The sequence below is a fragment of the Enterobacter cloacae complex sp. S1 genome (assembly GCF_014930525.1).
GTDB lineage: Bacteria > Pseudomonadota > Gammaproteobacteria > Enterobacterales > Enterobacteriaceae > Enterobacter > Enterobacter hormaechei_C.
In genome coordinates this window covers 114,634-160,270 of the sequence record NZ_JADBRE010000005.1, presented here as the reverse complement: position 1 = coordinate 160,270, position 45,637 = coordinate 114,634, and the positions used below count along the sequence as shown (strand labels likewise).

Sequence of the window (45,637 nt, the reverse complement as noted above, 5' to 3'; positions counted from 1 at the left end):
TCAGGGATAATATTTCCTCAAAATATATTTACCATGAATAATTCATTTATATTCATAATTATTGCGTATATAAACCGCGTCTCATAAATACGCTATTCACGGCAGCGGAAGTGTGCCCCCTCGCCAGTCTGTTCAGGAGCGCACGCAGATTAAAATCCACCGATGTGCTCTGCGGCCAGCCATTTTGCCAGGGCATCAATCTGAGGCTGATGCAGCCAGTTTACGATCTGGCGGGCCTTCTCCTGCCCGACACCCGGCAGCATCCGCCACTCCGCTTCGCTTCGCTGAATCAGCGCCTGCCAGGTGCGATCCCCTGCCGCCTTGAGCGTCGACCGGGCCAGCGGTATTCCCATCGCGGTGATCCAGCGGATAAAAGGTCGCTCCCGCGCCAGGTTAAACTGATGCCACAGCGCAGCGCCATGCGATGCCGATATCCCCGCCGTCGCGGTGAGCTGCGCCTGCGTGAGCTGTAGCCAGGAGAAGAGGTGCTCAAACCGATGCGCCTGATAGAGGGTCCGCCATCCTGATTCGCCCACTCCTTCGATATCTAACGCCTGCCTGGAACTTAGCCACGTCAGCCGGGCAAAAAATTGCTCCATGCACTCCGGGGAGGCATAGAAACAGGTTAAGCCGTTATAGCGCGATGAGGGCGGCTGCGGTTTACGGCGATCCACATTGCGCCACACCACGTTATCCAGCCGGGGAATACCTTGTCCCGCCAGGCTTACCAGCACCTGATCGCCGGGGGCAATATCCAGCCTCTGCCAGCGGTTAACCGACCCTAAGCTGACGCGCTGTACGCGTTTATCGTCGAGCATCAGCGGCTCAAGCTGCGCAATCGCGGTGATCCGCCCGGTACGGCCAACGGTAAAGTGAATCGCTTTGACTTCCGTCACCTGGGCCACAGGAAGGTATTTCCATGCGACGACCCAACTCCCTTCCCCCGGCAGCCATCGCTCGCCCGGCGGCTCTGCCGAGGCGCGAACCACAATGCCATCCGTGGCGAAGGGCAACGAAGCCTTAAACCAGGCCGTCCGCTGCGCCTCCACGTCAACCGCGTTTTTAACCGGCAGGGTATAGCGGGCCGTCAGGGTAAAACCTGCCTCCGCCAGCGCGGAAAGGCGTGCTTTCATCGCTTTTGGGCCGTCCGGCCAGGCCCAGATAAAAATGCCTGTCTGCTTCAGCGCTGCGCGATCGGTCGCGCGCATCATTGCCCCCACTACCTTCGCACGCGCGTTCATCCCCCCCATCCGCTGCTGGATATGCCCGTCGCGCAGCAGAAAAAGTTCACCCTGCAACACGCTGTTGGCAAGCGGCCCGGCCAGCGTTTGCGGAATAGCGGGGATCATTCGCGCCTGTGCCGTCCACTCTTCCCCCTGTAAGCCGTCGCCCCGGCTAATCGCCTGCACCAGCTTGCCGTTTTTGTAGACCAGGGTGACCGCAACACCATCCACCTTTGGCTGTACCCAGAGATCCTGCTGCGTCGCCATCCAGCGGCTAAGCGCCTGCTTGCTTTCTACCTTATGCACGCCGGTATGGGCGAAGGGATGTTTCACCGTCCCACTGGCAGCTGGAAGATCGTCGTGCAGCGGTTCATCGTGAAAACAGCGCTGCCACTGTTTTAAGCGGGCGTTAAGCCTGTCGTAAACGTCGTCGCTCACCTCGCTGCTGCCCTGCTTCCAGTAATCATCATTCCAGCGAGTCAGCTGCGCCTTCAGGGCCGCGATCTCCTGCCCGGCTTTAGCCGGTGACCAGACCGGGCAGATAGCCATCGCCCCGCTGCTTAAGAAGATCATCAGTATGCTTATCCATTTCACCATTATTACCCCTCCCTGTTTTGCGAAGGGTATACCCTGCCCGGGAGCCGCAGACCAGCTGCAAAATTGCATTTTACGAGCGCGCTTCAGCGCGTTGTTTTTATTGCAGCAAAAGGAAGGTAAAAGCTGAAAACGGCACGCAAAATTTAATCATCCACGGGAAAAAGTGTGACAAAGGCTACGTCACACAGCGGCGACGTGTATAATAAGCCCGTATGTAGGACTTCTTCGTTAACACATACAAAAGACTCTCATGGCTCAAGGCACGCTTTATATTGTTTCTGCCCCTAGTGGCGCGGGTAAATCCAGCCTAATTCAGGCACTGTTAAAAACCCAACCGTTGTACGATACGCAGGTTTCTGTTTCTCACACCACGCGAGCACCGCGTCCGGGTGAAGTGCACGGTGAACACTATTTCTTTGTGAATCACGACGAATTCAGAGCGATGATTGGCAGAGACGCGTTTCTTGAACACGCAGAAGTTTTCGGTAACTACTACGGTACTTCGCGTGAAACCATTGAGCAGGTACTGGCGACCGGCGTGAACGTGTTCCTGGATATCGACTGGCAGGGCGCGCAGCAAATTCGTAAGAAAATGCCTGATTCGCGCAGTATCTTTATTTTACCGCCATCGAAAGATGAACTGGATCGCCGCCTGCGTGGTCGCGGCCAGGACAGCGAAGAAGTTATCGCGAAGCGTATGGCGCAGGCAGTTGCAGAAATGAGCCATTACGCGGAATATGATTACCTTATTGTGAATGATGATTTTGATGCCGCGCTGAGCGATCTCAAAACTATCCTTCGCGCAGAACGTCTGCGTATGAGCCGCCAGAAGCAGCGACATGACGCATTAATCACCAAACTGTTGGCAGACTGAACCCACTTTCAGTATCATGCCCAGTCATTTCTTCACCTGTGGAGCATTTTAAGTATGGCACGCGTAACTGTTCAGGACGCTGTAGAGAAAATTGGTAACCGTTTTGACCTGGTGCTGGTCGCCGCGCGTCGCGCTCGTCAGATGCAGGTAGGCGGTAAAGATCCGCTGGTACCGGAAGAAAACGATAAAACCACCGTTATTGCACTTCGCGAAATCGAAGAAGGTCTGATCAACAACCAGATCCTCGACGTGCGTGAGCGCCAGGAGCAGCAAGAGCAGGAAGCCGCTGAATTACAAGCTGTTACCGCTATTGCTGAAGGTCGTCGTTAATTAAACCTGCGGGTCGCCCTTGTATCTGTTTGAAAGCCTGAATCAACTGATTCAAACCTACCTGCCTGAAGACCAGATTAAGCGTCTTCAGCAGGCGTATCTCGTTGCACGTGACGCTCACGAGGGCCAGACACGTTCAAGCGGTGAACCCTATATCACGCACCCGGTAGCGGTGGCCTGTATTCTGGCCGAGATGAAACTCGACTACGAAACGCTGATGGCCGCCCTGCTGCATGACGTGATTGAAGATACCCCTGCCACCTACCAGGACATGGAACAGCTGTTTGGCAAAAGCGTTGCCGAGCTGGTGGAAGGGGTCTCTAAGCTTGATAAGCTGAAATTCCGCGATAAGAAAGAGGCGCAGGCCGAAAACTTCCGCAAGATGATCATGGCGATGGTGCAGGATATCCGCGTCATTCTCATCAAACTGGCTGACCGCACCCACAATATGCGCACGCTGGGCTCACTTCGCCCGGATAAACGTCGCCGCATCGCCCGTGAAACCCTCGAAATTTACAGTCCGCTGGCGCACCGTTTAGGTATTCATCACATTAAAACCGAGCTGGAAGAGCTGGGTTTTGAGGCGTTGTACCCGAACCGCTATCGCGTGATTAAAGAGGTGGTGAAAGCCGCTCGCGGTAACCGTAAAGAGATGATTCAAAAGATCCTCTCTGAAATCGAAGGGCGTTTGCAGGAAGCGGGCATTCCGTGCCGCGTGAGCGGTCGCGAAAAGCATTTGTACTCTATCTACTGCAAAATGGTGCTCAAGGAGCAGCGTTTTCACTCGATCATGGATATCTACGCGTTCCGCGTCATCGTCCACGATTCAGACACCTGTTATCGCGTGCTGGGGCAGATGCACAGCCTGTACAAGCCGCGTCCGGGGCGCGTCAAAGATTACATCGCCATTCCAAAAGCGAACGGATACCAGTCTTTGCACACCTCCATGATTGGCCCGCACGGTGTCCCTGTTGAGGTGCAGATTCGTACCGAAGATATGGATCAGATGGCGGAGATGGGTGTCGCGGCGCACTGGGCTTATAAAGAGCACGGCGGCGAAAGCAGCACCACCGCGCAAATCCGCGCCCAGCGCTGGATGCAGAGCCTGCTGGAGCTGCAACAGAGCGCAGGTAGCTCGTTTGAATTTATCGAGAGCGTTAAATCCGATCTCTTCCCGGATGAAATTTACGTTTTCACGCCGGAAGGGCGCATTGTCGAACTGCCTGCGGGCGCGACACCGGTCGACTTCGCTTACGCCGTGCATACCGATATCGGCCATGCCTGCGTAGGTGCCCGCGTCGACAGGCAGCCTTATCCGCTGTCGCAGCCGCTTTTCAGCGGACAGACGGTGGAGATCATTACCGCGCCGGGGGCACGTCCTAACGCCGCCTGGCTGAACTTTGTCGTGAGCTCAAAAGCGCGCGCAAAAATCCGCCAGCTGCTGAAAAACCTCAAGCGCGACGACTCCGTTAGCCTTGGGCGTCGTTTGCTCAATCACGCGCTGGGTGGCAGCCGCAAACTGGCAGAGATCCCACCAGAAAACATTCAGCATGAGCTGGAGCGTATGAAGCTCGCCTCGCTGGATGACCTGCTGGCAGAGATTGGTCTCGGCAACGCCATGAGCGTGGTCGTGGCGAAGAATCTGCAACAAGGCGAAACGACAGCCGTTCCTGCCACCACGCAAAATCATGGTCACCTGCCGATCAAAGGCGCTGACGGGGTGCTCATCACCTTCGCCAAATGCTGCCGTCCTATCCCGGGCGACCCGATTATTGCGCACGTCAGCCCAGGTAAAGGGCTGGTGATCCACCATGAATCCTGCCGTAACATCCGTGGCTATCAGAAAGAGCCAGAGAAGTTCATGGCGGTCGAGTGGGATAAAGAGACGGCGCAGGAATTTATCACTGAAATCAAGGTGGATATGTTCAACCACCAGGGTGCCCTGGCGAACCTGACGGCAGCGATCAACACGGCCTCATCCAATATTCAAAGCCTGAATACGGAAGAAAAAGATGGCCGCGTTTATAGCGCCTTTATTCGCCTGACCGCCCGTGACCGCGTGCATCTGGCCAATATTATGCGCAAGATCCGCGTGATGCCAGATGTCATTAAAGTCACCCGTAACCGAAACTAGCATTATGAATTCAAAACGTTACGAGCGAATCTGCGAAATGCTCGCCAGGCGTCAGCCTGATCTGACGGTCTGCATGGAGCAGGTCCATAAACCTCATAACGTCTCTGCTATCGTCCGCACCGCAGATGCCGTCGGCGTGCATGAAGTCCATGCCGTCTGGCCTGGCGCACGTATGCGTACCATGGCCTCCACCGCCGCAGGCAGCAACAGCTGGGTATCCGTGAAAACTCACCAGACTATTGGTGAAGCGGTCTCGCACCTGAAAGGGCGTGGCATGCAGGTTCTGGCAACCAACCTCTCTGCTAAAGCCGTGGATTTCCGTGAGATCGACTACACCCGTCCGACCTGCATTTTAATGGGCCAGGAGAAAACGGGGATCACGCAGGAAGCACTGGATTTGGCCGATCGGGACATCATCATTCCAATGATCGGCATGGTCCAGTCACTCAACGTGTCGGTCGCCTCAGCGCTGATCCTGTATGAAGCGCAGCGCCAGCGTCAGAATGCCGGAATGTACGAGCGCAGCAACAGCATGCTGCCTGAAGAGGAGCAGCAGCGCCTGCTGTTTGAAGGTGGCTATCCGGTGCTGGCTCGCGTTGCGAAGCAGAAGAAATTGCCTTACCCCCACGTCAACGCGCAGGGCGAAATAGAAGCCGATGCCGAGTGGTGGTCCACCATGCAGTACGCGGGGTAAATCATGAAAGGCCGCCTGCTGGACGCCATACCGCTCAACAGCCTGACGGGCGTGGGCGCGGCACAAAGCAGTAAACTGGCGAAGATAGGCCTGCACACCGTGCAGGATCTCCTGCTCCACCTCCCCCTGCGTTACGAAGACCGTACTCAGCTTTATAAGATTGGCGATCTGCTGCCCGCTATTTACGCCACCGTTGAAGGGGAAGTGCTGAACTGCAACATCACCTTTGGCGGACGCAGGATGATGACCTGCCAGATCAGCGACGGCACCGGCATTCTCACCATGCGCTTTTTCAACTTCAATGCGGCGATGAAAAATAGCCTTGCCACTGGACGACGCGTACTTGCGTACGGTGAAGCCAAACGGGGCAAATACGGCGCGGAGATGATCCACCCGGAATACCGCGTGCAGGGCGATCTCAGCTCACCTGAGCTACAGGAGACGCTCACGCCGGTCTATCCAACCACTGAAGGCATTAAGCAGGCTACGCTGCGCAAGCTCACCGACCAGGCGCTGGAGCTGCTTGATACCTGCGCCATTAACGAGCTGCTGCCGCCGGAGCTGGCGCAGGGCATGATGAGCCTGCCGGAGGCGTTGCGCACCCTGCACCGTCCACCGCCAACGCTTCAGCTTGTTGATTTAGAGAGCGGGAAACACCCCGCCCAACGGCGTCTTATCCTTGAGGAATTACTGGCTCACAACCTGAGCATGCTGGCCCTGCGCGCAGGTGCGCAGCGTTTCCACGCGCAGCCATTAAGCCAGCGTGATGAGCTCAAAGATAAGCTGCTGGCCTCACTGCCGTTTAAACCCACCGGCGCCCAGGCGCGGGTGACTGCCGAGATCGAACGCGATATGGCGCTGGATGTGCCAATGATGCGCCTGGTGCAGGGCGACGTGGGTTCCGGTAAAACGCTGGTCGCCGCGCTGGCCGCTTTGCGCGCCATCGCCCACGGTAAGCAGGTGGCGCTGATGGCACCGACGGAACTGCTGGCCGAGCAGCACGCCAACAATTTCCGGAACTGGTTCGCCCCGCTGGGAATTGAAGTGGGCTGGCTGGCCGGGAAGCAGAAGGGCAAAGCGCGCCTTGCGCAGCAGGAAGCCATTGCCAGCGGGCAGGTGCAGATGATTGTCGGCACGCACGCCATTTTCCAGGAACAGGTGCAGTTTAACGGCCTGGCGCTGGTGATTATCGACGAACAGCACCGCTTTGGTGTTCATCAGCGTCTGGCGCTGTGGGAGAAAGGTCTGCAACAGGGCTTCCACCCACATCAGCTGATCATGACCGCCACGCCGATTCCGCGCACCCTGGCGATGACGGCCTATGCCGATCTGGATACCTCCACCATCGACGAACTCCCCCCGGGCCGTACGCCGGTGACAACGGTCGCCATTCCGGACACGCGCCGCAGCGACATCATTGACCGCGTGCGCAACGCCTGCACCCAGGAAGGGCGTCAGGCTTACTGGGTCTGTACCCTGATTGAAGAGTCTGAGCTGCTGGAAGCGCAGGCTGCCGAAGCCACATGGGAAGAGTTAAAGCTCGCCCTGCCGGAGCTGAACGTCGGTCTGGTTCACGGGCGCATGAAGCCTGCCGAGAAGCAGGCGGTGATGCAGTCGTTCAAACAGGGCGAACTGCATTTACTCGTTGCGACCACGGTCATCGAAGTGGGCGTGGACGTGCCGAACTCCAGCCTGATGATTATTGAGAACCCGGAGCGCCTGGGCCTGGCGCAGCTCCACCAGCTACGAGGCCGCGTGGGCCGTGGTGCGATCGCCTCTCACTGCGTGCTGCTCTACAAAGCCCCTCTGTCGAAAACCGCGCAGATGCGTTTGCAGGTATTACGCGACAGCAATGACGGCTTCGTCATTGCGCAAAAAGATCTGGAGATCCGCGGCCCGGGCGAATTGCTGGGCACGCGTCAGACGGGTAACGCCGAGTTTAAAGTGGCGGATTTATTGCGCGATCAGGCCATGATCCCCGAAGTACAACGCCTTGCGCGTCATATTCATGAACGCTACCCCGAACAGGCGGCAGCGTTAATTGAACGCTGGATGCCGGAAACCGAGCGGTATTCCAACGCCTGACGGTCAGCCAAACATCGGCAGCATCAGGTAGAGCTTAATGACCAGCGCGTTGACGATATCAATGAAGAATGCGCCCACCATCGGCACCACCAGAAACGCCATGTGCGACGGGCCGAACCGTTCGGTGATCGCCTGCATATTCGCGATGGCCGTTGGCGTCGCTCCCAGACCAAACCCACAGTGGCCCGCAGCCAGTACCGCCGCATCATAGTTTTTGCCCATCATGCGCCAGGTAACAAAGATGGCATACAGCGCCATGAACACGGCCTGCACCGCCAGGATCGCCACCATCGGCAGCGCCAGCGAGGCCAGTTCCCACAGCTTGAGGCTCATCAGCGCCATTGCCAGGAACAGCGACAGGCTGACGTTCCCCAGCACGGACACTGCGCGCTCAAAGACGCGGTAGAAGCCCATCTGCGCCAGACCGTTGCTCAGGATCACCCCGATAAACAGCACGCAGACAAAGGTTGGCAGTTCGAAAGCCGTTCCCGCCAGCCATTGCGCAACGATTTTGCCCACGGTAAGGCAGATGGCAATCATGGCGATGGTTTCAATCATCACCAGCGAGGTGATGCTGCGGCCAACGTCCGGTTTTTCAAATGCGGTTGGCACCATTTCATCGTCTGGTCTGCCTTCCGGCGTGGTGGAGTGTTTCACCAGATAGCGCGCCACCGGGCCGCCAATCAGCCCGCCAAGCACCAGGCCAAAGGTCGCGCAGGCCATTGCCACTTCCGTTGCGTTTTCAAAGCCATAGCGTTCGATGAACAGCTTGCTCCACGCCGCGCCCGTTCCGTGGCCGCCTGACAGGGTAATCGACCCCGCCAGCAGACCCATCAGCGGATCCAGCCCCAGCAGCGACGCCATACCGATACCGATGGCGTTTTGCATCAGCAGCAGGCCCACCACAACAATCAGAAACACGCCCAGCACCTTGCCACCCGAACGCAGGCTTGCGAGGTTGGCGTTCAGGCCGATTGTGGCAAAGAAGGCCAGCATCAACGGATCTTTCAGGGACATATCAAAATCGATATCCCAGCCCATGCTTTTTTTCAGCACCAGCAGGGCCAGCGCCACCAGCAATCCACCGGCGACAGGTTCAGGAATGGTGTACTTTTTCAGAAAGGAAACACTGTGTACCAGCTTGCGACCAAGCAGAAGAACCAGCGTTGCGGCAACAAGGGTCGACAACGTATCGAGATGAATCATAAAAGGCTCCTGTTATGCGCGTATTCCATACACACGCGGCGTTATCCTGGGCCGGGTGATGCTCGTCATGAGCCGCCGGCGCGAAAAGTGTAATTTTTTTTTCCTGGTGGGTTGTAGAAAAGCTGCTCACAGCGGCAGATTTTCTCTCTTTTTTTTGCTGGCAATCGTTTGCTTTTACCAGGTGGTCAGATAAAATGCCCGCTTTTCCACCGTGGGATTGCCGCCGATGTCTGTTAACACTCTGGAGTCTGCTGATGCGCAACCGATTGCGCAGAAGCAAAACAGCGAACTGATTTACCGCCTTGAAGATCGTCCCCCGCTGCCGCAAACCCTGTTTGCCGCCTGCCAGCACCTGCTGGCGATGTTCGTTGCGGTCATCACGCCGGCTCTGCTGATTTGCCAGGCGCTGGGGTTACCGGCGCAGGATACGCAACACATCATCAGTATGTCTCTGTTCGCTTCCGGCGTGGCCTCCATCATTCAAATTAAAGCCTGGGGTCCGGTAGGTTCAGGTTTGCTGTCGATTCAGGGCACCAGCTTTAACTTTGTGGCGCCGCTGATCATGGGCGGTACGGCACTGAAAACCGGCGGCGCAGATGTCCCGACGATGATGGCGGCGCTTTTCGGCACCCTGATGCTGGCAAGCTGCACAGAGATGATCATCTCCCGCGTTCTGCACCTGGCGCGCCGGGTGATCACCCCGCTGGTCTCCGGGGTGGTGGTGATGATTATCGGCCTGTCGCTGATTCAGGTGGGTCTGACCTCCATCGGGGGCGGCTACGCGGCAATGAGCGACCATACCTTCGGCGCGCCGAAAAACCTGCTGCTGGCAGGCGTCGTGCTGGCGATCATTATTCTGCTTAACCGCCAGCGTAACCCGTACCTGCGCGTGGCATCGCTGGTGATCGCCATGGCGGCCGGTTACCTGCTGGCGTGGGCGCTGGGCATGCTGCCGGAAAACACTACCCCAACCAACAGCGCGTTGATTACCGTACCCACGCCGCTCTACTACGGCCTGGGCATTGACTGGAGTCTGCTCCTGCCGCTGATGCTGGTCTTTATGATCACCTCCCTGGAAACCATTGGCGATATCACCGCCACTTCCGACGTGTCCGAGCAGCCGGTCTCCGGCCCGCTGTACATGAAACGTCTGAAAGGTGGCGTGCTGGCGAACGGACTGAACTCGTTTGTCTCGGCGGTGTTCAACACCTTCCCGAACTCCTGCTTTGGCCAGAACAACGGCGTGATCCAGCTGACCGGCGTGGCCAGCCGCTACGTGGGCTTCGTGGTAGCGCTGATGCTGGTGGTCCTCGGCCTGTTCCCGGCGGTGAGCGGGTTTGTGCAGCACATCCCTGAGCCGGTGCTGGGCGGCGCGACGCTGGTCATGTTCGGTACCATCGCGGCCTCTGGCGTGCGTATCGTCTCCCGCGAGCCGCTGAACCGCCGCGCAATCATGATTATTGCGCTGTCTCTCGCCGTAGGGCTTGGCGTCTCCCAGCAGCCGATGATTTTGCAGTTTGCCCCTGACTGGGTGAAAAACCTGCTCTCTTCCGGCATCGCCGCGGGCGGTATTACCGCTATTGTGCTGAATCTCATTTTCCCGCCTGAAAAGAACTGATCCCCACACGGCAGGCTGTCAATGCCTGCCGTGACATCTCTTTACACCATTCCCGCCTTGAGCATTGCGCATAAATCGTGCATAACACCCTTATGTGCGTTTCGCGGGAAGGAAGACCATGAAATTTATTGGAAAGCTGCTTATCTATCTTCTGGTAGCCCTGCTCATTGTAGTGCTCGCCTTTTATTTTCTGCTCCAGACCCGCTGGGGCGCATCGCAGGTCAGCAGCTGGATCACGGTGAATACCGATTACGAGCTCAACTTTGACCTGATGGATCACCGCTTTTCATCCCCTTCTCACATCCTTCTGGAAAACGTTACCTTCGGACGAGATGGCAAACCGGCCACGCTGGTCGCTAAAAAAGTGGATATTGGCTTAAGCAGCCGCCAGATCACCGACCCGCTGCATATGGACGCCATCAGCCTGTTCGATGGCACGCTGAATTTATCGCCGCAGACGGCGCCGCTGCCGTTCCAGGCCGACCGTCTGCAACTGAATAACATGGCCTTTAACAGCCCGAATACGGAGTGGGATCTCAGTGCGCAAAAGGTGACCGGCGGCGTCAGCCCGTGGCAGCCCGAGGCGGGGAACGTACTCGGGAAAAATGCGCAAATCCAGATGAGCGCCGGGTCGCTCACGCTCAACGGCATACCGGCTAACAACGTGCTGATTCAAGGACAACTCAACGGCAAAGAGGTGGTGCTCAATACCATCGGTGCCGATATGGCGCGCGGCTCGCTTACGGGGTCGGCTCTGCGTAATGCCGACGGTGGCTGGGTTATCAACACCCTGCGTCTGAATGAGATCCGCCTGCAAAGCGACAAATCGCTGCTGGATTTCTTCGCCCCTCTCTCCACCCTGCCTTCGTTACAGATTGGGCGGCTGGAAGTGACCGATGCCCGTCTACAGGGGCCAGACTGGGCGGTAACCGACCTCGATCTCAGCCTGCGTAACCTCACCCTGAGTAAAGGTGACTGGCAAAGCCAGGAGGGACGGTTATCCATGAACGCCAGCGAATTTATCTACGGCTCGCTGCATCTGTTTGACCCTATCCTGAATGCGGAATTCTCCCCGCAGGGCATTGCGCTGCGTCAGTTCACCTCCCGCTGGGAAGGAGGCATGGTGCGCACCTCCGGCAACTGGCTGCGCGAGGGTCAGGCGCTGGTGCTGGACGACGTTGCCATTGCCGGGCTGGAATATACGCTTCCGGAAAACTGGAAAACGCTGTGGATGGACCCGCTCCCGGCATGGCTGAACAGCGTGACGCTGAAAAAATTTGGCCTGAGCCGCAACCTGGTGATCGACATCGATCCGGCGTTCCCGTGGCAGATCACCTCCCTCGACGGTTATGGCGCTAATCTGCGGCTGGCGCAGGATCACAAGTGGGGCGTGTGGGGCGGTAACGCAACCCTCAACGGGGCGGCAGCAACCTTTAACCGCGTCGACGTGCGTCGCCCGTCGCTGGCGCTGAATGCCAACGCCGCAACGGTAAATATTACCGATCTGAGCGCCTTTACCGAGAAAGGGATCCTGGAAGCAACCGCCACCGTGTCACAGCTGCCACAGCGACAAACCACCGTGAGCCTGAACGGGCGCGGCGTACCACTCAACGTTATGCAGCAGTGGGGCTGGCCAGCGCTGCCGATTGCGGGCGACGGCAATATTCAGCTCACCGCCAGCGGAAGCGTGCAGGCCAATGCGCCGCTGAAGCCGACGGTGAATGGGAAGCTGAGCGCGGTGAATATGGATAAACGGCAGGTGCAACAGACGATGACCCGCGGGATGGTGTCGGCGGAGGCTCCGGCACAGTAAAAAGCCGGGTGGCGGCTTCGCCTTACCCGGCCTACGAGGTTTTGGTTCCTTCTACCGTGGGTGAGGGCATCAGACCGCATAATTACCGTAGGCCCGGTAAGCGAAGCGCCACCGGGCATTTTTCCAGCTCAGAGGTGAACTACCACCTCATCCCCCTCGGCTTTCACCACCACACCCCATTCGCTACCCGCATGTGAACCGCCTTTTACGCCGCCGACCTTCTGCACGTTGCGCAAGCATACCGACCAGTTTTGCGCATCTCCCGCGCCGGTAAAGGTCACGACGTCGCCCTGACGTGACGCCTTCAGCGCAAACACTACAGAACCGTCCGCCGCAGGCACTTCACTCACCGCCGTTGCGCCATCGCTCAGGTTGAAGAGCTGGAAGGCCGTCCCCTCGTGCCACGCATAGTCCGGCTTCTGGTTATTATTGCCGAGCGCCAGCAGCGTGTTGTCGCGCACATAGACCGGCAGGCTCTGGAAATCGTGCTGCTGCTTATGCCAGCGGCTACCCTCGATTTCATCGTTGTGCCACAGGTGCGTCCAGCGCCCTTCCGGCAGGTAGAACTGCACGTCGCCCGCCTCGGAGAACACCGGCGCCACCATCACCGAATCCCCCAGCATGTACTGGCGGTCGAGGTAATCGCACGCCGGATCGTCCGGGAACTCCAGCATCATCGCCCGCAGCATCGGCGTGCCGAACTCGTGCGCCAGCGCCGCCTGACGATACAGATACGGCATCAGCTGACATTTCAGCTGCGTAAAGTGGCGAACCACGTCGCAGGACTCGTCATCGTACGCCCACGGCACGCGATAGGATTTGCTGCCGTGCAGGCGGCTGTGGCTGGAGAACAGCCCGAACGCGCACCAGCGTTTGTAGACGTGCGCCGGAGCGGTGTTTTCGAACCCGCCGATATCGTGGCTCCAGAACCCGAAGCCGGACAGCCCAATCGACAGCCCGCCGCGCAGGCTTTCGGCCATCGACTCATAGTTGGCGTAGCAGTCGCCACCCCAGTGTACCGGGAACTGTTGCGCACCCACGGAGGCAGAACGGGCAAACAGCACCGCCTCTTCTTCTCCCACCGTCTCTTTCAGCACGTTCCACACCAGCTCGTTATAAATGTAGGCGTAGTGGTTGTGCATCTTCTGCGGATCGGAACCGTCAAACCACTGGACGTCCGTCGGGATACGTTCGCCGAAGTCGGTCTTGAAGCAGTCGACGCCGATCTCCACCAGGCCTTTCAGCTTGTCCGCATACCACCGGCACGCGTCCGGGTTGGTGAAGTCGTAGATCGCCAGCCCCGGCTGCCATTTGTCCCACTGCCACAGGGAGCCGTCCGGGCGCTTCAGCAGGTAGCCCTTCTCTTTCAGCTCCCGGAAGATCGGCGATTTCTGGCCGATATACGGGTTTATCCACACGCAGACCTTCAGCCCTTTCTCTTTCAGGCGGCGGATCATCCCTTCCGGATCGGGGAAGGTCACCGGGTCCCACTCGAAATCGCACCACTGGAAGGCCTTCATCCAGAAGCAGTCGAAGTGGAACACGTGCAGCGGCAGGTCGCGCTCGGCCATGCCGTCGATAAAGCTGTTCACCGTCGCTTCGTCATAGTTAGTGGTGAAGGAGGTGGTCAGCCACAGGCCGAACGACCACGCAGGCGGCAGCGCCGGACGGCCGGTAAAGCGGGTATAGCGGTTCAGCACTTCTTTCGGCGTCGGGCCGTCGATCACGAAGTACTCGAGATATTCCCCTTCCACGCTGAACTGCACTTTGGACACTTTCTCGGAGCCGACTTCAAACGAGACGTTTTCCGGGTGATTCACCAGCACGCCGTAGCCGCGGTTGGTCAGGTAGAACGGGATATTTTTGTAGGATTGCTCGGTGCTGGTGCCCCCGTCGCGGTTCCAGGTTTCGACCGTCTGGCCGTTGCGCACCAGGGCGGTAAAGCGCTCGCCCAGGCCGTAGACCGTTTCCCCCACGCCCAGATCCAGACGTTCAAACACATAGTTGCGATCGGTGTTGGTATCCTGCACGTAGCCGTTGTTTTTCAGCTGGCTGCCAGTAATGCGATGGCCGTTGCGCAGGAAATCCAGCGCCCAGAACTCGCCTTTGGTGACGCGCACGCTGACGCTGCCGCTTTTCAGTTCGACAAATTCGGCGTTGTTTTCAATCCCGACCTTGACGTCTTTCAGGACGTTCAGCGGATAGTGCGGGCCGTTGTTCAGCGCGCCCTGGAAGTGCTCAATGCGCACCCCGATAATCCCCTCCTGCGGAGCAAACAGGCGCACCGTGAACATCAACGTGTCGAGCTGCCAGGTGCGTTCGCGCACGTCACGCGGCGCCACATATACCACCAGGTCATTGCCCTGCTGCTCCACGTCGAACACCTGCACCGGATACGTCACGTTAAGGCCCGGTTGGATAAGCCAGTTTCCATCACTGATTTTCATGCTTACGTCCTCTTAGTTCTGCAATTCTTTGCTGACCGGCAGGTTTTCAAATTCCTGCTGATTACGGCGCGCGCCCTGCGCCAGCTCGCCCAGGATTTTGGTCAGGAAGGGGGTTTTCAGCGTGTAGTAGCGTTTGGCGATGATGGCGCTCAGCACGTAACAGACCGCTGGGGCCAGGGTAAACAGGCCGATGATGATGCTGATGGTCGCGCTGTTCTGGGTTTTGGCTGCCGCGTCGTAGCCGCCGCCTGCCAGCATCCAGCCGATCATCGCCCCGCCCAGCGCCAGGCCGAGCTTCAGCACGAACAGCGTGCCCGCAAAGCTGATGCCGGTCAGACGTTTGCCGTTGGTCCATTCGCCGTAGTCGACGGTATCGGACATCATTACCCACTGAATCGGCGTCACCAGTTGGTGCAGCACGCCGATAACGAAGATGAAGCCGAACATCAGGACGGTGGCATGCATCGGCACGAAGAACATCGCCACGCTGACCACCGCCAGCGCGGCGTTGGTCCACCAGAAGATGCTGACCTTGCACTTCCAGTCGGTGAGCGGTTTCGCCAGCGCGGAGCCAATCAGATTGCCGACGCAGTAGGTGGTGAGGAAGGCGACGAACATCTCCGGCGAGCCCATGATCCAGGTGCAGTAGTACATCATCGCGCCCCCGCGCACGCAGACGGCGAGAATGTTGAGGATGGTGAGCACGCCGACGATGCGCCACTGGTCGTTTTGCCAGATATCACGCAGATCTTCACGCATGGAGGTGGTGCTCGGCGGCACCTGGATGCGCTCTTTGGTGGTGAAGAAGCAGAACGCCAGCATCAGGAACGCGACCACCGACAGCACGGCGATCCCGCCCTGGAAGCCGAACGCTTTGTCATCACCGCCAATCAGGTTCACCAGCGGCATCATCAGCACCGTGGAGAGCATGCCGCCCGCCGTCGCCAGCACAAAGCGCCAGGACTGGAGGGAGATACGCTGCGTCGGGTCGTTGGTGATCACGCCGCCCAGCGCGCAGTACGGGATGTTGACCACGGTATAGAGCAGGGTCAGCAGCGTGTAGGTAACGGCGGCGTAAACCATTTTACCGTTGAGGCTGAGGTCCGGCGTGGTATACGCCAGCACGCAGACGATGCCGAACGGGATGGCGCCGAACAGGATCCACGGGCGGAACTTGCCCCAGCGGCTGCGGGTGCGGTCGGCAATCAGCCCCATGCACGGGTCGGAGATTGCATCCAGCGCGCGCGCCAGCAGGAACATGGTGCCGACAAACCCGGCGGGAATACCGAAAATATCGGTGTAGAAAAACATCATGTACAACATGACGTTATCAAAAATGATGTGGCTGGCGGCGTCTCCCATGCCGTAGCCAATCTTCTCTTTTACTGACAATACTTCGCTCATCTTTTTTATCCTTCACGCTGTAGGGGGCGCTGAGACCGGTTGCATTGGTTTTAAACCATTGTTTCAAAGGCGGGTATTGCGTTTTCTGGTTAAGAGATTACGTTTCTTGTTTTTTGTGATCGGGATAAAAGTTGATGAGCACGAAATGCTAACCTGAGGATTTTCTTAAGAATTAGCTGAAACAGGGGGATTCAGGTCAAAAGAGAGGTGAAAAAAGTGGTGTGGGGTATGTGGTAAATGCCTGAAAGTAGCTATAATGCGCCCCGCCTCCATGTAGCAATGCAGGCGCGGAAGATCGTCATCTCCGGTGAGGTGGCTGGACTTCAAATCCAGTTGGGGGCGCCAGCGTTCCTGGGCAGGTTCGACTCCTGTGATCTTCCGCCAAAAATTCATTTCTTTTTATACAAAGCTTCAAGTGCTGCTAATAAGTCTTTTAATCCAGTATTGAAATCTTTTCTAAAATCCGCATATTTTTTTGTTTTTAATAACTCAGGTATTTTGCAATCTTTCAAAAGTAAAGGAAGCACATGAATACGATCATGCTCAATTTCATTCCAATACTTACTTTGCCATTCTCTCTCAACCCATTTTGAAGAAATAGCATTTTCAGAGAGGATAACAATTACAAAATCTGCTTCCTGTAATCCGTTAGAAACTCGTTCAGGTATACTTTCACCAACTTTAATATCCCATTCATCCAACCATGGAATATATCCATTTGCTTCAAGATCCATACATAACATTTTTGCAAATGGTTTATCCAATGACGAATGGGAGATAAAGACTTTAGCTCCACTTGGCTTACTCATGTAGCGCTGCTCCACAATTTTTTCTAGAAGAGTAGTTTCAACGTAATGTAACTCTGAAAAATAACTGCTTAATTTTTTATATGGAATTCTTTTTTTAACATTAAAAGGTGAGCATAACTCTGTAAGCTCATTTTTCCTTTTCATTAGATCATTCATTGAAGGGTAATCTAAATCATCATAAGGGATAGCGTAGTGCTCTGTAGCTAACAAAAAATTACCAAAATAGACAATAGCAACTGGAGTAATATTCTCGTTGTTTTCCAGACTATCATTTTCATCCCATTCAAAATCTTCTGGAAAAATCAAGTCATCATCATCGTAATAACCAATACGCCCTTTAAATTTCCCAGAGACTACTTTAACAGCACCATATCGATCCATTTCTTTAGGCATAGCTGAATCCTATATTCTCAATATTAACCCTTAGGTTCAATTTTCCTTAATCGCAAAGCCTCCCTCGCCAGTTCCTTCAACCAGCTGGCGAGACTCACCCCTTCCTCAGCCGCTACCGCATCCAGCTGTTCCTTCAATGCCGGATCAATACGCATTTTAAACTGCGGAGACTGCCCACCGCCTTTTGGTTTTTTTTCACGCGATATGATTGACATGAGGCCACCTATCCATCTACTCTGACACATATAGGAGGCCACCTAAACCTCCTGTATTTGCAACGCTCCGATGTGCGGGAACACAACCGGAGCGTCTAACCTCACCAACTATCAAGGAGTTGATTATGGCTGATTCGCATTCTACCCCAGACACCGACCAATCCGGAACCGAGCGTTCGTTAATTGTGGGATACCGCCCGAATGTTTACGACAAATCCACGCCGAAAATCATCCTTTCCGGCAAGTGGCTGCGCGCGGCAGGTTTTGATACAGGACAGCAGGTCACAGTAAAGGTCATGAAAGGATGCATCGTTCTGGTGGCGTATAACGAGCAGGAGCAGCGTTTGCAGGATGATTATAAACGGACGAAAGCAAAGCTTATTGAGATAGAGGACGCGCTTGCAGCGATCCAAATTCCACATGCTGGAAAGCGCCTCGCAAAATCAAATACAAACCACCTGGCTTAACGGCTGTTTCTGGCATACTACCTGCCAGGTGCATTAGATGTGGAGGCGACATGGCAGATAAAGACGTAATCCAATCCCCGACAGGCGAATTTGTTATGTTTGCCAGTGATGATGGAACGGTTCGCATCACATGTCGCTTTGAACATGAAACACTCTGGCTGTCGCAAGCAGCCATTGCGTCTCTTTACCAGGTCACCCCTCAAGCTATTACTCAGCATATTAAAGCTATTTACGAAGAAGGTGAGCTTGAACAAAAAGCAACTTGTAAGGCTTACTTACAAGTTCAGCAAGAAGGTCAGCGCAAGGTCAATCGCAACACACTTCACTATAGCCTGCCCGTCATTCTCGCCATCGGCTATCGTGTCCGGTCCACGCGAGGCACACAGTTCCGCCAGTGGGCCACCCAAACGCTCCAGGAATACCTGGTTAAAGGCTTCGTTATGGACGACGAGCGCCTGAAAAATCCGCCTGTGGGATCTTCCGCCGTCCCTGACTATTTCGATGAAATGCTGGAACGCATTCGCGATATACGGGCCAGCGAACGCCGGGTCTATCTTCGCGTGAGGGAGATTTTCGCATTAGCCGCTGACTATCAGCCGTCGCTCAAAGAAACCACGCAATTCTTTCAGACCATCCAGAATAAACTGCATTTTGCCTGCACTGGGCACACCGCTGCTGAGTTGATTCACCAACGTGCGGACGCCACTCAACCGCATATGGGGTTGACCAGCTATAAAGGCGAAGAAGTCCGTAAAAGCGATGTCACCACCGCAAAAAATTATCTGTCTCAGGATGAGGTGAGCGAGCTTAATCGCGTCGTTAATATGTGGCTCGATTTTGCCGAAGATCAGGCCAAACGCCGCAAGCAGGTATTTTTACGAGACTGGCAAACCAAGCTCGATCAGTTTCTGCAATTCAACGACCGGGACGTTTTAGAAGGCACAGGAAAAATCAGCAAGAAAGCGGCTGATGAAAAGGCGTGCTCAGAATACATCGAATATGAAAAAAAGCAGCGCCTGCTGAAAGAGGCCGAAGGTGAGAAAGATATTGTCGGCTTATTAAAATGGGATAAGCGGGCTAAGCGCTAATCCCGGCATAGGTTCATTATTTAATGATATTCATCATTTCAATATTTGATGCTTTTTTAGTGACTATTATTCTTGCGATGGAAGAATAGTCATAAATCAACCTTATAAATTTTTAAACGTCAATTGATACCATCCATACCTCGCAACTACAACTTTCTATTAAACCAACCAAAATTCTTTAACATTCCTGTTTTGAAATGAAAGTCACAATTTAAATCCATAATGAAGAGTAGTTTCCCTCAGTCTATAAAAGGAGATTGAGATGGCTATACCTGTTTACTTATGGCTCGAGGATGATTCAGGCCGGAGGATTAATGGATCTGTCGATATAAAAGATCGCGAAGGTTCAATAGAAGTGATTGAATTTATGCATTCTATAGAACAACCTATAGATAAATTCTCCGGTAAAATCACTGCAAAACGCATTTGTAGTACCTATGCATTCATGAAAGAGATTGATTCATCATCCTCTTATCTATACAAAGCCTTATGCACTGGGCAAACACTTAAAAAAGCAGAGTTCATATTTTACAGAATCAACTATAACGGACTTGAAGAGGCTTACTTTAAGACAACTTTAGAAAATGCAAGAGTAGTTCAAATTGAACCACTCATGTTTGACATTAAACTACCGCGAAACGAACGCTATACACATTGTGAATATGTAGATCTAACATATGAAAAAATAACATGGCATTACATAGATGGAAACATCATTCATTCTGATACCTGGAAGGAACGCGCTTAAGGAGAAAGTATGTCCTGGGAATATGATGTAAAAGAGCACAAATTTTATCTTGATGGTGTTTATCAGTTCGATGCAGATTATGCAGGAGCAAGTGGTTACAAAAACGATCCATCTCAAGAATGTGTAAAAAACAGTGGGCCTCTACCTCGAGGGAAATACACAATTGGTTCCCCTCATAATTCAGCCCACACCGGGAAATATACTCTCAGCCTCACGCCCTACTCGACAAATGAGATGTGTGGTAGAGACTCATTTAAAATACATGGTAAAAGCAGTTTGCACCCTGACGACTCTTCAGAGGGCTGCATCATTGCTCCTCTGAGTGCCAGAAGGAGTATCTGGAAAAGCAACGATACGGTATTGATAGTCAAATGAAGCGTTTATTTTGTTTATTGCCATTACTCGTTGCAGTCAGTTCGCACGTCTCAGCAACGGAAATGACCGGCTTCGCGACCGAGTATTACGATGAAGACGGATCATTGACGGAAATTTCTACAACAGTGCCCCTTTCACCGACCATCGCTATAGGCAAGCAAGCCGTACGAATGGAGGTTACTCACCTGTCAGATATCACCAGCACACCAGTTAACAAAGACAGCTCAGCACGCTGGGTCTGCCTTCATGACGACGATGGCACGAATTACTGGTTCATTTCTGATAACGAAATGGGTGCAGGATTGTTAACTGCGCTAGTTATTGCCAAAGATGGCATCCATAAAGAGTGTGCTAAAACAACGGAACCTGTCAGCGTCTCAGTCGCGAATGTTCCATTGTTGAATGCTACTCACAGGAATCTAATTGAAATGTTCGGCAAGAAAGGGATCGCCAAAAAGAAAGCGATACTTTTTTATCAGGAGACGCCAGTACAGAATGGATTCATCCAGAGTAATACGGTCTCGTATTACTTCGATGGCGAAAAAGTGCGTGGTGTAATCATCGGGCAAATTACCAGTAACTAGCTTGCAGACGCCCTCTCCAGAGGGAGAGGGCGTTAAGCCTGTCCACTCAACCGCATATGCAACAGCGGAAACGGATTCCCCTGCCCATCCAGTTCTGAACGCCCGACCTGCTCAAACCCCATATGACGATAAAACGCCACCCCCTGCGGATTCTGCTCGTTCACATCCACTTCATTTACGCCGAATTCTGCAATGGCATATTGCAGCAGCATTTTCCCGATACCCTTCCCCCGGCTCGCATCATCCACAAACAGCATTTCAATGCGATTGTTATCCACGCCCAAAAAGCCGTGAATAATACCCACGTCATCCCGGGCAATCACAACCCTGAGATTAGGCAAATATGCGTTGAGCAATAACGGACGCAGCGCCGCGATATCGCTTTCCTGCAAAAAGCGGTGCGTGGCGCGAACGGACGACTCCCAGACTGCGACGAGGCGTTCAAATTGTGAGGGGTGTGCGGCTTCTATTTTCATGGTGATATTCCGGTTGAGTAAAGTTTCAGGGCAGCAATGTAATGATATTCAGCTCTGCGACGTGCGCCACACGCCAGGCGTACAACCATACTCCGTCTGAAAATGACGAATAAAGTGCGCGCAGTCGCTGAACCCCATCCGCTGCGCAATATCCGTCACGCTTTGCTGTGAGTTCTTCAGCAGCCAGCAAGCATAGCGCAGTCTGGCACTGCGGATAAATTCGCGGGCCGTTTTGCCGAATTCTGCGTGGAACAGACGGTTGAGCTGGCGTTCACTCAATGCCACTTCTCGCGCAAGCCCGGCGGTGGTGAGCGGCCGGGTCAGGAACTGTTCTATCAGCATGACGGCGCGGCGCAACCGCGAGTCAGGGATAAGCGCAAAATTCGCCGGACGCGGGGTGGCAATTTCATGCGGAACGAGCGACAAACGCTGACAGGTGGTGCTGGCGATATCATCCCCGGCATGGGCGCGGATAAGCTCAGTTGCCAGCGTCAGGGTGGAAATACCGCCCGGGCAGGTCAGCACATCGCCATCGTCGATGAAATCATACCCTTGCTCAGCATAAACCAGCGGGAAAGCCTGCCGAAATGCATCAAGGTGGAAAGGATGGATGGACGCTCGTCGTTCATTCAGCAATCCTTCCTGTGCGAGGACAAAACTGCCGGTGCCAATGCCAATGAGCGGAACCCCGGCATGGTGGGCATGTGCCAGATACGCTTTATCCCCCTGATACCCTAAGTCCAGATACTGCAATTCACCGCCGATAACAGCAAGATAGTTAAAACTGTCCGGCGGCGCATGGGGAGAATCTGGTCTCATGATAATCCCCGCATTGCTGATAATCGGGATATCAGGAAATTCACTTATCAGGCTGATTTTAAATGCTAATTTATCCTGAGCTTTCGCTGCATAACGCAGCGCCTCCAGCAACCCGGAGACGGCCAGGAGTGAATAACGGGGCCATAATATCAACCCAATATGCAGACACTTTTCCGGTACTGATTTCCCCCCATCGTAGGAGTCAAATACACTTTTCATTTACTTGCCAAATTTAAAATTAATTACATTATCGCAACATGATCTGTCGCACTTTTTATTTCTAAGGTAATCCTGATATTTTAAATCAAGCATAAATGAGACAGGAGGAAAATATAATGTTTTTCTCGTTTATATCATTCTTTTTTTGAACCACGACACACATATGTCGGTAATGTTCCTAAGGTAAAGATATAGTTACCATTATGTTGTTCATTGATCCGCATATAAATACTCTTGCCCGGATAGACAAAGAATTGCGGTTCATATTTTTCCAGCCAGCTGTCTTCGACATTATCGTCCGGGAACGTCATATTTTTTTCTGACGTCAGCAAATAGAGATGATCTTGTCTCTCCACCCGAAAGGAAATTTTCCTGTCAATGGTTTTACCCGGATCGCTCTTTGCCCGGCCATTCATGCTCAGGGTGCCGAGTTTCCCGTCGAAGGTGTAATTCAGCCAGACCGTCAGCGTCTCATCCGGATGGTGCTGTACCAGATTAGCCTGGCATGAAAAAGGCTGAACGTAAGTTCGGTGCCACAGGTAATAGCCCGTCAGCACGCCTGCGGTGACGAGGCCCGTCACGATGATATACAGCATCTGCCGAAAACGAGTCATGCTAGCTATCCTTCAGGAAATAATCAGATATACAGCGGTTCGGCTCTTTCATTGGCCGGTCGCAGCGAATAACCGACGCACGAGGAAGCAGAGCGTACCAGCTGATGTAAACCCAGGGATATTGCGCGCATTCAGCCTTGAATTGTTCCACATAGGTCAGCGCTGAAGCGCGTTCAGCGTGAGTCTGAATGTCGTTCGCAAGATAAACGCGACAGGCTCCGACGGATGCCGCAAAACGGTAATCCTCAACAAAACGGTTTTCTGTGGCGTTCATATATCCCGTCACGCCTGCCCCGGCCAGGACGATCAATAGCCCCATGACGACAGCCAGCCAGCGCGTGGGCTTCCTGGCAACGGGCGTTGCTGGCTCGGAGGATGCAGAGACCTCCTCGATCGCTGGCGCCTCCCCACATTGTTCCTCTGCGGGTTGAGGCGCGACGGGTGAAGACTCTCTGACGGTTATTTGCGTGTCGCTTGCCAGCGTCAACCCAATCCGCGGAATGGTAACGATAGGGTCAGTTTCAAAACCAATCTTTTTGAGCCCTTTGCGCAGGATGGAGATGTTCTGGTAATAGGTATTGGAGGAGACAAGCATGCCGCGGCTTTGCCAGACAATATCAAGGAACTCTTGCTGAGTGACAATCGACCCCGCTCTGTCGATTAATAACAACAGGCATCGGCCTGCTGGCGAATTTAACACAACCACACGGTCAGGATTGTTGATATCACGTAACGTGCTGGCCGCAGGATGAAATTCGACGATATTATTTATAATGTAATGCTTATGCATAGGGGCAGTATGAATTCTCCGGTTAACAGATGTTGAACCTGGGTCACCGCATGTATGGGATGACATTCACGTCGGGATTAATGTGACTGATTAACGTCATGCTGTATATCTTCGCCATTGGCGAAAAATCTTAATTTATATTTCATCCCTTAAGCTTCACTGAACCTGCATAAGAACTCAACCCTTGTAGAATGCGGCTTGCAGAGCCGCTTCATCCGCAATCATCCTCATTATGATGTTTTGTGAAGTGAATTTCCGCTCCACAGAAGTATCTGACTACCGGCAGCATCTCATTTATCAGGGCCTCATCTTTTGGCGCACTCCTCGCCTCTTGACATTGACAAATATCTACATAAAAAAACATTGTACGCCACGGACATGCGTGTCTAAAATATTCAGCATCCTTAAGCCTTAAGTTTTCTCAACCTGACCAATATCAATAGCTTACATGGTTTTTGTATGCTTTTTAGCCACCTTTCTATCAGTTTTTATCGATGATAACATTCGTAAATTGTTATTCCCCGTCAGCAACTTCACACCCGCACTGACACCAGACGACAAACTCCTTACAAAACATTTATCAAAGCTAAATTTTCATTAAAAATAGCGGCTATCATAATTTACAGAAAGCGAAGCGGAATAAGACCAATCAGAGGGAAGCGTCGTAACCGGTCTCGATCTTAGTAATTAATACAATTTTAGATTAATTCAGATTACCTCTTTATTGGCCGACGTATAGTAGGCCTACAGTATGCAATACGTCATTGCTTCGAGAATACTGGCGATAACCTTATAAATAATTCGCCTGATTACTATTATAAATCGAGGAATAACATGACGAACAATAGCCAAATAACACAGCATATAACTGTTGCACTGATGGGCGGCGATCATTATGCAAGAAACGGCATTAAAACGTTATTAAGCAGCATCCGCGACGACCTTCACATCATTATCATCGAAGGAGGTTATCAGGAACTGGATAAGGCGCTGTCGTCGATTCGTATCGATATCTTATTTATATCCGGCGCAGAGAAATACCATACAGGGTATGACTCACTGAAATATTTAAAAAAAATCAAAGTCACGCAGCCTGAAGTGATTATCTGCCTGTACTCAACCTCTGCCCATTCCCTGTTATGGGTCCGGGAAGATATTGATGCCTATATCTCGCTACAGAACACGGTTTATCAGTGGCGGATAAAGCTAGCAAAAATGGTCGATAGCCATTATCGGCCCCAAAAGCAGCCAGCGGCGTTATCGCTGACGCCTGGAGAAAGGAGGGTATTAAAGGAACTCAGGAACGGACTGGATATACGTTACATCGCAGAACTGGAGAAACTTTCTTATCGCCGCGTGAGCGCCTTAAAAAGCTCAGCGATAAGGAAACTCGGGCTCAGGAATAAGACAGATTTGCTGGTCTTTTTAACCAGTTAGACCTGCCGCTTTCAGAGCAAATCTCGTAATAAAAAAATCAAGGAACTATGAAATGAAAGCACGCCTTACTTGCCATTCTCTGCTGGCATTAAGCATTGCCGCCCTGCTGCCAGCGGGCTCAGCACTGGCCGCCACCACCAGCGGCGGCACGGTTAACTTCAGCGGTAAAGTGGTGACCTCCGCCTGTGCCATCAGCGCCGGTAGCGCCAATATCGACGTCGACATGGGTGAAGTGCGTACCGCCACGCTGGCTGCCGCAGGCAGTGAAGCCAGTACCGCAAAAGCCTTCTCCATCACCCTGGAAGATTGCGAAATCGCCGATACCTCCGCGTCCACGGAAGATAACCCTATTGCCGCAACGACCGTGGCTATCACCTTCACCGGTACACCGGACAGTACCGATGTGAATAGCCTGGCCGCGGGAGTAAACGGCGGCGCGGGCTCGGCGCAGCATGTCGCTATCCGTCTTTATGACGAACAGGGCAACGTCGTCAGGCTGGGTGAGCCGGCAGCAGCGATCCCCCTGCGTGCGGGGGCGAACATCCTGAACTTCAGCGCGAAATATTACTCCCCACTGGGCAACGCCACGGCGGGTGATGCCAGCGCGGTCGCCACCTACACCGTGACCTATTCGTAATCTTCAGGCCCGGTCTGCTGGCCGGGTCTGACTCAGCTTTCAGGAGACGCACTATGCGCGTAAACACATGGATTTGTCTGGCTGGCACGTTATGTTCATCCGCCGTGTACGCAGGCGGCGTGGGGTTAGGCGCAACGCGGCTGATCTACACCGGCGCGGCTACGCAGACGATGATGCAGGTAAGAAATACCCACCCTGATGCCACGTTTCTGATCCAGTCCTGGATGGAAGACGAGAAAGGGAGCCGTACCAACGACTTCGTCATCACGCCGCCGCTGTACGTCATGAAGCCCGCCAGCGAAAGCGCGGTGAAAATCATGTTCAGCGGCGACGCCCTGCCAGCCGATCGCGAGACGCTGTACTGGATGACGGTCAAAGCTATCCCGCAGCAGGTTAAAAACGGTTCCGGCAATTCGCTGCAATTCGCCTCTGCCAACCGCATCAAGGTCTTTTATCGCCCGGAGCGGCTCAGGGAAGGTGCAGGGGAGGCATGGAAAAACCTTGCCGGCGCCTACCGCGCGGGCAAGGTCACGCTGACCAACCCAACGCCGTATTACCTCACCACCATTAACGTGAAAATTGATGGCAGGCCGGTGTCGCCCGTCATGGTACCGCCGAAATCCAGCGTGACGCTGGCAGACACCTTCAGCCATGCGAGCAGCTTAAGCTACCAGACGATTAACGATTATGGCGCCTGGACGCCCGTTACCCGCACGTCATTGTCCCAATAATAAAAACAGTAAGGCGTGACCACATGAAAATTAAAATCCTGTGCGCCACGGCGATCGCCCTGGTGATTCGGCAAGCCGTGGCTGCCGAAAGCGAGCTGCAATTTAATCCTGCGTTTCTCAACGGCGAGCGCGCCAACAGCGCCGATCTCGCCTGGGTCAACGCCGGGAGCGCGTTGCCGCCGGGCGAGTACAATCTTAACGTGTATATCAACACCCAGTTCGCGTTCACAGGTAACGTCACGTTTCGCGTCGCTGAAAACACCGCCGGTGAAGCCCTGCCGTGCCTTACGCCTGCGCAATTCGCCGCACTTGGCATCGACAGCCATCAGGCTAAAGGGGGTGAGCTGCCGCCTGCGCAGCGCTGCATTTTTTTAACCCAGTCATTCGCCGATACCCGGTTTGATTTTGACCAGAGGACGCTTACCCTCAACTTCACCGTACCGCAAAGCGCGATGCGCGCTCTGCCGCGCGGGTACGTCAGCCCGGAGAGCTGGGAGTCCGGCATCCCTGCCGCGTGGCTGAACTATGTGGTCAATGGCGCGAATAATGACTACCGGGGCGAGACGCGCACGCGGGAACAACAGCTGTTTGTGAGCCTCAACAGCGGCGCCAACCTGGGCGCATGGCGGCTGCGTGATTTCACCACGTGGACCAAAGAGAGTAACGAGCTCACCCACGTCCAGACCTGGCTACAGCGGGATATCCGCGCCCTGCGTGCCCAGGTTTATGCCGGTGAAACGTTCACCTCATCGCAGGTGTTTGACGCCGTTGGCCTGCGTGGGGTTGCCCTGAAGACCGATGACAATATGTTGCCCGCCAGCCTGAGCGGTTACGCGCCCGAAGTGCGCGGCATCGCGCGCGGCAATGCCACGGTGACGGTTCGCCAGAACGGTAACGTCATCTATCAAACCTCCGTTCCGCCGGGGGCGTTTGTGCTGAAAGATCTCTATCCGACCTCTTCCGGCGGCGATCTCGCGGTCACCATTCAGGAGAGCGACGGTAGCCAGACGCAATACACCCTGCCCTTTGCCAGCGTGCCGAATCTGGTGCGTAACGGTCAGGTCAAATATGCTCTGGGTGCGGGGAAATACCGCCCTGCGGGCAATCAGATCACGCCCTCCTTCGCGCAGGGCGAGCTGTTCCTGGGCTGGCGATACGGCCTCACGTTTTATGGCGGGGCGCAGTTTTCCGATCGCTACAACGGCCTGGCCTTCGGTATCGGGCAGAATCTCGGCCGCTTTGGCGCCTACTCCCTCGACCTCACCCATGCCCGCAGCCAGCTGGCTGATAACCAGCACTACACCGGTGATTCGGTGCGCCTGCGGTACAGCAAGCTGCTGAACGATATCGGTACGCGAGTCAATTTCTTCTCGCTGCGTTACTCAACGGCAGGGTTTTATACCCTCAGCGATACCACTTACAAAGGCATGGCGGGCGGAGCGCCAAAACAGACCGTGGAAGACGATGGCACCGTCACCACTCACTACGACACGGTTTACAACCTGCATATGTCGCGTAAGGCAAAAAATCAGCTTCTGTTGTCGCAGCCGATGGGCGAATACGGCGCGCTGTCGCTGTCCTGGGATCAACAAACCTACTGGAATACGTCAAAAACCACGCAAAGTTTGCAGTTCGCGTGGAACGCGACGTTTCGTAACCTGTCGCTTGGCATCAGCGCCCAGCGTAGCTCTGGCCTGTACGACAACAAGAAAGACAATATCCTCGCGTTGTCCCTGTCGGTGCCGCTGGGTAACCCGGCGCTGTCGACCCGTCTCCGCTTTACCGCTACCCATGCGGATCCCGCTGGCACCACCGCCAGTACCGGTGTCAGTGGTTATCTGCCGGGGCAGGAGAATCTTTTCTATAGCGTCAACCAGCGCTACAGCGCGCAGCAGCACTACGGCGGCGATGCCGCGCTGCAATACGAGGGCGCGTGGGGAGACTATAACCTGGGCTACAGCTACGCCGGTGACTCCCGCAACCTCAGTTACGGGATGAGCGGCGGTGCGGTGCTGCATGAGGATGGTCTGACGCTGAGCCAGCCGCTCGGGAACACCAATATTCTGGTGAAAGCCCCGGGCGCCAGCCATGTCGCCGTGCTCAACCACAAGGGCATCAAAACCGACAGCCGGGGCTATGCGGTGATCCCGTACGCCACGCCGTATCGCGTTAATCAGGTTGCGCTGGATGTCACCACCGTGGGCAATGACGTGGAACTTGAGAACGCCATCGCCAATAAAATCCCCACCGACGGGGCACTGGTTCGCGCCACCCTCACCACGCGTCAGGGGGCAAAAGCGATGTTTATCGTACGTCACGCTAAAGACGTGCTCCCCTTCGGTACGCTGGTCTCGTCAGAGGATGACAAAGCCAGCGGTATCGTCGGCGACGGCGGCAGCGTGTATCTGACCGGCCTGTCAGCGCAGGGAACCTTGCATGCCGTATGGGGGCGCAACAGCGCCCAGCGCTGCACGATCCGCTATGCGTTGAACCCGCAGAATTATCACGCCCGCACCGGGCTTTATTCCCAGGAGGTCATATGTCAGTAACCATCCGGTTCCTCCCCCTGATCCTGCTGATGTTCATCACCGTTCCCGCGCGCGGCTATGACGTGCTGGTTTCCGTGACCGGCAACGTGATCGGCAATACCTGCATTGTCTCGGAAGATTCGAAGGAGCAAAACGTGCCGCTGGGCACCCTCGGCGTGAAGCAATTTAGCGAGGCGGGCGCGGTCAGCAATATCAAAACGCCCTTCACGCTCACCCTTGAAGCATGCGGCCCCACCTTTGCTGGCGTGAAAATCCGCTTCAGCGGTACGCCGGATGACGAGAACCCGCAGCTTCTGAAAGTCGCTGACGGCGGCGCGACCGGCGTGGCGGTGCAGATTCTGGATAAAGACAGCGTACTTATCCCGCTGGACACCCAAACCGCTGCTTACGGCGCGGCGGGGGATGACAGCGTAAAAATGACCTTCTATGCGCGACTGGCCGCCACGGGTGCGCCGGTCAATGCCGGAGACGTTTCGGCAGTGGCGACCTGGACGACGGAGTATCAATAATGCGTTTACTGTTTTTAGCCCTGTTTTTCATGTCCTATCAGGCACTTGCCCTCTCCTGGACATCGGATATCACCCTTTCGCCAACGCCCATGTCGTGGTCCGGCCCGGCAGACTCCATCGTGCCTGGAAAGACGATCGGCTCTGAATGGAGCGCCTCTGCGAGCGTCTCGGAAGTGTTCTGGTGCGGCCTGGTATTTACCTGCTCCAAAGGGACGCTGGAGCCGAGCAGCAGTATAACCGCCACCGGCATCACGGTTATTCTTGATGGCGCAAATTATATGGTATTTGAAACGGGCGTGCCCGGCATCGGCTTCATTCTTGGGCTTAAAGATTATAACGGCACCACCTATGTCCCGATGCAGACGGGCATTACGCAGAGCTATCCGGCCGATGGGACTAACGGTTACGCCACCGCACTGGGCTGGTCGGCAAAAGTGACGTTTATCAAGACCGGCGTTCCGCTGAAATCCGGCGTATACCAGACCCCGACCATTAACGCGGCGATCCTGACGGCCTATAACAACGAAGTGAAAACCGCGCAGGTGATCATCAACCCCACCACCATCACGGTGACGGCAAGCGGCTGCACGGTAGGCACGAAAAGCGCCAACGTCGACCTGGGCACCATTGATGTTCACACGCTGCCCAGCGTAGGCAGCACCTCGCCGTCGGGGGAGTTTAACGTCAGCCTGACCTGCGATGAGAACGTGGCGGTTAACGCAGTGATGACCGATCAGACCACACCGTCAAATACCTCGTCGGTCGTGACGCTGACCGGGGACTCCACGGCCTCCGGCATTGGCGTACAGTTTTTCTATAACGGTACCGGGCCGCTGATGATGGGGCCGGACAGCTCGTCCGCAGGTACGACGGGACAGTTTTTCATCCAGACCACCAGCTCGGCACAAACGCTGTCCCTGCCGTTCCAGGCGCAGTACATCCGAACCGGTGAACTGGTCCCCGGCTCGGCCAACGCCCTGGCAAGCATCACCTTTTCGTATCAGTAGGTTAGTGCTTCACCCACACCAGCTGATCGACCCGGAAGCCCAGCTCGCGTGCGGTGTTCAGGTAGTCCTGTTTTACCGCATCCGGAATGGTCGGGGTGCGCGATAAAATCCACAGATAGTCGCGGTTCGGGCCGCTGACCAGCGCGTACTGGTACTTATCATCCAGCTTGATCACGTTATAGCCGCCGTAGAACGGGCCGAAGAACGATACCTTCAGCGCAGCCGTGGTCGGTTCGCCGGTAAAGTACGCCTTTCCTTCGCTCTCATTCCATTTTTTCTTCACCGGATCGTAGCCGCGGTTCAGTACGCTGATACCGCCATCGCTACGCTTGCCGTATGTCGCGGTGACCTGTTCCAGACCGCGCTCGAAGCGATTTTCCAGTCGGGCGACTTCATACCATTTGCCGAGATAGCGGCTGGCATCAAAGCCGGTAATGGGCTGCACGCCTTTCGGCGGCGTGGGAGATTTACAGGCAACCAGCGTCAGCGCAATGGCGACACCGGTAACGACAGGCCATAGCCTCATGAGAACTCCTTTCATTTACGCGGTTGGACGTTAAGTGTAGCGCACCCGTGCGGCGCTTCATCCCGTCGGGGAATATTCGTAGTATATTGAGACAACTCCTTCTCTTCGGATGCAGACATGGCTTACTCCATCGGCGAATTCGCCAGACTCAGCGGCATCACCGCCACCACGCTGCGGGCGTGGCAGCGACGCTATGGCTTGCTCAAACCCGAGCGTACGGACGGCGGTCACCGCCTGTACAGCGATGAGGACGTTCAGCAGGCGCTGAAAATCCTCGACTGGGTAAAAAAAGGCGTACCCATCGGTCAGGTTAAATTACTGCTGGAACGCCCTGTGCCGCGCCGCGCCAATAACTGGCAAACCCTGCAACAGGCCATGCTGCAAAAGTTGCAGGAGGGGAAAATTGAGTCCCTGCGTCAGATGATTTACGACGCCGGACGCGAATACCCAAGGCCAGAGCTGGTCACTAACGTGCTGCGTCCGTTGCGCAGCCAGATATCGGCCAACGTCGCCGCCGCCATGACGCTGCGTGAGATCCTCGACGGCATCCTCATCGCCTATACCTCGTTTTGCCTTGAGGGCGATAAAAAAGCGCCGGGCGATAACATCCTCATCAGCGGCTGGCATCTGAACGACCCGTGTGAGATCTGGCTTGAAGCTCTGACGCGCACCGGCCAGGGCCACCGCATCGACATACTGCCGGTTCCCCCTGCCGCGCTGGCCCCGGAAATTTTCCCGGACCGCAAATGGCTGCTGGTCACCAGCGGTAAACTTACCGCCGTGCGGAAAAAGCAGGTTGCGCAGTGGCAGCAGCAGGTTTCCCTTGAGGTGATTATCCTCTGATTATTTTCTGCTGAGGCAATCTTCACGAAAAGTTGAATATTTTTTCGCACAGCGAGTGCTAACGTTTTCCTGTCACCGACAACTCAACAGGAAAACACGATGAAAAAGACACTCCCTCTGATGATGCTGGCTACAATGGCTTTCGCGCCTGCCGCGTTCAGCGCCCCGGCAGGCACCCTGAGCGTTCACGTTCTGGACCAGCAAACCGGTATGCCGCCAGCGGATGTGGCCGTCACGCTGGAGAAGCAGGAGCAGGACAAGTGGACCCCGATTGCCAGCGGTAAAACCGACCACGACGGGCGCATCAAATCGCTCTATCCGCAGGATCAGGATATGGCGCCTGGCGTGTATAAAGTGACCTTCAAAACCGCCGATTACTTCCACGGTAAAAAGCTGGACTCCTTCTTCCCGGAAGTGCCGGTGCTGTTCACCGTCACCCGCACCAATGAAAAACTGCACATCCCGCTTCTGCTCAGCCAGTACGGTTACTCAACCTACAAGGGCAGCTGATTGCTCTTGATTTTAAAGACGATTTAAAAATAATCCCGCCAATACTTGGACAAATACGCATTGTTGTGTAACTTTTAGGTATGAGATCGGGAGGTGCACACCATGACAACAAAACCTGTGCTGGGTATTAGCGGATGTTTGACCGGTTCCGCCGTTCGCTTTGACGGCGGGCATAAGCGTATGGGCTTTGTGATGGATGAGCTGGCGCAGTGGGTCGCTTTCCGTCCGGTATGCCCTGAAATGGCTATCGGCCTGCCCACGCCTCGTCCGGCGCTGCGTCTGGTGATGACCACCGGCGGCGAGACAGAAATGCGGTTCAGCAAAGCGCCGCACGATGACGTCACGCAGAAGATGGCCGCATTTACGGCAGATTATCTGCCGAAAATCGGCGATCTGGCGGGTTTTATCGTCTGTGCAAAATCCCCCAGCTGCGGCATGGAGCGCGTGCGGCTGTACGACGAAAACGGCAACCGGGGCCGCAAGGAGGGTGTCGGGCTGTTCACCGCCGCCCTCCTTGAAACTTTCCCCTGGCTGCCCGTCGAAGAAGACGGTCGCCTGCACGATCCGGTACTACGGGAAAACTTTGTTGAGCGCGTTTTCGCTCTCCACGAACTGAACGTAATGCGTAAAAATGGCCTGACGCGCCGTGCCCTGCTGGACTTTCACAGCCGCTATAAGCTTCAGCTTCTGGCGCACCATCAGGCAGGCTACCGTGAAATTGGCCCGTTCGTGGCATCACTGCACGAGTGGGACGATCTGGACGCGTTTTTCGTGGCCTATCGCGACAAGCTGATGACCATTCTAAAAAAACCCGCTTCGCGGAAGAATCACACTAACGTGCTGATGCACATTCAGGGCTATTTCCGTAACCAGCTGAACAGCCGCCAGCGTAGAGAACTGCGGGATGTGATCCTGCATTACCGGGACGGGCTGCTGCCGATCCTCGCGCCGCTGACGCTGCTGAAGCATTATCTGGCTGAATACCCTGACCGGTATCTGATGACGCAAAACTACTTTGATCCCTATCCTGATGATTTGGGTCTGCGTCTGGCCGTTACCTGATAAGAAAGAAGCGAAGGCCCTGTTGACCCACAGAGGCCCAAAGCAGTACCCCGTTTAGACGACACCCTCACTGTCGTCTTTTTTTTGCGCTCAGCGTAAAATACTGTAATTCTGTACAGGTTAAGCGTGCACAGCGGAGTACCCCGATGATCAAAAATTTGCATATTCAGAACTACCGCTCAATTCGCGATATGTCGCTTGAGCTGGAACAGCTCAATATCGTGTTCGGCCCCAACGGCACCGGAAAATCCAATATTTATAAAGCGATTTACCTGATGCACAGCGCGGCGCAGGGGCAATTCTCCCAGGCGCTGGCGAACGAGGGGGGAATTTTGAAAGTGTTCTGGGCGGGAAAAACCCGCAGCGACCAGCTGCGACGCATGAACCTGGCGGTGGAAACGGAAACCTATGAATATGAGCTTCAGGTCGGGTTCGTGGAAAAGCTGCCCTACCCCTCACAGTTTCAGCTCGATCCGGTGATCAAGGAGGAATCTATCTGGCTCGGCGGACAGCACCGTCGCCCGTCGTCACAGCTGATGAAGCGTAAGAATCAGGCGGTATTCCTGAACAACGTGCATCACGAAAAAGTGACCCACAGCGGTACGCTGTATGAGAACGAGTCGGTGTTCGGTCAGCTCGGTGAACCGCACCTCTACCCCGAAGTGTCGCAGATGCGCGAGTCCCTGCGTAACTGGCGATTTTATCACGAGTTTTCCGTCTCATCCGGCTCGGCGATCCGTGCCCCGCAGGTGGGCTTTCGTTCCCCGGTGCTGGCCAGCGACGGCGCGAACCTGGCCGCCGCGTTTCAGACCATTGTCGAAATTGGCGACGAGCTGCTGCTGATGCGCATTCTCGACCAGGCCTTCCCCGGCTGCGTGTTTTACAGCGACAACACCGGCGGGCGCTTCCGCATGATGATGCAGCGCGAGGGGCTGAGCAGACCGCTGGAACCGGCAGAGTTCTCCGACGGCACGCTGCGTTTTTTGTGCCTGGCGGTGGCGCTGTTAAGCCCGCGCCCTCCCGCATTCATCGCCCTCAACGAACCGGAAAACAGCCTGCATCCGCAGATGCTGCCCGCCCTGGCAAGCCTCATTGCCGAGGCCAGCCGCTATTCGCAGATCTGGCTCACCAGCCATTCGCCGGAGCTGGCGCATTTGATTGAGAAGCACCGATCGTTTTCGCTGTATCAGCTGTCGATGGCGGAGGGGGAGACGAGGATGGAGAGGCTGGGGTAATTGCCAGGTGGCGCTACGCTTACCTGGCCTACTGGCGAGTACGAAACGTCTTGCGCCACTCCGCCGGGCTGACGCCAAAGCGCGCCTTAAACTGCTGCCGATACGTCACCGCTGATAAAAACCCCACCTGCCCGGCGACGTTTTCGATTGGCAGGTTGCCGGACTCCAGCAGGACCTGGCTGCGCCGCAGGCGCTCGGCGGTAAGCCAGTCGGCAACGCTCATGCCCGTCGCTTTGATAAAATGGCGGGTCAGCGTGCGCCGGCTCATCGACACCACTTCCGCAAGAGAGTCCAGGTTATGCGGTTCGGAAATATGCTGCTGAAGGTAGTCAATCAGACAGTTAATCCGCCCATCACGGGTATCTTTCGGCACAGGTTGCGCAATAAACTGCGCCTGCCCGCCCTCTCGGTGCGGCGGGACGATCATCCGGCGGGCAATCTGATTGGCGACGACGCTGCCAAAGCGCTGGCGGATGATATACAAACAGCAGTCGAGCGCGGCGGCGGTACCCGCCGAGGTAATCATATTGCCGTCATCCACGTAGAGGGCGTTGATATCCAGGCGGACGTCCGGAAATAGCGACTGGAACTGGCGTTCAAACTCCCAGTGAGTGGCGGCCCGTTTGCCGCTGAGTATGCCCGCATAGCCCAGCACAAACGATCCCAGACACAGCCCAACAATTTCCGCCCCGTTGTCTCTGGCCTGAACCAGGCTGTCGAGCAGCGTCTGAGGCGGGCGCTCCAGAACGTGCTGCCAGTAGGGTACAACCACAATTTCAGCCGATGCGATCGCGGAAAAATCCTGCGTCGCATGCAGGGCAAAACCGTCTTTCGAGTTCAGGAATCCCGGTTTTTCAGCGCAGATCGTGACGTTAAAGCGCTTTTCCCCGGATACCGTGTCGCCAAACAGGATGCAGGGGACGGAGTAGTGGAACGGGCTAAACCCGTCCACCGCGACAATGGCAACGTTAATAAGCGGCATCTGTCTCTCCTGTCCCCTTTAACAGTCAGAATATAACGGTTTCGCCGTCCTGGGGAATGCTCACCGCGTCACCTGCCTCGTTGGCATCAACATACTCGCGCAGCGCGCGGCGGGTCAGCAGGCAGTGGTTGAGAGCTTCCATATGGGTCGCGACAAGCTGCGCCTGTGGCAGCTGGAAGTGGACGTTCAGCACATCTTGCTCGCCCATGATAATTGGCCCGAAGCCAATCACATGCGCATAACCGGCATTAAGCACCACCACATCCGGCTGGTGTTTTTGCAGGTCGGCGGCCACCTCTTCACGCCAGATAGTATCCCCGGCGATATAGAGCGTCTTCTCATCCGGGTGGCTGAAGACCACGCCGCAAGCTTCGCCTAGCCGTTCTGCCAGTTCCGGCACCGCGTAGGCGCGGTCAGTACCGTGCTGGCCGCCGTGGGTTTTCACTATCCGGATATCGCCGTACGTTGTTTCCCCGGTCATGATCGTCAGGTTGGTAAATCCCTGGCTGCGCAGCAGCGCGGCATCGCTATCATTTTGCACGTAGATCGGCTTGCCTTTGGCGATCAGCTCAACGGCGTACTGATCCCAGTGATCGGCATGGGTATGGGTGACGATCACCGCGTCAGCATCCAGAAGCGTTTGAACGTCAACGGGAAGATCGACCATCGGGTTGCGAATATCAGCCCGCGCCGTGCCGGGAAAACCCGGATAAGTGCCTTTTGGCGCCAGCATTGGGTCGATTAAAAAGCGTTTTCCCGCGTAAGTGATCAGCTGGGTGGCATTGCGAATTTGCGTAATGTTCATGGGCTATCCTCCGGTTGGTATGAGAAGGAGAATAGCCCCAGGGTGCCGTTAAGAATGTGGGCTAAAGGGCGATGATCGATGAAATCGGGTCAATCGATAAACCGCTTGCGTACCCTTTCCAGCGGCGCAATCAGCAGATTGATGAGCGGCTTACGATCGATAACGATATCGGCGTTCACCGTCATTCCGCCCATCAGCATGCGCTTTTTCTTGTCCGGGTCGGTAAACCAGGAGGGGACGCGCACTTTAGCCAGGTAGTAGTTCTGCCCTTCCTGGAGCGGGATCAGCGCCGAATGGGCATCAATGTTTACCTCATAGAAATCGGACAGCGTTGCCTCCACGGAACCGTACTTGTCCACGGGCCACGAGTCGAAGCGCAGCTTGACCTTATCGCCTTTCGCCACGCGCCCCACCCCCGTTGCCGGAACATACAGGTACCCCTCCATCGTCGCCGCGGTATTTTTACGGATCACCACCACCACCTCGCTATTTTGCGTAATGGCCCGGCCAGGCGGGAAGTTAATCGCCACCACGTAACCGTCGGAAGGGGCCAACATCGCCATGGTGGAACTTCCCCGGCTGGACAGGTTGCGGTCAATTTCGCTGATGCGGTTTTTCACATACAGCTGCTCTTCGCTCAGAGAGTCAATTTGCGACTGGGTGCTGTCGGTCAGGCTGGTTTTTCGTGCCTCAAGCTCAAGAATAGTGCTCTCCTCCAGCGTCAGGTTGAGCTGCGCATTGAGCACATCGTTGTGGCTTTTATCGAGATCCACTTTGGAGACATAGCCCTTCCCGGAGACGGATTTCCACGCCTCGTAGGTGTCGGTGCTGTTTTTTAACAACGCGCGCAGCTTCTTCACCTTATCGCGGGAAACGGCGATCTGCTTGTCAGTGAGAGCCAGCTGCTGCGCCAGATTTTTGCGATACGACGCAATCGAGTCCTCAATGGCCTGGATGCGCTGCTCGCTGCGCTTCTTCTCCGCTTCCATCTGCTGGCGGTCAAACTGCACCACCGAGCCCTGCTTGCCGCCATAGTCCTGTGACACGGTGAACAGCGGATCGTTTTCCTTCACGTACTGACCTGGCCGTACGGCAAAATCCACAAGCGTACCGGACTCCCGGGCGCGGACTTCCACATCGCCCTGCGCCGGGATCAGCACCCCGCGCGCCAGGGTGGTTTCCGAAAAGTTAAAGACAATCGCAAAGACCAGCAGGCAGAGAAAAAAGGTGATGAACAAGGTCAGCACGGCTTTCAGCCGTGGCGCGTTGATGTGATAGCTTTTTGAGAAATGATGCGGGATCAGCGCCCGCCGCTGTCGGCTTCGTTTTTTTAATTTCACGATATGTCATCCATGATAAATCACTGAAAGATCGTCCCATGCACTCCAGAGCGTGGGGGTTTTGCGCAGCGCGTTCAGCGTGTCGGCGGCGGCCTGACGGTAATCCTCTGGCGCATACGCCTGACTCTCCAGCCCAAACTCCGCCGCGTGCAGCGAACAGATCGGCAGCAGCGTTCGGACGCTGTAGCCATAGCGCGATAAAAACCGCGTTGAGACATCCGTTAACCACGCCTTTTGATCCCCTGCCTGGGTGGAGAACAGCGGCGCATCCGGCAGGCGTTCGTCCATCAGCAGCACCGTCACCAGGCGGTGAGGGGCGAAAAACGAGCTGGCGCGTCGGCCTTCGTGCGCGGCCATTAGCTTATGCAGCGCAGGGTGACGGGTAATAAACTGAAAGCGCACATCGGCTGGCGCGGTGGCGAGCAGCGCATCCACGATCAGACCAAAGCCCGCCCAGCGCATTCCCAGAAGCAGGGTGCGAGATGAACTGTAAAACGCCTGCTCCTGCGTCCACTGCGCCACGTACGCGTGCAGATCGAAGCGGACGTTGCGCGCCCAAAGCGCGGGCGGGAAGATCTGCTCCACGAAGTTAAACCCGCTCAGCTCATGGGCGTTCTGATGCAGAAAATCAGCCGGGACATCGGCCTCCGGGCAGCGCATAAACTGGCTGTAGTTTTGCGTGATCCGGTTTGCCAGCAGCGTGCGCCCGGCCTGGCGCGCGCACAGGCGCGCATAGAGACGCGGCAGAAACATCATTGCTCACTCTCCCGCAGGGTGCCGTTTTCCATGGTATAGAGACGCCCCTGGCAGCCCACCACGTCCGGCGAGTGGGTAACAAACACCAGGCCAATCCCCAGGCTACGCAGGTTCGCCAGCACTTTCTGCGCGGTCGTTTTATCCAGGTTCGCCGTCACTTCGTCGCACAGCAGAAGCTTAGGCTGGCTGTACAGGGCGCGCGCCAGAACCAGACGCTGCATCTCCCCGGCAGAGAAAAAGGTATTCCCCGGCAGCATCTCCGTTTCGTAGCCGTGCGGCAGCCGGGCGACGACGTGGTCCACCTCCGCCAGCCGACACGCGGCAATGACCTGCTCTTTATCCGGTGCGCTGTCAAAGCAGGCGATGTTGTCCAGAATCGAGCCGGTGAAGAGAATATCGTCCGCATGGACGATGCGGATGTGCTGACGCAGCGAGGAAAGATCGCACTCCTCAATGGGGATCTTATTGATCCGCAGCGTGCCAGACGATGCCAGCAGCATGCCGGAGATCAGACGCAGCAGCGTGGTTTTTCCCGACCCGCTCTGGCCCACAATCACCGCTTCTTCGCCCTGCTTCAGGGTCATATTGATATGCTGTAGCGTGGCCTCCCGGCCAGGATAGGCAAATGAGACATCCTCAAATTGCAGACAGACCGGCGAGGTGACAATCCGCTTCCCAAACTGGCTGGTTTCAGAGGGGGCAAACAGCAGGTCGCCCACGCGATCCAGCGGCCCCTTGAGGGCATTTTTGTCCAGCAGCTTCTGCGCCACCTGCACCATGGCATCGGAAAAATAGCGCTTATAGCTGATATAGGCGTAAAGCATCCCGATGCTCATCTGCCCTTCCAGGATCAGCCACGCGCCAAAGCAGACCACCAGCAGCTGCTCGGCATTGATCACCAGCAGCGAAGCCACGTCAAAGCGGGCCAGCAGCCGCTCTTTACGCATCAGCCCGGCGATGTGTTCGCGCTGGGATTTATCCATCACCGCATCCCGGGCCTGCTCCATATTGTTCGCTTTGAGCGTAATGATCCCTTTCTGCGTCTCCACCAGCAGGGATTCATACTGGGCGGTTCGCTCGATGGAGTCATCCACCGCGCGTTGATAGGGGCCGATCAGCGAAAAGCGGATCAGGAAAAACACGCCCATCAGCAGCATCGTCAGCAGCGCAATTTTGACGTTATACAGCAGCATAAACAGCAGGCTGGTGACGGCGATCAGGCTGGAAAAGAGAATTTGCACGTAACCATTGCTGATGAACTCCGCGCAGGCGTGGAGCGATTTTTCAATGGCCAGCACGATGCCCGGCGGGCGCGAGCGGAACCAGCTGGTCTGGGTGCGCAGCATGTAGTGGCGCACGGACTGGCTTAAATCGTCATAGGCAATGTTACGCATCAGGATCTCAAGCAGCTGCTTGAGGAATTTACCGATGACTTCAAAGATAAAGACGATAGCGAAGATCGCGGTGAGCAGGATCACCAGATCGCTGTCGCTGCGGGAAATGGCCTCATCCATAATCAGCTGCACGTAGGTGGGGCTTGCCAGCATGGTGATGAGGGTAAAAATACAGAGCACAAACAGCAGCAGCTGGCGCTGGAACAGGCTCGGGGATTTATTGGCTAACCGGCCAAGCGTGAGCTTTTCATCCGGGGATTTCTTTTCGAAGCACGGCGTGGGCTTAAGCTCAAGAACATAGCCGGAAAAGAGTTTTTCCGCCTCTTTCAGACGGTAACGACGCACGCCGCTGGCGGGGTCGTGAACGGTCACGCTGCGGCTGTCGATCTTCACGATGACCACGAAATGGTTGCCGCGCCAGAAGGCGATGAGCGGCAGCTCAGACGTTTCTATTTCAGTGATTTCGCCTTTAAGCACCCGGCCAGACATATTTTTATCGCTGGCAAGGGTCATCAATTCCGCCATTGAGGTTCCCGCATCGGCGGAAACGGAAATCTCCCGGCGCAGCTGGCTGACGGAGACATGGTGGTCGTAGTGCCCCAACACCATCGCCAGGCAGGCCAGTCCACATTCGGTAAATTCATGCTGGCGAATAACAGGGGTCTTACCCTGTTTTTTATACTGAAAGAGCGAAAACATAATGATCCGTGGCTGAAATAAAAAAATGGCCCGGCAATGCGGGCCATGCGTACAACGTGCTTCTCGCTTAGGCGCTGAAGAAACCGCCGATGAAGCCGCCCACCAGGCCGAACACGCCGCCGATGGTGCCGCCCAGCGCGCCTAACATCTGGCTGCCCGCGTTATAGCCCGCGCTTGCGCCCTGAATAGCGGCAGCAAACGGATCCCAACCACCGATGATGGCCTGTGCTTTTTTGAAATCGATAACTTGCATGAGTCTTTTCCTGTTAACGTGAATTAGTTGTAGCTACCAACCAGCGCACCCAGGAAGCCCATTGCGCCACCCAGAATTCCGCCAACCACACCGCCAACCATGCCCATGATGCTTGCGCCGGTGTCGTAACCCAGCTGTGCACCTTTAACCAGACCAGCGAACGGGTTTAACGCGCCACCGATAATGTCTTTCGCTTCTACGAATGAAATCGCTTTCATTTTTATCTCCTGTAGTGATGGATCTTTAGCATGATGCTAAAGGCTAATTTCCTTTTATGAAGGAAAGCGGTTGCTACGGGCAGGTGGTAAGCGGAATAATTTTATTGCCATAAATAATCATCCGCCTTGCAGCCTGCCCGGCATTATCTATTTCCAGCCGTTGCCCCGGCGGAATATATTTTGAATTGTTGTATTGCGTACTGCACCCGACCGAGGAAACATATTTAAAATAGGTATTCCCGGTATTACTCACCACCCCGTTGCTAAACGCATAATCAAAATGTCGTGTCCATGGACGGACAATCAAAATAGCCTCAAGCGAGACCACCACATCCGACTGGATGCGCTGGCCTTTGCGCGTGACAACCTTTGCCTGGAGCGGCGTCTCGGTGAATTTTACGCGATAGTATCGCTCTTTGTTGTCATGCGGGCCGGTATAATAAAATTTAAAACCCGCGCGTTCACCGCTCCCCAGCGTTAATTGCTTAGGCGAATACATGACTTCGCCATCTTTTATTTCGGTTTCTTTTCCCTTCTCTTTAGGAACGTCTACCTGAATAAGCGAAACGGTATAATTCTGACGTTCGCTGGTATCGTTTTTTATCGGCTGAAAAACAACTTCTCTTTCGGGAAGAAAATCAATATTCAGACTTTCGATAATTAAAGCATTTGCCCCTGTGGAAATGAAGCAATTTATTGCAAAAATAGCCAGGAATTTTCCAGTCATGGTTGATTAATTCCAGGATGCGCTAACATCTATTCTTCCCTGCGCGGTCACTTCGCCAAACCAGCTATTTCCGTCATAGGTGGTTTTCGATACCGGATTATCCATAACGAACTGGAGGACCAGCGGTGTTTTCCAGAGCCACATATCGGTCACGCCGGAACTCATTTTGTCCCACTCTTCCGCATGGGTGGCCGGTGCCGGGATCGACAGTACTTCGCCTTTACAGTTGTGCGCCATCAGCGTCTGGCTTTTCCCCACCAGCACGTTGCCCGGAATGGGAACCGTGAAGCCGTTGCCGCTAAAGGCGCAGTAGTCCACCCCATTAAGGCTTTGGGTAGGCCCGGTTACTTTTACCGTGACCGCAATCGCCGCATCTTTTTGCGCCCCGCTGTAGGTGATGGTGTAGGGGATCTCAATGGGCGCTTCGCCGATAATGCCTTTCCCGGAGCCGCCCAGACCGTCAGGATCGAGGGTGTAATCCGGGTTGTCTGGCACAATCTCCAGCCCGGGCTCGATAGGGTTAATCACCAGGCCGCCCCCCGGCTGGAAGCAGAAATCCGCCGCCAGCGAGCTGTTGCCGGGCGTCAGACACAGGCTGACGATATTGCCAATGTTGCTGCCGTCCCCCGCCTGCGCCACGCTCAGAATTAACGCTTTCGGCAAAAAGATTTTAAGGGACGCTTTGCCGCCGTTTTTCTGCGGCGCTGCAAGGAAGGTGTTCGCCAGGACACGCGTATCGCTCAGGATACCGCCGGAGATACTGTACCAGGTGTTTTCATCGAAGGTCAGCTCGGCGGCAAGCCCGGTGCCGCCGCTCATGTGCGATTGCAGCACGCTGTTGACGCGGGAAGAGGTGAGCGCCAGCCCCCCGTTGTAACCGGAGATGTCCTCCCCAACAAACGTGTATTCGAGCAGGTCGCACAGGACGCCAGAGACCGTGTTGCGGGTGTATTTGGTGCAGGTGGCCCCCGTTGATCCATCGACAATCGTCACCTCACCGCTGATCGGGTCAATCCCCAGGTTAAGCGCCCTGGCGTTGGTCATGGTCAGCGTGCCCACCTTGTGAAGCGTATTGGTGGTGGTCACTTTGTTGATGGAGCTGATTTGCGGCGTGGAGGTGATGGTCACTTCATCCCCTGGCGCGGCGTTGAGCAGATAGTTAAAGAACGGATCGCCCAGTACCCAGCGCCCGTATGACGTGCCGGGCTCCATCACCGGCGGCTTAACCACCATCGACGTGTCGGTATAGCTGGTCGTCGGGGTGTACCCCGTGTTGCCGCAGGACGAGGAACACGCCGTCCCTTTAAAGAACGGAGAGGCACTGGAACCGGTCACCGAAAAGTCGATGGTCAGCGCGCTGCCTGCCGGACCGCTGTAGCTGTTGTCCGGGATGTAAGTGGCAATACCGTTATTCGTTTTCGCACTCAGGGTCGGCCACTCGCGCGAACCGTGTAAAAACGCGGTCGACGTGCTGTTCAGACTAAACAGCCCCGCGCTGTTTCCCGTACCGTTATTGTCCGGGTTATTAATGGCGAAATAGGGCAGCTCCTGCGCCTGGGCCGCCGCGCTCATCAGCAGTAAATTAAGAGCGAATATCTTTTTCATCGTCACGTTCCTGCGTTCCTTTTGCTTCCTGCCAGACAAAATCGCCTTTGTCGCAGGAGATGTCCCCGAGCCACAGCGCACCGCGGTTAGACTCGATGTCCAGGCGCACTTCGCAGACGCTGTCGTCCGGCGTGGCGATACTCAGGACAGGGTTGTTCTTATCAACGTCGATCACGAAGCGTCCGTCGTTTTCCGTCCGGGTCAGCCCGACATGGTTTTTGATCTGCATGGCGCCAACCGGGGCCCCGTTTGCATCCACAAGACGACCAAACAGGGTGACGATTTTCTTCACCTGCGGCTTCATCACCACGGTATTACCCGGATAAACCGTGATATGGCGACGCGCATTCGCGCCAATCTCATAGCTTTCCGTACCAGTTTCACTGTTCATCACTTCCAGGTCATAAGCCTGGTATGCCGGCAGCGACAGCCAGGTTTTATCCCCTTTGATGCGTTCTGCCCGGCCGTTAAGCTTCAGGGTCAGCGCTTCATCAGATTTGAGACCGGTACTGACAATCACCCCTGCGCTTTCGGTGCCTTTCCCGGCGGCGATGGCCTCTTTGGACCAGCCCACGCTGCCGTCACTGGTCAGCGTGGAGTTCCAGCCTTTACTCATGCCGCTCTGGACGCTGAGGATGTTGCTGTTCCACGGCGTGTCGAAGTTCACGCTGCCGCCGCCGCTTACGCTGCGATCCTGGCGGCTGTTAAAGGCTTTCGAGACGTTGGCGGTAGCCGATTTCAGGTAATCGCCCTCAAACTGGCGGCTGGCGCTGACGTTCAACGCCGTGCCGGTATCGCGATTGTGGGAAACGCCAACCGACACGGTATTGCCGAGCGGTATGGCGAAATCGAGCATTACGTAACGATCTTTCTCTTCGTAATACCCGTCGTATTTGTTGCGCGACATTCCCACCCGCAGGCGCGCCGTACCGTAGCGACCGGCGTATAACCCCTGGGAGTAGTCCAGCTGATAGCGTTTATAGCGATAGAGGTCGTCTTCCTGACGCATCAGGCTCAGGTTGCCTGCCGAGGGCAGGCCGAATGACGGCAGGCTAAAGGAAGCGCCCCAGGTGTTGCCCTTGCTCTCATAGATATCCAGGAACTTGCCGCTGGAGAGCTGTTCATGGGAGTACCACACCGAGCCGATCTGCCACGGCAGGCTGAGATTCGCCCCATAGTTGGCGCGATACGTTCCGTCGGAGGCGGCCATGGTCTGGGTATTCACCGAGAAATAGCCCGTCAGGTTCAGGGAGGCCCACAGCTCGCTGACGATGTGTTCCCGCATCATGTAGGTAGAGGCGTTCCAGTCGACCATCCCGCTGCGCTTGCTGAACGAAGCTCCCACCAGCGACATGGTGTCTTTATGTTTGGTGTCGTAATCGTAGTAGTAGGTGTTATCCTGCTCGTTTTTGCGTTTCGCGTATTTTTTATAATTGACGACGGATTTATCGCGGCTATACATCCCGCCCCACATCTGCCAGCGCAGCGTTTCCGACACGTTGCTGGAGAACGGTTTATTTACGGTGTACATGCTGCGCGACACGGTGCGGCTTCCGCTCACCACTTCAACTTCGACGCTGTAGATCCCGTAGGGCAGGCTGCTGGTGTCAATTTCATGGTTGCCGACGTCAAAGCGCTGAATGCCGATAAGCTGCCCGTCACGACGAATACGGGCCTCGCCCGCCGTGGGAAAATAGACCACCACCGGCGTCAGAGAGAGCGTGTTATCGCGCTTGCGGGAGTTGGCCTGGTTGCCCATGGAAACGCCGTAGACTTCACCGCCGGAAATC

Annotated in this window: 43 protein-coding genes and 1 tRNA gene (1 of these 44 cut by a window edge); 23 read left to right on the top strand and 21 right to left on the bottom strand. The window is 55.4% G+C overall.

The features are described 5' to 3' along the window. Positions 1 to 149: 149 nt before the first annotated feature. Entirely contained in the window at positions 150 to 1,820 is a 1,671-nt protein-coding gene (ligB, locus tag IM290_RS05930) for an NAD-dependent DNA ligase LigB (RefSeq protein ID WP_193042198.1), read from the bottom strand. A gap of 250 nt (positions 1,821 to 2,070) precedes the next feature. Between ligB and gmk the strand changes: the two genes are divergently transcribed. Genes gmk through recG form a run of 5 tightly spaced genes read left to right on the top strand, consistent with a single transcriptional unit; the run spans position 2,071 to position 7,937 of the window. Further along, entirely contained in the window at positions 2,071 to 2,694 is a 624-nt protein-coding gene (gene gmk, locus IM290_RS05925; RefSeq protein WP_006177710.1) for a guanylate kinase, read from the top strand. 54 nt (positions 2,695 to 2,748) lie between these two features. After that, positions 2,749 to 3,024 carry a DNA-directed RNA polymerase subunit omega gene (gene rpoZ / locus IM290_RS05920; RefSeq protein ID WP_000135058.1) on the top strand — a complete coding sequence of 92 codons (276 nt, stop codon included), beginning with the start codon at positions 2,749 to 2,751 and terminating at the stop codon, positions 3,022 to 3,024. Positions 3,025 to 3,043: 19 nt separating this feature from the next. Next, positions 3,044 to 5,158 (top strand): bifunctional GTP diphosphokinase/guanosine-3',5'-bis pyrophosphate 3'-pyrophosphohydrolase, encoded by a 2,115-nt coding sequence (spoT, locus tag IM290_RS05915; protein ID WP_003860921.1) that lies wholly within the window; start codon positions 3,044 to 3,046, stop codon positions 5,156 to 5,158. Between the two features lie 4 nt (positions 5,159 to 5,162). Further along, positions 5,163 to 5,852, top strand: coding sequence for a tRNA (guanosine(18)-2'-O)-methyltransferase TrmH (gene trmH / locus IM290_RS05910; protein WP_003860922.1), 690 nt, complete (start codon positions 5,163 to 5,165; stop codon positions 5,850 to 5,852). 3 nt (positions 5,853 to 5,855) lie between these two features. After that, positions 5,856 to 7,937, top strand: coding sequence for an ATP-dependent DNA helicase RecG (gene recG / locus IM290_RS05905; protein WP_017383630.1), 2,082 nt, complete (start codon positions 5,856 to 5,858; stop codon positions 7,935 to 7,937). A gap of 3 nt (positions 7,938 to 7,940) precedes the next feature. Here the strand turns inward: recG and gltS are convergent, their stop codons facing one another. Beyond that, on the bottom strand, positions 7,941 to 9,143 hold the full coding sequence (gene gltS, locus IM290_RS05900; RefSeq protein ID WP_193042199.1) for a sodium/glutamate symporter: 1,203 nt from the start codon (positions 9,141 to 9,143) through the stop codon (positions 7,941 to 7,943). 226 nt (positions 9,144 to 9,369) lie between these two features. On the opposite strand from gltS, the gene xanP reads away from it, so the two are divergent. Both xanP and IM290_RS05890 read left to right on the top strand, forming a co-directional pair. Then, complete coding sequence (xanP, locus tag IM290_RS05895; protein WP_015570053.1) at positions 9,370 to 10,761, top strand: xanthine/proton symporter XanP; 1,392 nt, start codon at positions 9,370 to 9,372, stop codon at positions 10,759 to 10,761. A gap of 118 nt (positions 10,762 to 10,879) precedes the next feature. Further along, complete coding sequence (locus IM290_RS05890) at positions 10,880 to 12,574, top strand: AsmA family protein (protein WP_193042200.1); 1,695 nt, start codon at positions 10,880 to 10,882, stop codon at positions 12,572 to 12,574. Between the two features lie 128 nt (positions 12,575 to 12,702). On the opposite strand, the gene yicI is transcribed toward IM290_RS05890, so the two are convergent. Further along, complete coding sequence (yicI, locus tag IM290_RS05885; RefSeq protein ID WP_193042201.1) at positions 12,703 to 15,021, bottom strand: alpha-xylosidase; 2,319 nt, start codon at positions 15,019 to 15,021, stop codon at positions 12,703 to 12,705. Between the two features lie 12 nt (positions 15,022 to 15,033). Further along, complete coding sequence (locus IM290_RS05880) at positions 15,034 to 16,425, bottom strand: glycoside-pentoside-hexuronide family transporter (protein ID WP_193042202.1); 1,392 nt, start codon at positions 16,423 to 16,425, stop codon at positions 15,034 to 15,036. Positions 16,426 to 16,714: 289 nt separating this feature from the next. Here IM290_RS05880 and IM290_RS05875 point away from each other — a divergent pair. Continuing rightward, positions 16,715 to 16,809 (top strand) — tRNA-Sec (locus IM290_RS05875). Positions 16,810 to 16,814: 5 nt separating this feature from the next. Here the strand turns inward: IM290_RS05875 and IM290_RS05870 are convergent. Together IM290_RS05870 and IM290_RS05865 are read right to left on the bottom strand one after the other, a co-directional pair. After that, positions 16,815 to 17,627, bottom strand: coding sequence for a toll/interleukin-1 receptor domain-containing protein (locus IM290_RS05870; protein ID WP_047056956.1), 813 nt, complete (start codon positions 17,625 to 17,627; stop codon positions 16,815 to 16,817). Positions 17,628 to 17,650: 23 nt separating this feature from the next. Continuing rightward, positions 17,651 to 17,842 (bottom strand): toxin-antitoxin system HicB family antitoxin, encoded by a 192-nt coding sequence (locus IM290_RS05865; protein ID WP_032649915.1) that lies wholly within the window; start codon positions 17,840 to 17,842, stop codon positions 17,651 to 17,653. A gap of 125 nt (positions 17,843 to 17,967) precedes the next feature. Between IM290_RS05865 and IM290_RS05860 the strand changes: the two genes are divergently transcribed. The 5 genes from IM290_RS05860 (at position 17,968) to IM290_RS05840 (ending at position 21,104) form a co-directional block, all read left to right on the top strand. Beyond that, positions 17,968 to 18,309, top strand: coding sequence for a SymE family type I addiction module toxin (locus IM290_RS05860; RefSeq protein ID WP_006812446.1), 342 nt, complete (start codon positions 17,968 to 17,970; stop codon positions 18,307 to 18,309). Positions 18,310 to 18,359: 50 nt separating this feature from the next. Then, a complete protein-coding gene (locus IM290_RS05855; protein ID WP_193042203.1) occupies positions 18,360 to 19,397 on the top strand; it encodes a virulence RhuM family protein in 1,038 nt (345 codons plus the stop codon). Positions 19,398 to 19,659: 262 nt separating this feature from the next. Beyond that, complete coding sequence (tssD, locus tag IM290_RS05850) at positions 19,660 to 20,145, top strand: type VI secretion system tube protein TssD (protein WP_017383637.1); 486 nt, start codon at positions 19,660 to 19,662, stop codon at positions 20,143 to 20,145. 9 nt (positions 20,146 to 20,154) lie between these two features. Continuing rightward, positions 20,155 to 20,520 (top strand): tlde1 domain-containing protein, encoded by a 366-nt coding sequence (locus tag IM290_RS05845; RefSeq protein WP_023302859.1) that lies wholly within the window; start codon positions 20,155 to 20,157, stop codon positions 20,518 to 20,520. Then, positions 20,517 to 21,104, top strand: a complete 588-nt coding sequence (locus IM290_RS05840) for a hypothetical protein (RefSeq protein ID WP_225561440.1) — start codon at positions 20,517 to 20,519, stop codon at positions 21,102 to 21,104. Before IM290_RS05845 ends, IM290_RS05840 begins: the two co-directional genes overlap by 4 nt. A gap of 32 nt (positions 21,105 to 21,136) precedes the next feature. Here IM290_RS05840 and IM290_RS05835 read toward each other — a convergent pair whose 3' ends face one another. The 4 genes from IM290_RS05835 to IM290_RS05820 all read right to left on the bottom strand — a co-directional run bounded on the left by IM290_RS05835 (position 21,137) and on the right by IM290_RS05820 (position 24,022). Further along, on the bottom strand, positions 21,137 to 21,580 hold the full coding sequence (locus IM290_RS05835; protein WP_193042204.1) for a GNAT family N-acetyltransferase: 444 nt from the start codon (positions 21,578 to 21,580) through the stop codon (positions 21,137 to 21,139). Positions 21,581 to 21,628: 48 nt separating this feature from the next. Continuing rightward, positions 21,629 to 22,399 carry a GlxA family transcriptional regulator gene (locus IM290_RS05830; RefSeq protein WP_223230145.1) on the bottom strand — a complete coding sequence of 257 codons (771 nt, stop codon included), beginning with the start codon at positions 22,397 to 22,399 and terminating at the stop codon, positions 21,629 to 21,631. A gap of 353 nt (positions 22,400 to 22,752) precedes the next feature. Continuing rightward, on the bottom strand, positions 22,753 to 23,232 hold the full coding sequence (locus IM290_RS05825) for a hypothetical protein (protein ID WP_017383641.1): 480 nt from the start codon (positions 23,230 to 23,232) through the stop codon (positions 22,753 to 22,755). Between the two features lies 1 nt (position 23,233). Further along, positions 23,234 to 24,022: a winged helix-turn-helix domain-containing protein gene (locus IM290_RS05820; RefSeq protein ID WP_126340304.1), complete on the bottom strand. Its 789-nt coding sequence runs from the start codon at positions 24,020 to 24,022 to the stop codon at positions 23,234 to 23,236. A gap of 834 nt (positions 24,023 to 24,856) precedes the next feature. On the opposite strand from IM290_RS05820, the gene IM290_RS05815 reads away from it, so the two are divergent. The 6 genes from IM290_RS05815 to IM290_RS05790 are packed head-to-tail and all read left to right on the top strand — an operon-like array spanning position 24,857 to position 30,892. Then, a complete protein-coding gene (locus IM290_RS05815) occupies positions 24,857 to 25,459 on the top strand; it encodes a helix-turn-helix transcriptional regulator (RefSeq protein ID WP_015570068.1) in 603 nt (200 codons plus the stop codon). Between the two features lie 52 nt (positions 25,460 to 25,511). Continuing rightward, positions 25,512 to 26,096 (top strand): fimbrial protein, encoded by a 585-nt coding sequence (locus IM290_RS05810; RefSeq protein ID WP_015570069.1) that lies wholly within the window; start codon positions 25,512 to 25,514, stop codon positions 26,094 to 26,096. Between the two features lie 53 nt (positions 26,097 to 26,149). Continuing rightward, positions 26,150 to 26,827 carry a molecular chaperone gene (locus IM290_RS05805; RefSeq protein WP_032104018.1) on the top strand — a complete coding sequence of 226 codons (678 nt, stop codon included), beginning with the start codon at positions 26,150 to 26,152 and terminating at the stop codon, positions 26,825 to 26,827. Between the two features lie 23 nt (positions 26,828 to 26,850). Next, positions 26,851 to 29,376 carry a fimbria/pilus outer membrane usher protein gene (locus IM290_RS05800; RefSeq protein WP_193042205.1) on the top strand — a complete coding sequence of 842 codons (2,526 nt, stop codon included), beginning with the start codon at positions 26,851 to 26,853 and terminating at the stop codon, positions 29,374 to 29,376. Next, complete coding sequence (locus IM290_RS05795; protein WP_015570071.1) at positions 29,367 to 29,885, top strand: fimbrial protein; 519 nt, start codon at positions 29,367 to 29,369, stop codon at positions 29,883 to 29,885. Before IM290_RS05800 ends, IM290_RS05795 begins: the two co-directional genes overlap by 10 nt. Next, entirely contained in the window at positions 29,885 to 30,892 is a 1,008-nt protein-coding gene (locus IM290_RS05790) for a fimbrial protein (RefSeq protein ID WP_086626617.1), read from the top strand. The genes IM290_RS05795 and IM290_RS05790 overlap by 1 nt, the downstream gene beginning before the upstream one ends. A gap of 1 nt (position 30,893) precedes the next feature. Here the strand turns inward: IM290_RS05790 and IM290_RS05785 are convergent, their stop codons facing one another. Beyond that, positions 30,894 to 31,418, bottom strand: coding sequence for a lipocalin family protein (locus IM290_RS05785; RefSeq protein ID WP_015570073.1), 525 nt, complete (start codon positions 31,416 to 31,418; stop codon positions 30,894 to 30,896). Between the two features lie 117 nt (positions 31,419 to 31,535). On the opposite strand from IM290_RS05785, the gene IM290_RS05780 reads away from it, so the two are divergent. The 4 genes from IM290_RS05780 (at position 31,536) to IM290_RS05765 (ending at position 35,068) form a co-directional block, all read left to right on the top strand. Continuing rightward, positions 31,536 to 32,261, top strand: coding sequence for a MerR family transcriptional regulator (locus IM290_RS05780; RefSeq protein WP_193042206.1), 726 nt, complete (start codon positions 31,536 to 31,538; stop codon positions 32,259 to 32,261). Between the two features lie 99 nt (positions 32,262 to 32,360). Beyond that, on the top strand, positions 32,361 to 32,771 hold the full coding sequence (uraH, locus tag IM290_RS05775) for a hydroxyisourate hydrolase (RefSeq protein ID WP_017383647.1): 411 nt from the start codon (positions 32,361 to 32,363) through the stop codon (positions 32,769 to 32,771). Between the two features lie 102 nt (positions 32,772 to 32,873). Next, positions 32,874 to 33,833, top strand: a complete 960-nt coding sequence (locus IM290_RS05770; RefSeq protein WP_193042207.1) for a DUF523 and DUF1722 domain-containing protein — start codon at positions 32,874 to 32,876, stop codon at positions 33,831 to 33,833. Positions 33,834 to 33,979: 146 nt separating this feature from the next. Further along, positions 33,980 to 35,068 carry an AAA family ATPase gene (locus IM290_RS05765; RefSeq protein ID WP_023295682.1) on the top strand — a complete coding sequence of 363 codons (1,089 nt, stop codon included), beginning with the start codon at positions 33,980 to 33,982 and terminating at the stop codon, positions 35,066 to 35,068. 28 nt (positions 35,069 to 35,096) lie between these two features. Here IM290_RS05765 and IM290_RS05760 read toward each other — a convergent pair whose 3' ends face one another. From IM290_RS05760 to IM290_RS05715, 10 genes are all read right to left on the bottom strand, one after another. Beyond that, positions 35,097 to 36,050 (bottom strand): GlxA family transcriptional regulator, encoded by a 954-nt coding sequence (locus tag IM290_RS05760; protein WP_193042208.1) that lies wholly within the window; start codon positions 36,048 to 36,050, stop codon positions 35,097 to 35,099. 25 nt (positions 36,051 to 36,075) lie between these two features. Continuing rightward, positions 36,076 to 36,855, bottom strand: a complete 780-nt coding sequence (locus IM290_RS05755) for an MBL fold metallo-hydrolase (RefSeq protein WP_058685445.1) — start codon at positions 36,853 to 36,855, stop codon at positions 36,076 to 36,078. An 89-nt stretch (positions 36,856 to 36,944) separates the two neighbouring features. Further along, entirely contained in the window at positions 36,945 to 38,195 is a 1,251-nt protein-coding gene (locus IM290_RS05750) for an HlyD family secretion protein (RefSeq protein WP_059295640.1), read from the bottom strand. 6 nt (positions 38,196 to 38,201) lie between these two features. Next, positions 38,202 to 38,951 carry a hypothetical protein gene (locus IM290_RS05745; RefSeq protein WP_033487009.1) on the bottom strand — a complete coding sequence of 250 codons (750 nt, stop codon included), beginning with the start codon at positions 38,949 to 38,951 and terminating at the stop codon, positions 38,202 to 38,204. Then, positions 38,948 to 41,044, bottom strand: a complete 2,097-nt coding sequence (locus tag IM290_RS05740) for a peptidase domain-containing ABC transporter (protein ID WP_017383654.1) — start codon at positions 41,042 to 41,044, stop codon at positions 38,948 to 38,950. The genes IM290_RS05745 and IM290_RS05740 overlap by 4 nt, the downstream gene beginning before the upstream one ends. Positions 41,045 to 41,111: 67 nt before the next feature. Further along, positions 41,112 to 41,297 (bottom strand): hypothetical protein, encoded by a 186-nt coding sequence (locus IM290_RS05735; RefSeq protein ID WP_001196016.1) that lies wholly within the window; start codon positions 41,295 to 41,297, stop codon positions 41,112 to 41,114. A 23-nt stretch (positions 41,298 to 41,320) separates the two neighbouring features. Further along, positions 41,321 to 41,515, bottom strand: coding sequence for a hypothetical protein (locus tag IM290_RS05730; protein WP_013094846.1), 195 nt, complete (start codon positions 41,513 to 41,515; stop codon positions 41,321 to 41,323). A gap of 73 nt (positions 41,516 to 41,588) precedes the next feature. Beyond that, on the bottom strand, positions 41,589 to 42,242 hold the full coding sequence (locus IM290_RS05725) for a hypothetical protein (RefSeq protein WP_193042209.1): 654 nt from the start codon (positions 42,240 to 42,242) through the stop codon (positions 41,589 to 41,591). Positions 42,243 to 42,248: 6 nt separating this feature from the next. Next, a complete protein-coding gene (locus IM290_RS05720) occupies positions 42,249 to 43,847 on the bottom strand; it encodes a hypothetical protein (protein ID WP_023295679.1) in 1,599 nt (532 codons plus the stop codon). Continuing rightward, positions 43,825 to 45,637 carry the 3' portion of a CS1-pili formation C-terminal domain-containing protein gene (locus tag IM290_RS05715; protein WP_015570084.1) on the bottom strand. The gene runs 782 nt beyond the window's last position, so the window shows 1,813 of its 2,595 coding nt (coding positions 783-2,595); its start codon lies beyond the right edge, outside the window — the gene reads right to left on this strand; the stop codon is at positions 43,825 to 43,827. The genes IM290_RS05720 and IM290_RS05715 overlap by 23 nt, the downstream gene beginning before the upstream one ends.

Coding starts and splice junctions, on each gene's coding strand:
- ligB (WP_193042198.1), bottom strand. CDS start 1,820: ATGGTGAAATGGATAAGCATACTGATGATCTTCTTAAGCAGCGGGGCG.
- gmk (WP_006177710.1), top strand. CDS start 2,071: ATGGCTCAAGGCACGCTTTATATTGTTTCTGCCCCTAGTGGCGCGGGT.
- rpoZ (WP_000135058.1), top strand. CDS start 2,749: ATGGCACGCGTAACTGTTCAGGACGCTGTAGAGAAAATTGGTAACCGT.
- trmH (WP_003860922.1), top strand. CDS start 5,163: ATGAATTCAAAACGTTACGAGCGAATCTGCGAAATGCTCGCCAGGCGT.
- recG (WP_017383630.1), top strand. CDS start 5,856: ATGAAAGGCCGCCTGCTGGACGCCATACCGCTCAACAGCCTGACGGGC.
- gltS (WP_193042199.1), bottom strand. CDS start 9,143: ATGATTCATCTCGATACGTTGTCGACCCTTGTTGCCGCAACGCTGGTT.
- xanP (WP_015570053.1), top strand. CDS start 9,370: ATGTCTGTTAACACTCTGGAGTCTGCTGATGCGCAACCGATTGCGCAG.
- IM290_RS05890 (WP_193042200.1), top strand. CDS start 10,880: ATGAAATTTATTGGAAAGCTGCTTATCTATCTTCTGGTAGCCCTGCTC.
- yicI (WP_193042201.1), bottom strand. CDS start 15,021: ATGAAAATCAGTGATGGAAACTGGCTTATCCAACCGGGCCTTAACGTG.
- IM290_RS05880 (WP_193042202.1), bottom strand. CDS start 16,425: ATGAGCGAAGTATTGTCAGTAAAAGAGAAGATTGGCTACGGCATGGGA.
- IM290_RS05870 (WP_047056956.1), bottom strand. CDS start 17,627: ATGCCTAAAGAAATGGATCGATATGGTGCTGTTAAAGTAGTCTCTGGG.
- IM290_RS05865 (WP_032649915.1), bottom strand. CDS start 17,842: ATGTCAATCATATCGCGTGAAAAAAAACCAAAAGGCGGTGGGCAGTCT.
- IM290_RS05860 (WP_006812446.1), top strand. CDS start 17,968: ATGGCTGATTCGCATTCTACCCCAGACACCGACCAATCCGGAACCGAG.
- IM290_RS05855 (WP_193042203.1), top strand. CDS start 18,360: ATGGCAGATAAAGACGTAATCCAATCCCCGACAGGCGAATTTGTTATG.
- tssD (WP_017383637.1), top strand. CDS start 19,660: ATGGCTATACCTGTTTACTTATGGCTCGAGGATGATTCAGGCCGGAGG.
- IM290_RS05845 (WP_023302859.1), top strand. CDS start 20,155: ATGTCCTGGGAATATGATGTAAAAGAGCACAAATTTTATCTTGATGGT.
- IM290_RS05840 (WP_225561440.1), top strand. CDS start 20,517: ATGAAGCGTTTATTTTGTTTATTGCCATTACTCGTTGCAGTCAGTTCG.
- IM290_RS05835 (WP_193042204.1), bottom strand. CDS start 21,580: ATGAAAATAGAAGCCGCACACCCCTCACAATTTGAACGCCTCGTCGCA.
- IM290_RS05830 (WP_223230145.1), bottom strand. CDS start 22,399: ATGAGACCAGATTCTCCCCATGCGCCGCCGGACAGTTTTAACTATCTT.
- IM290_RS05825 (WP_017383641.1), bottom strand. CDS start 23,232: ATGACTCGTTTTCGGCAGATGCTGTATATCATCGTGACGGGCCTCGTC.
- IM290_RS05820 (WP_126340304.1), bottom strand. CDS start 24,022: ATGCATAAGCATTACATTATAAATAATATCGTCGAATTTCATCCTGCG.
- IM290_RS05815 (WP_015570068.1), top strand. CDS start 24,857: ATGACGAACAATAGCCAAATAACACAGCATATAACTGTTGCACTGATG.
- IM290_RS05810 (WP_015570069.1), top strand. CDS start 25,512: ATGAAAGCACGCCTTACTTGCCATTCTCTGCTGGCATTAAGCATTGCC.
- IM290_RS05805 (WP_032104018.1), top strand. CDS start 26,150: ATGCGCGTAAACACATGGATTTGTCTGGCTGGCACGTTATGTTCATCC.
- IM290_RS05800 (WP_193042205.1), top strand. CDS start 26,851: ATGAAAATTAAAATCCTGTGCGCCACGGCGATCGCCCTGGTGATTCGG.
- IM290_RS05795 (WP_015570071.1), top strand. CDS start 29,367: ATGTCAGTAACCATCCGGTTCCTCCCCCTGATCCTGCTGATGTTCATC.
- IM290_RS05790 (WP_086626617.1), top strand. CDS start 29,885: ATGCGTTTACTGTTTTTAGCCCTGTTTTTCATGTCCTATCAGGCACTT.
- IM290_RS05785 (WP_015570073.1), bottom strand. CDS start 31,418: ATGAGGCTATGGCCTGTCGTTACCGGTGTCGCCATTGCGCTGACGCTG.
- IM290_RS05780 (WP_193042206.1), top strand. CDS start 31,536: ATGGCTTACTCCATCGGCGAATTCGCCAGACTCAGCGGCATCACCGCC.
- uraH (WP_017383647.1), top strand. CDS start 32,361: ATGAAAAAGACACTCCCTCTGATGATGCTGGCTACAATGGCTTTCGCG.
- IM290_RS05770 (WP_193042207.1), top strand. CDS start 32,874: ATGACAACAAAACCTGTGCTGGGTATTAGCGGATGTTTGACCGGTTCC.
- IM290_RS05765 (WP_023295682.1), top strand. CDS start 33,980: ATGATCAAAAATTTGCATATTCAGAACTACCGCTCAATTCGCGATATG.
- IM290_RS05760 (WP_193042208.1), bottom strand. CDS start 36,050: ATGCCGCTTATTAACGTTGCCATTGTCGCGGTGGACGGGTTTAGCCCG.
- IM290_RS05755 (WP_058685445.1), bottom strand. CDS start 36,855: ATGAACATTACGCAAATTCGCAATGCCACCCAGCTGATCACTTACGCG.
- IM290_RS05745 (WP_033487009.1), bottom strand. CDS start 38,951: ATGATGTTTCTGCCGCGTCTCTATGCGCGCCTGTGCGCGCGCCAGGCC.
- IM290_RS05740 (WP_017383654.1), bottom strand. CDS start 41,044: ATGTTTTCGCTCTTTCAGTATAAAAAACAGGGTAAGACCCCTGTTATT.
- IM290_RS05735 (WP_001196016.1), bottom strand. CDS start 41,297: ATGCAAGTTATCGATTTCAAAAAAGCACAGGCCATCATCGGTGGTTGG.
- IM290_RS05730 (WP_013094846.1), bottom strand. CDS start 41,515: ATGAAAGCGATTTCATTCGTAGAAGCGAAAGACATTATCGGTGGCGCG.
- IM290_RS05725 (WP_193042209.1), bottom strand. CDS start 42,242: ATGACTGGAAAATTCCTGGCTATTTTTGCAATAAATTGCTTCATTTCC.
- IM290_RS05720 (WP_023295679.1), bottom strand. CDS start 43,847: ATGAAAAAGATATTCGCTCTTAATTTACTGCTGATGAGCGCGGCGGCC.